Source organism: Dyadobacter sp. HNCC25DJ186 (genome assembly GCF_056895235.1).
On sequence record NZ_JBXHAS010000002.1, the window covers coordinates 1 to 57671 of the forward strand.

Here is a 57671-nt window from a genome sequence, read left to right on the forward strand (position 1 = left end):
CGCTTTTGGTCATTGAGATCGGTATTTAGTTAATCACGGTTAACTGAATACGTTCCGAAACTCGGATTGTGGTCTGAATATTTTATATCCTTCAACGTCTTGAAATCCAAAAGATCGAGTGTGTTGTCATCATAAAACTGGTTATCAATCCGGATAAACCACGGGATGCGGTTATAGGTAAATCCAAAACCTTCACCCTTTTCTTCAAAAGCATTTTTTAATAAAGCTCTGGTCCGGCCGTAAAAATAACTGTAAGGCGTCTCATTAAAATCGCCACATACGATCACAGGATATGGCGATTCTTTGATCCAGTCTTCCATAATCCTAACCTCTCTGACACGCGCGGAAAACCCTTTCTTCATGGAAGATAATGTCGATCGTGTTTCACGTTTGACACCGTCAAATTTTTTCTGGCTTACCAGTGTTTTTAATTGCAGCGACATGGAGTATAAATGCACGCCAATTATCCTGACTGTATCTTTCTGAATCACGACATCCACATACATGAGCCCGTTCTGTTGTTCAAAGGCTTCTTCCCGGTGTTTAATTATCGGAAATTTCGAAAAAATGGCAAGACCTATGAAGGTGCTGTTCTCATTCTTTTTTTTATCAAGGAAATTATAGTAACGGTAGCCGGCGTCCCGGAAATATTTCACGGTCCGGAAAGTCGAAAACTTTTGTTCACTATTGAACTCAGGCATGCAAAGAATATCGGCATTCTGTTCGACAATCCATGCTTTCATGCGTTCTGTTTTAATATCATCAGCCCGGACATGCCGCTGTGTAACCCAGAAGCCAAAAACGTTATAGTTCATGACAGAGAAAGTTTTTTTTGCCGCCTTGTTTGCAAGAGGTTTTTTTGAATCATTCCCAAACTGGTAAGTCCTCGGAAGGAACACGCTCCCAAGCACGATCAGGAAAATAGGTGCGAGGCATTTCCTGGAATCGACCAGTAAAAAAATAAAAACAAAAATTATGTTGATGATTACCGTCACCGGGAGGGACATCATTAAGAACCCGGCCGCCCAGTGCGGGGTCGGGACCCAATACGTTAACGCATACACCAGTAAAGAGTAAGCGGCGAAACACTTAAACAAAAACCAAAAAAAACCTTTCAATCCTTTCACAATGCGATATGATTTCAATCCTGTTACAAAAGTAGACGAACACTTTGAATAAAGAACACTTCTCCAAGAGTTTGTACAAATGATAAAAAAGTTTTACATTTGCATAATAATTCGAGTTTGATCGGTTGATTGAGGGGGTATTTAATCCCCTTTTTTATTTGTAGTACATCTTACATGACAATAAAAGAACATTTGGAAGTTTTGCTGACTCCTTTTTTGGAGGAAGGCAATTATTTTCTGGTGGATATTCAGATTAAGGCTTCAAAGGTAAGTCAGAAAGTAACCATTCTCGTCGATAAAGACGAAGGAATTACAATTCAGGAATGTACGTCCATCAGTCGGAGACTGGCAAAACAACTGGAAGAGCTGGAAGTTTTTGCCGATCCATATACCTTGGAAGTTTCTTCTCCCGGCCTGGACCAGCCACTGGTTCTGCTCCGTCAATATCTGAAAAACTTGGGAAGAAATCTGAAGGTAACCTTAAAAACAGGAGAGTCCGTTTCAGGTCTTTTATTGGAAGCAAAAGAGGAGAGTATTTTACTTCAGCTGCCAGAGCCAAAGAAAAAATCGAAAACACCCGTAGATGAAGCATCGCTGAAACGTGAGATCCCGACGGATCAAATCTCTAAAGCACTTGTTGAAATCTCGTTTAAAAACTTATAGATCAGATTATCATTTCGATCTGATTTGCAGGAAATTATATATTATGTATAACTTAGTATCAGCAAATATTCTTAAGCATAACAATGGATAGCGGAATATTAATTGAGTCATTCGCAGAGTTTGCCACCTCAAAAAACATTGATCGTCCAACGATGATCAGCGTTTTGGAAGAAGTATTTCGTACAATGATTCGTAAAAAATACGGGACTGATGATAATTTTGATGTAATCATTAACCCGGAAAGTGGTGACCTCGAAATGTGGCGCACCCGCGAGATTGTCGATGACAATTCGGAGGACATCTGGGATTACAACAAAATTCCATTGGCAGAAGCCCGCAAGATTCAGAATGACTTTGAAGTCGGCGAAGAAGTTGCAGAGGAAGTTAAGCTTGTTGAATTTGGTCGCAGACTAGTTCAGACCGCCCGCCAGACCCTGATCCAGAAAATTAAAGATATGGAAAAGGAGATCATGTATGAAAAATACAAGGATCAGGTTGGTGAGATGATTACAGGTGAGGTATATCAGACACTTCGTCACGAAGTCATCATCATGGATGGTGAAGGAAACGAACTTTCACTGCCTCGTACAGAGCAAATTTCAAAAGACCGTTTCCGTAAAGGAGAATCTGTTAAATCAGTAATCCATAAAGTGGAAATGAATAATGGAACGCCAAGAATTACATTATCGAGGACATCTCCTGTATTCCTTGAACGCCTTTTTGAAGTAGAAATTCCTGAAATTTATGATGGAATTATTTCGGTGAGAAGAGTGGTTCGTGAACCGGGTGAACGTGCGAAAGTGGCTGTTGAGTCATACGATGACCGCATTGATCCGGTAGGAGCCTGCGTAGGTATGAAAGGATCAAGAATCCATTCAATCGTTCGTGAACTGGGTAATGAAAATATTGACGTGATCAATTACACGGACAATCTCGAACTGCTTATCAGCCGTGCTTTAAGCCCTGCAAAAGTGAGTTCAATGCAGATTGATCGTGAAGCAAAACGCGTCTCAGTGTTCCTGAAACCGGATCAGGTTTCTTTGGCTATCGGTAAAGGTGGTCAGAATATCAAACTGGCCGGAAAGCTGGTTGGTATGGAAATTGATGTATTCCGCGATATCGAAGAGCAGAATGATGAAGATGTTGATCTTTCGGAATTCTCTGATGAAATCGACGCGTGGATGATCAGTGAGTTGCACAAAATTGGATTGGATACCGCTAAGAGTGTTTTAGCGCTTAATAAAGAGGAACTTGTTCGACGGACGGATTTAGAAGAAAATACCGTTGAAGATATTCTGGATATCCTTCGCAAAGAGTTTGAATAATTACAAGAATATGTGGAGGTATTGACATAGTGTTTATATTTCCACGGATGCAAAAACTTTTTTCTACAAATTGCTAATATGGCAGAAGATAAAATGATGCGCCTAAGCCAAGTGGCAAGGATCCTGAACGTAGGAATTACTACGATCGTGGATCATCTGTCTGCCAAAGGGTACAAGGTGGAAAGTAACCCCAATACCAAAATTAATTCGGATCAAATTGATTTTCTTGCGAAAGACTTCAAATCAGAAGATCTTAAATCTTCGTGGGCTCCAAGAAATACTTCTTCGGAACCAGTTGCAGAAGTGAAGGAAGAAAAACACAAAAGTGACGTTGACGGAATTTTGTATTTCCGCAATTCACCTTCAAAACCAGTCGAAGAAAAGCCTCAGGTGGAAGAAAAAGCGGAGCCAGCAGCGCCTGCTTTGGAAAACAGACTTCCAGGTATTAAAGTGGTAGGAAGAATAGATCTGGACCCTAAAAGGCCGTCGGTCGCTCCAATGCCCCCTAAATCTGAACCTGTTGTTGAAGAGCCTGTTAAGGAAGTAAAAGCTGAGACACCGCCGCCTGCTCCTGTTGTTGTACCCGAGCCAAAAGCAGAGGTAAAAGAAGCAGAGCCAGTTAAAGTTCAGCAGGAAGTGAAGCCAGAACCGCAGCCGGTCGTAACACCGCCTGTTGAAAATATAATTATCGAACAACCAAAGAAAGAGCTAGTTGCTGAAAAAGAGGTAGTAGTTGAAAAACCGGAACCAGTGGCCCCGGTACAACCCGTTGCCGAAGTGAAGCCACCAACTCAAAAAGAAGAGTCAAACCCGGTGGAAACTCCCGTAAAAGAAACTATCCCTCCCGTTGCTGAAAGCAAACCGGCTACTGAAAGCAGCCCGGCAACACCAGAAACCAATGATTCTGAATTGATTGAAGCACGCGGTGAGCAGCTTCGCGGTCTTCGGGTTATTGGTAAAATTGAACTGCCTTCTGACAGAGCAAAGAAAAAAGATCCAGTTGCGTCAAGTGATTCGGCAACCGACAAAAAACGTCGCCGTAAGCGTAAGCGAATTCGTGATGATGTAAGACCAGCCACTGCGGGTGCTCCGGCAACTACGCCAGCGACGGGAACTACAACAACACCTGGTACTCCTGGAACCAGAGACAATAATAACAGAGATAATAATCGGTCCAGAACACCGAACGGTGCGCCGAATACAAACGCACCGAGAACTGCCAACAGTAATACCAGCAATACAAACACCAACAGACCTGCCGCCGGAACAACGGGTGCAACGCCTGCTGCCGGAAGTACTGGAACTGGTAACACAGGTGGTGGAGCTGGATCTGCTGCTAATAAAGGCCGCACAAATAACAGAAGAGGAGGAAAAAGAGAAGAGGTTTCTGACAAAGAAGTTTCTGACAATATTAAGGCCACAATGGCAAGAATGGGTGGAGGTAACAGCCGCACAGCCACACGTGGAAAAGGACTTCGTCGCCGCGACCGTGCAGATCAGAACGATCCAAACGCAGACGGATTGGAAGAAACAAAAGTACTTCGCGTAACAGAATTCGTGTCTGCAAACGACCTGGCTTCTTTAATGGAAGTGACGGTTCAGGAAGTAATTTCTGTTTGTATGAGCATGGGTATGTTTGTTTCGATCAACCAACGTCTCGACGCAGAAGCAATTACATTTATTGCTGATGAATTCGGATTTGAAGTTGCCTTTATCTCAGCGGAAGAGGAAGTTCAAAACGATGTTGTTGAAGAAGTTGATACAGAGGAAAGCCTTATCGAAAGAGCCCCGATTGTAACGATCATGGGTCACGTCGATCACGGGAAAACATCCCTTCTGGATTATATCCGTTCTGAAAACGTTGCCAGTGGTGAAGCCGGTGGTATCACCCAGCATATTGGAGCTTACAGTGTTAAAACAAAAACAGGCAAACAGGTTACTTTCCTAGATACGCCGGGTCACGAAGCCTTTACAGCGATGCGTGCCCGTGGAGCGAAAGTTACCGATGTTGTAATTATAGTGATTGCGGCTGACGATAGTATCATGCCACAAACCCGTGAGGCGATTAATCACTCACAGGTTGCGGGTGTACCAATCGTATTTGCATTCAGTAAAGTAGATAAAGCAGGTGCTAATACGGAAAAAATTCGTGAAGAACTTGCCAATATGAATATTTTGGTTGAAGAATGGGGTGGTAAATACCAGACTCAGGAAATATCATCCAAATCAGGTTTGGGTATCGATCTTCTTTTGGAAAAGGTACTTTTGGAAGCAGAATTACTTGAACTTAAAGCAAATCCAAATCGTCGTGCGATCGGTAGCGTAGTGGAAGCATCTTTGGATAAAGGACGTGGATATGTTACAACGATCCTTGTTGAAACCGGAACGCTTAAAGTAGGTGACGTGGTTTTAGCAGGTGCGCATTTTGGTAAAGTGAAGGCAATGACCGATTACCTTGGTCGTAAGCTGAAAACTGCCGGGCCATCTATGCCAGTTCAGTTGTTAGGGTTGAATGGCGCGCCGCAAGCGGGTGATCGTTTCAACGTATTTGAAAACGAACGTGATGCACGCGACATTGCTGTGAAACGTGAGCAGATTCAACGTGAACAAACCATTCGTACACGCAAGCATATTACACTGGAAGAAATTGGCCGTCGTAAGGCGATTGGTAGTTTCCGTGAGCTCAACCTGATTATCAAAGGTGACGTGGATGGATCTGTTGAAGCACTTTCAGATTCGTTATTACAACTTTCAACGAACGAGGTTCAGGTTAATATCATCCATAAAGCGGTTGGTCAGATCTCTGAATCGGATGTTAACCTCGCGATTGCTGCGGACGCAATTATCGTAGGATTCCAGGTTCGTCCTTCTGCGAATGCGAAGAAAATGGCGGAACAGGATCAAATCGAAATTCGTCACTACTCTGTAATTTACAGCGCGATCGACGAGATCAAGGATGCGATGACTGGTATGCTTGCTCCGACTATCGAAGAAATTGTTACGGGTAATATTGAAATTAGAGAAGTATTCAAAATCAGCCGTATCGGTACAATTGCGGGATGTTATGTTACGGATGGTTTCGTGAAACGGAGCAACAAAATTCGTATCGTTCGTGACGGTATTGTACTTCTAACCGGAGAAATTGACTCGCTGAAACGTTACAAAGACGATGTTCAGGAAGTGCGTAACGGGTATGAGTGTGGTTTGAGTATCAAGAACTTTAATGACATAGAAGTTGGTGATATTATAGAAAGCTTTGAACTTCGTGAAGTGAAAAGATCGCTGTAAATTATCCAGATATAATGATCAGAGCCGGTTTTGAGCAATCAAAGCCGGCTTTTTCATTTTATCATTTTCTTGTCTGGTTACAATTAAATCATATCAAAAACTTATTTAACGGGCGTTTGTTTCCAAAAATCATAATGGAATAAATGTATTGTGTCCTCGCAGGAATCTGAGTTCTTGCAGTCATGAAAAACAAACCTATTAAATTTTACTAATGAGAATCTGCTATGGATTGAGTCCCCCTTCTTGTGGGGTTTATGATGTACGTGCCGAAAATTCTAAATCTTAATAGTGTTTTCTAAAAAGTAAGCCTCAATATTATTAAAGACTTTTTCTGTTAATCTTTTTCCCGACTCCTCAGTAAAACCCGCAGATAAAGGATATAGAATTACATTTCTAAGTTTTGATAATGGATCAAGAAGTATTCCCGCTCCATCCGAGTCAAAGATGGCAAATGATTCCGGATCCGACGAAAGCCAGTTGATTAACGCTTGTTTTTCAAAAGGCTGGCCAAGTGAGGTGTTTATAAAAATAGATTTTTTCTTTTTAGCTAAAAACATGTCTTGATCAAGAATGATACTGTTTCTGGGCACGTGTACAGATATAATATCACAAATTTCAAAAAGTTCTTTATTAGAATATTTTTTGATTCCAAGCTTCTCAGCGACAGGTTTTTCATTTCTGCTACTGTAAAAAACACTCATTCCAAAAATCTGAGCCGTTTGTGCCACCATCAGTCCCAGCGTCCCAAGCCCGATTATGCCAATACTTTTACCGCTAAGTTCCGTGGGTTCATTTTTCCAATGTTTATCTCCCAGACCTTTAAAAAGGTTAATAAGTTGTGCAAAGATAAATTCAACTACACCTTCGTCGCCATAATCTCTAACTGCTTTTACAGTAATTCCTAATTTTCTGGCAGCAATTACATCCACATTCGATGAGGCAGGATCATAAAGGCTGCAGCACATTCCGATATATCGGAGTCCGGTTGCTTGTCTTAAAATGGATTCTGTGATAGGCGTTTTCCAACTTACCAAAATGCAGTCACTATCTGCAATTCTATCCAGCGTTTGTTGTTCATTACCAGGAGAATCTTCATACATAAGAAGGGATTTTTCGGAAAATGTTTGAAGTTTCTGAATGCCCTGCCTGGTAAGGCGTGTCTGGTCAAGCACTATTATTTGTTTGAAAAGCATGCCTTCTTATTGTTATAAACGCTCAAAGGATTTTAAATATCATTTCCCAACATATTGAAAAAACTGAATTTTGCAGACTATTCGTCATCAGCCAAAAAATGTTGATGATGCGGGTTTAAAATTTCGAGCCTATCAATTGACTCTGGCTGTGAAAACTTGATTTTACGATCAGTTAAGTTAAAAGGGCAGGAAAACAACGAATGTAGATCCTTCTCCCTCTATGCTTTCAAAACGCAGGTTTCCACGGTGTGCCTCAACAATTTGTTTTGAAATATATAACCCCAATCCGAAAGGTTGTTCACCCGCCGTCCCTTGTCGTTTCGATGAGGTAAACGGATCAAATAACTTTTCGGCAGACACTTTTGGAATCCCTAATCCTTTGTCTTTAACTAATATTTCAACTCCCTGATCATTTTTTTTGGCACTAACGCTTATAATACCCTGCTCCGGACTAAATTTTATAGCGTTGCCAATCAAATTATTCAAAACCCGCAATATCTTGTCACGGTCTGCACTGATATTTATCTGTGGACAGCCAGTCAAAATGAGCTGCTGTTTTTTTTCTGTGGCCTTGAAAGATAGTAATGCAATGGTGTGCTGAAGGAACGTTGGAAGATCGATTTCTTCCTTTTGAATTTCTGCTTCGTTAAAATCAAAGTCTGTTTCCAGCAAGTCGCTGATCAGTTTTATGCAGCTATAACTGGATTCATGGATAAGGTCGATAAATTGCATTTGTTCCTCTCTAGTCAGGCTTTCTTCCCGGAGCACAGAACACAGCGAACTTATTGCGCCAATTGGATTTCGTAAGTCATGGGCCACCACTTTGATCAGTTTAGCATAATCCTGATTGGTTTTCTCCAGCGCTTCACTTGTAGATTCCAGTTGGCGAAATTGTGTTGTCAATATCTGGTTCGTCTTTTTTATGTATTTGGAATTTCGCAAAAAGAAGAAGATACCTAACAAAGTGAGTGCACAGATTGCCGCAGCCAGCCAAAGTAATTTTTTATTGTAGTCTGACTTCACTTTCTGTGATGCCAGTTCCTGATCTTTCACTGCATACTCAATATAATCTATACCAGATGATTTGTCAATCTCAGCTTGTCGCTCATAGAGCCGGAGCAATTTTCCACTGTAAATGAACGCCGTAGATTTGTCGCCTTTTTCCAGATAGATATCATATAATTTTTTACAAATTTCCTTGGCGTAGGTTCGGTAACTTTTTTCTTCTGCCATTTCAAGTGCTTTAAGCAAAAGATCAATTGATTTTTGTGGACTTTGTTTCATGTAATTATTTGCCTGATCCATGTATAAGCCCATGCTCAGATAATTTAACTCCATTTGTAGCCCGAGTTGAAGCGTACTGTCCAACAGATTAATTCCTTTTTCGCGCTGTCCGATCGAAATCAAATGGGCCGCTCGGAGCTGCTGAATAGCAATAGCAAGTCGAATGTCACGGTATTTGTCTGAAATTTTCTCAGCTTTGTTAATAAGATTTTCTTTTCTTTCAACATTGAATTTTTCCGGATACCCCGAAATATAGTTATATATAACTAAGGCCGTGATTGAATCATGGGAAATCATGCTTCCCATCGAAAGTGCTTGATCCAGATTCGCCAGTGCTTTTTGATCCTTACCACTGACGTTGTAGACCATGCCAATATTCATTAAGGTCTGGACAATGTTGGAGGAGTCTTTCTGCGACACGTACATGTTGTAGGCGTCATTATAATACCTTAAGGCAAGTTGATTGTTTCCTTTTATATCAAAAACGATCCCTAAATTATTGGTTGCATCTGCTATTCCTTTTTCATACTGCAATCTGGATGCGATCTCTCTTGCCTTTAAGGCATAATGAAGGGTGCTGTCTGCATTTTGTTCGTAAAAAAGAAGGGAAATTCTATTTAGCAGATCGGTATATGCAGTGCTGTCAGTTGTTACTGCAAGGTTTTGTTGTAGTTTTTTGAGTTTTTCAACCTGACAAAAAGCTGATGAGGTCAATAAAATTAATGCAAATGCAATAGCGACTCTCATAATTTGAGAAATTAGTAATAAAGTGTGTAGAATAAATATACAAATTACGAAAGATCTGCTTAAAAGTACATCGCCTAATATCAAATACACATTGTGACCCGGCTGATTATTTGGGAATTGTATGGAATTATGGGAAATACGTTCCTATTTTTTTAAAAAAAATACAAAAAAATAGGCGCGAAACATTTCGGTTTCGCGCCTATTTTTCTTATTATCTATTTTCTAAGCCAGTCTCGATTCCCGATCTTGTCGTTTCTTTTTCTGTTTATTTGCAAGTTTTTCAATTGCCACAAAAAGAACCGGAACAACAAAGATTGCCAGTGAAGTTGCTGCAAGCATCCCTCCAAAAACGGTCCATCCAATTGTTTTCCGGGATTCAGCCGCCGCGCCGCTCGCAAATGCCAATGGAAGTACGCCAAGGATAAAAGCAAGTGATGTCATAATGATCGGACGAAGACGAAGCTGAACGGCTTCAAGTGTTGCTTTCACAACCTCCATACCCGAATCAACCCGTTCTTTTGCAAACTCTACGATAAGGATCGCATTTTTCGCAGCAAGCCCGATCAGTGTGATCAATCCAATCTGTGCATAAATATTATTGGTAAGATTTGGCAAAAGTGTCAATGTAATAATCGACCCCAAAGCTCCAATCGGTACTGCAAAAAGTACTGAGAAAGGAATTGACCAGCTTTCGTAAAGCGCGGCCAGGAAGAGGAATACGAAGACAATCGATATGGCAAAAATTGTCGTCGTCGAATCTCCCGCTTTGATCTCTTCTGAACTCATTCCTGAGAATTCATATCCATAACCATCAGGAAGTGTTTCTGCCACTTCTTTCAAAGCTTGAATGGCCTGTCCACTACTAAATCCTGGCTTTGGTGTGCCATTAATTTCAACGGCGCGGTAAATATTATAGTGAGAAATCAAGGCTGGATTTTCCACCACTTTCGTCGTAATGATTGCCGAAAGCGGAATCATATTTCCTTCCGAATTCCTTACGTAAAATTTATTTACCTGATCAAGGTTTGAACGGAAAGTGCTGTCCGCCTGAACCATTACACGGAAGTTACGTCCATACAAGTTAAAGTCGTTCACATACGTACTACCCAAAAGTGTAGAAAGTGTACTAAAAACATCATTCACCTTAACACCCAGTTTCTTGGTTTTGTCACGGTCCACATCGATTTGATAAGACGGAGTTTTCGCATTGAAGAAAGTATAGGCAAACCCGATTTCCGGACGCTGGTTTACAGCCGCCAGGAATTTCTGGGTGACAGCCTCAAACTTCTTGATATCATCCGTACTGGTTGTCTGTTGAAGTTCAAAAGTGAAACCTGATGTTTGTCCGAGACCAGGAATGGCCGGAGGAGCAATGGCAAGAACACGGGCTTCTTTGATGTCCGCTGTACGTTTCTGAATTTCAGCAATAACGGCCTGCACATGATGTTCAGCTCCTTTACGATCTGCCCAGGGATGCAAACTTACAAACATGGTACCAACGTTGGATTTGTTTGAGAAACTGATAACATTTAGCCCGGCAAGTCCACCGACTGTTTTGATCTCAGGAATGGCGGAAACACGTGCCATAATTTCCTTAATCATCGCAATATTACGAGTCGTCGAGGCCGCTTCCTGCATCTCGTATGTCACAAATAAACGTCCTTCATCTTCCACTGGAATGAAACCGGATGGTTTGTTTTTGAAAAGGAAAACAAGACCAAAGATCAGACATACCATCATAATTAATACGTAGGGAGTTCCTTTTATCCATTTGGCAACACCTCTTGTATAGGAATGGGAAACGCCGTCAAACCAGCGGTTAAATTTATCAAAGAACTTTTCAAGCCAGTTCTTTTTCGCACCGGCGTCCTTGGTTGGTTTCAGCATCATGGCGCAAAGTGCCGGTGTCAGCGAAAGTGCTACAAATGCCGATAGAAGTACAGATACAGCAATCGTGATTGCGAACTGCTGATAAAGCCTGCCCACGATACCCGGAACAAAACTTACCGGAACGAATACGGCTGCAAGGATAAGGGCAATGGCAATAACCGGTCCGGAAATCTCTTTCATCGCCTTTTCTGTCGCTGCTTTTGGGGAAAGCCTGCCGTGGTCAATATTATGCTGGACGGCCTCGACCACAACAATGGCATCATCCACCACAATACCGATCGCAAGTACAAAGGCAAAAAGCGTCAGCGTATTGATCGTGAATCCGAAAGGAATAAAGAAAATAAATGTTCCAATCAAAGATACCGGAATCGCAAGAATCGGAATTAATGTTGCGCGCCAGTTTTGAAGGAAAAGGAATACTACAATTACCACGAGGATCATCGCCTCCGCAAACGTGTGCAGTACTTCTTCGATGGATACCCTAACAACAGAAGCAGTTTCAACCGGAATTACGTAATCAATATCTTTCGGGAATGTTTTTTTCATTTCCGCCAGCGCAGCCATCACACCGTCATAGGTATCCAAAGCGTTAGCACCAGGTGCCTGGTAAATCAATACAAATGCGGCAGGTTTTCCATTAACAAACGCATTGGCGTTATAATCGAACTTACCAAGTTCAACACGTGCTACATCTTTCAAATAAACAACACTTCCTTCCGTCGGAGCAGAGCGAACGATAATATCTTCAAACTCTTCCTTTGTATTAAGGCGGCTGTTGGTAAGTACACTGTATTCAAACGCCTGCTGCGTAGGTTGTGGATTAGCTCCCACGGTTCCTGCGGCAATCTGTAAATTCTGCTCAGCAAGGGCGGCGGAAATGTCAGAAGGCGTCATATTCAAGTTGGCAAGTTTTTCCGGATTCAACCAGATTCGCATACCAAAATCATCCGCACGGGAAACAATATCACCCACACCTTTTACGCGTTGAATTCTGTCTTTCAGATAAATATTCGCATAGTTACCGATGAACTGAGCGCTATGCGTTCCTTTTGGAGAATAAAGCGCAAGGGCGATCATGATACTTGGCTGTCTTTTCCGAACAGTAAGACCCAATCTTTTTACAACATCCGGAAGGGCAGGTTCTGCCACACTTACACGGTTTTGAACATCAAGTGCCGCGATGTTTACGTCTGTACCAATATCAAAAACGACGTTGATACTGCTTTGTCCGCTACTTGTACTGTTGGATGACATATAACTCATCCCTGGCGTTCCATTCACCTGCGTTTCAATAGCCGTCGTGGTTGTTTGCTCCACCGTCTGGGCGTCGGCTCCGGTAAATACCCCCGAGATTGTTACCGTGGGTGGCGTTACGTCAGGATACTGGGCAATCGGTAATGTTGTTAAGGCAATAAGGCCGACGAGCACGATCACAATCGACGTAACGATTGCTGTAACCGGCCTTTTTATAAAAATATCTGCAATCATTTTTTTAGTATTTAAGGGAATCAGAAGGAGGTCAGGCTTTTGGCCGCTTTTCCTGTTTTTCTAGCTTACCGTTATTTTGTAGCACCTTTCGCCGGAGCCGCTGCTGGCGGAGCGGTATTGATCACAGCACCTTCTCGAAGATTCTGAACACCTTCCACAGCGATTTTCTCGCCTGCTTTCAACCCTTGTTTCACAATGATATTCGCACCGATCGGCTCACCTAATACCAGTTTTCTCTGCGAAACTTTGCTTGAATCACCGGCAACGTAGACAAAGAATTCACCAAGTTGTTCGGTCACTGCTTTATAAGGAATCAGTACCGATTGAGCAGATGCATTGTTACGAACCCGTACTGTTCCGGTCATTCCTGATCTTAACATATTGTCCTTATTCGGAAATACAATACGCGCTTTGATCGAACCCGTCTGCGGATCAACGGCACGGTCAAGTAGTGCCAATTTTCCAGGGATCGGATAGATATCTGTTCCAAATGCCAAAGTAAAAGTTGAATCCTTCGCGTTGCTTGTTTTCAAGAGGTTAGAAAAACGGTAAATTTCTTTCTGATCTACATTAAAGTCAACCGCCAGCTGCGCGTCTGTGGAGACCGTATTCAAAATTGTTTGACCGGCAGTAACCGCTGCGCCTACCTTAACCAGTGATATCCCAATCACACCGTCAAAAGGAGCAGTGACCTTGGTATAACGAACGCTAGTTGAAACGGCAGAAATATTTGCCTGAGCCGCCTCTGCCTGTCTTTTGGCAACTTCCAGGGCAGCGTCAGCATTATCGACAAGCTGTTTTGCAACTGCATCGTTTTTATCAAGTTCATGGTAACGGTCAGCATCTTTCTGTGCTTTTACAACATTTGCTTTTTGTACGTTAAGGTTAGCTACGGCCTGTTCGTAATTAGCCGAATATAGCTGGGCATCGATGGTATAAAGCAATTGTCCTTTCTTCACCCGTGAGCCATCCTGAAATTTTATGCCTGTTATAAAACCTGTTACCTGCGGACGAAGCTCAATCTGATTCAGGGCAGTTACGGTTCCAGGATATTCGTCGTGGTATACCGCATCTGTCGTCTGCACTTCCTGCAAGGTAACATTCACGGGAGGCGGACCCTGCATTGCCGCCTGTTGGTCATTTTTCTTTCCGCAGGAAGCCAGTATTAAAACTGAAAGTGCTGCTGTATAATATTTTGTGGTATTTAAAAACATGGTATCAAGGAGTTTCAATAATTAATAGTTAAGTTGACCAAGCGCCTTCTGTACATCGATCTTGTTGGCCAGTACCTGATAGAGTGCATTATAATAGTTGATTCGGGCCAGACGAAGGTCCGTTTCAGAAGTGATAACTTCCAGATAAGTTTTGATACCTGAGCGGTATTGCAGCTGAATTACATCGTATACCTCTCGTGCCAGATCAACGTTTTCTTTCTGCGCCAAAAGGTTTGCAAGGCTCCCTTTATAATATCCCAGCGCGTTGGCATATTCAGAATTTACATTCAGTTTTAAATTTTGAATGTCCTGATCAACACGTTTTACCTGCCAATCCGCAATATTGATATTCGCCTTACGCTTTCCACCCTGGTAAATAGGAAGACTCAAAGTCAGCGCAGCAAAGGAGTTCGGGAAGTTATTGCCGTACAGGTCGCTGAATTGGTTGTTCTGGTAATTCAGGTTATAAGCCCCGTTCGCAGAAATTGTAGGCAAAAAGCTCATCTTGTTATATTGTAAATTAGATTCAAGAAGCCTTTTTTGCGTGCTCAATTGTTGAAACTCAATCCTTGCGTTAATTTCCGGGCCTTGCAATGTGTCCAGTATAATTTCTCTTTCAAGTTGGAGAGAATCATAAGTAATTTTAAGATCGTTACCCAACGGATAGCCCATCAGCGATTTCAGATATTCCTGCTTGCCCTTCAAAATTTCTTCATTGCTTTTTTTGGCAGCTTTGGTGTTGTTCAAAGAGATGGTTGCACGTTTAAAATCAATTTTGTCCGCGATACCTGACTGATACTGATTCTGCGCATCTTTCAAACTTCTTTCCAGCCGGACGATATCTTCTTCGGAAACACGGATTTGCTCTGTGGTTGCCAACACATCGTAAAATGCTTTGGACACATTGACTGCAAGATCGATCTTGTTAAAAGTCGTATTCTGACCTGCCTGAAGAAGCACATCACCTTTCGTCCTTTTTGCAAGCAAAACATCACGGTTGAATATCGCCTGCGAAAGCGTAAACTGTCCAGCAGAGGTATTGTTTACACCAAGCCTTACAGGGTTTCCGGCAATGACACTCGTCTGAATAATGAAGTTATGCTGCAAATTGTAATTGAAGTTAATCTGCGGATACCAGTCTGCAAGTTTGCTTTTTACAGTATTTTCTGCAATGCGTTCATCAATAACGGACTGCCGGATTACCGGTTGATTCTTTAAGGCATACTGAATAATATCTTCCAAATTGCCGCTGACGAGTGTATTCTGTTCGGCACCATTTTGCGTGGCGGAGGCCTGCTGGCCCACAACCAGCAATGGCGCCAGTATCAGAAGTGAAATACTGAGTGCTAAAAATCTTATTGTTTTAGCTTTACAATAAAAATTCATGAAAAGGGAATTGTTAATTGAGAATGAATTATGGTGTTATTTTCTTAGGATAAACGGGAGAGTATTGTAGCATTAACTCGCAATAGCTTCGTTTAATTCCTTATCAAGTACTGCTCTGAATATTTTTTTCAGGTGGATACTTAATTTTCGTTTCAGGTGATTATTAAGTTCATCCTGCGACAGATCTTCTAATTGGTAGATATGGCGATAAAATGGCTGCGTGCTGATCGCCTGGTTGAGCGTTCCAAAAAGTGTAGTAGAAAGCATTAGTATATCAACGTTCGCCGAGAATACACCAAGTTTTTGCCCTTCCTGAATAATTCCTTCCATGGCCCGGAGATGTTTGGTCTTCATCACCGTGAGAAGGTCTGAGATAATTGGAGTGCGACTCCCTGCCAGTTGCTCGCGAACCACGATATTATGAAAACACTGTTTTTCAATTAACCGGTCAACGATACCGTCTATCATCAGGTTCACTTTCTGCATGGGCGAGAGGTCAACATTCAGCAGCAAACTTTCCAGCCGATTGACGAAATCTCTTGATCTTGTTTCAAAAAGTGCCTCGATCAATTTTTCTTTAGAGCCGAAATAATATGATATCATGGAGACGTTGATATCTGCTTCCTGCGATATGTCACGGATAGAAGTACCCGAGAATCCTTTTTCTGCGAACAGCTTTTCGGCCACGCCGATAATCTGTAATTGTTTGTGATTATATTCCATTGGCTAGTATCAGGCGTCAATGTTATATTACGCGTCGCCTGATAACGGAGCCAAAGGTAAATGAATAAAAAATTAAATCAAACGTTTGTTTGAAAATATCAAACACTTATTTGATTAGTTGAAAATAAACTTCGTAAAAGACAAAAAGTGTTTTTATTGGGATTTCAGACTAAGGCATTTCTATGGAAATTTCCTTCTCTGGCTCTGGCCAGATTTTCTCTAAAATAAATGCGAAGGTGATTACCAGAACACATCCAATCAGATTTAGCCATAAAAATGCAGTCAGATCTTTCCAGTAACTTAATACTACGAAAATTTCGCCAAGGATGGCTGCCCAGAATATCGCGCGTCCGCCTATGCTTTTAAAATAAAAGGCAACAAGGAAAATTCCTAAAATGACGCCGTAGAAAAGTGAGCCCAACACATTAACCGCCTCTATCATACTGCCCAGACGGCTGGCATACTGCGCAACAAATATGCAGAATATACCCCAGAAAAATGTGGCCCAGCGTGACGCCCGCACATAGTTTCTGTCCTTGTCATCCTTATGGTACAGGCGTTTGTAAATGTCGACAATGGTACAAGAAGCCAGTGAATTATAGGCCGCGGCGACAGATCCCATGGATGCCAAAAGTATAACTGCGATGAGAAGCCCAAGCATTCCGACAGGAAGATAATCGATCACGAAACGCAGAAATATATAATTGACGTCATTCACGTCACCTCCGTTCGCTTTGGAGAGTAAAGTTTGCGCTTTGCCGCGTACTTCCTTTACGTCATTTTCAATTTTTCCAAGAACGATTCTTGACTTGTCGATCGCCGGCCCGTCTTCTTTATTTAAAGCATCGGTAAGCGCCATGACATGCGCATGTTTTCCTTTTTGAATCAGCGCATGATCTTTTTCAAGTTTTTCAAATTCGGCCGCGTACTGCGTTTTCTTAATTTTATTTACTTCTACCTGATTAAAAAAAAGAGGTGGGTTAGTAAATTGATAAAACGCAAATACAAGGACGCCAACGAGTAAAATCAAAAATTGCATCGGAATTTTGAGAAGTCCATTCATGGCAAGGCCAAGTTTGCTTTGCCCCTGAGAGCTCCCGGTCAGGTATCTGCCAACTTGTGACTGGTCTGTTCCGAAGTAGGAGAGTTGAAGAAAAAAACCGCCAATCAGCCCTGACCAAACATTATATCGGTTGTTAAGATCAAAACTAAAATCGATCAGGTTGGTTTTTCCCATTTTGCCTGCCACATGAAGCGCATCAGTAAATGAGACATTCTCAGGTAACAACCTGACAACCATAAAGCCGGCGATTACCATCCCGATTGTGACAATGCCCATTTGCTGCAAATGCGTGTGTGACACCGCCTGCGCTCCTCCGGAAACGGTGTAGAGCATAACAATTCCACCAGAAATAATATTGGTCCAGGTGATATCCCAACCCAGAATAGAGGACAAGATCAGAGAGGGCGCATAAATTGAAAGTCCGGTTGAAAGACCCCTTTGCAGAAGAAATAAAAATGATGTCAACGTTCTGGTACGTAGGTCAAAACGTCCTTCCAAAAACTCGTAGGCTGTAAATATTTTCAGCTTATTGAATTTTGGGACAAAAGTGATGCATAGGACGACCATGGCCAGCGGCAGCCCAAAATAAAACTGGACAAAACGCATACCATCCGTGTAGGCCTGGCCTGGCGCAGAAAGAAACGTAATTGCACTGGCCTGAGTTGCCATAAGGGACAACGTAACGTGGTACCAGGGAAGTGATTTATTTGCCAGCAGATATGAATCTATATCCTTATTTTCCCGGCTTTTGTAAATACCGTAGGAGACAATAAATATCAGTGTTAAAGAAAGTACAATCCAGTCAAGATAGCTCATTCGAAATGGGTCATGAATAAATAAAAGAGGGCAATGAGAACTACAAGGGTCGCGATCAAAAGCGTATAAAGCTGAGGCCATGAACGCACAAAAGGAGGCAATCCATCTTCTCGACCATTCTCGGTACGATCTTTTTTATCCATTTTATCAAAGGTTCAGGGTTTGTTTTAAATCTGCCAGCTGGCTGCAACAAAAATAGAACGCTTTTTGGTTTGTTTTAGCATATTTTGAGTTTCTGAATTGATTTGAGCTTTATATTATCATTTGTTAACAAATAAAATAGGTTGATTCTAACATCAAATGTTCGTTTCGGATAACACCTTAACCAAGTCCCCTTCACAAACCCTACCGCTATCCGGACCGGTAAGGTTTTGTCCAAATAGAATTTTCTTATCAACTCTTCGGTAAGAAGCCAATGTTTTTAAAGGTTCGGTGCCCTTGACAGCTAAGTCCTGATCGACATTAATTAATATACATCTTTCACATGGTTTTGACACCAGAAACTGAGCTGAACCGATCTCAATATTGTGCCACTGGTCTTCTGCATAAGGCATCGTATGAGCAACCACAAAATTAGGTCGGAAACGCTCCATGGTAACAGGCTGCGCAAGTTTGTTATTCAGATCATCCAACGACGCCTGCGAAATCAGTAAAAAAGGAAAATCATCGGCGAAGCTGACCAGTGCCGGTCCGTAACTATCCTCTGCATGCATCACGCGCTGGCTTGAATCGGGCATATAAACCATACGAACATTTTTTTCCAAATGCTGGCTCAACCAAACATCCAGATCATCGCAGACCGTTACAGCTTCGACAGTATCATTCCAGACTTTTACATTCAAGGTTTGATTTGATACAGGATTGAATGGCATAAACACCGAATTTCCTACATCAGTTTTATTAAATATCAGAAATCCTCTATCCTTTTTAATGATGCTCAACAGCGCCATTTTTGGGTTGGACCTTTGCGTAAGAAATGTTCCGTTTTGATCTACGACCATCCATCGTCGGTCATATTGCAGGCCGCGCTGCTCAATAAGGGATTCTTCAAGACGAATGCCGCCGAGTGATTTTACCGGATAAATCCAAATTTCTGATAACGTCATGAGCTCAAATGCTAAACTGATTTCCACAGTTGAGTCAAAAAACCGTTCCAAAAGATGCTGGTACAATTATTTAATTAATCACCTTTGAATCGTATTAGTATCAAACTTAGCAACGGAACAAAACTTTGAAAAAGCAGATAGCCATTCTGGGCGGTGGCCCGAGTGCATTGTTCATCTACAAAAGGTTTGCAGAAGATGCAGAGCCTGATTTTGAAATTCACATCTTTGAAAGTAAAGACCGGCTTGGTGCCGGAATGCCATACAGCGACCAGGGTGCTAATGTAGAGCACGTTACCAATGTTTCTGATAACGAAATTCCGGAAATTGTCACTTCGATTAACGACTGGATGCAGACACTACCCGATGACGTGCTGGAAAAGTTTAATATTGATAGGGATCGGTTCCATGAATATAAAGTGCTACCGCGATTGCTCTTTGGACAATATTTAACCGATCAGTTTGAAATGCTCATTAAAAAGGCGGCCGGCAAAGGAATAAAGACCGAAATTCACTTCAATAGCAGCGTTGTGGATATTATCGATGAGCCGGAAGCAGCTAAAACCAAGATTGAAGTAGCCGATAAAGGAATATTTGAGTTTGATCAGGTTATCATCTGCACCGGGCACAAGTGGCCATTAAAATACGAAGGAAAGATTCCGGGTTATTTTGATTCTCCATATCCCCCTGCAAAACTCAAATTGCAGCTAAATCATCCGGTAGCACTCAAAGGTTCTTCATTGACTGCAATAGATGCAATCAGGACATTAGCAAGAGCTAATGGACATTTTGGGACCGATAAAGAGGGGAAAGTAAGTTATATTCCAGCTCCGGAAAGTCCTGAATTCAAGATGGTTATGCATTCAAGAAATGGGCTCCTGCCGGCTGTAAGATTTCACCTGGAAGATCCGCTCGTATCAAATGATTCGCTGTTAAGCGAAGAGGAAATTAATCAAAATCGAGCTGAGAATGATGGATTTTTGTCACTCGATTTTGTTTTTGAAAAGGAATTTAAAGATTCCTTCATCGAAAAAGATCCAAGGTTTTATACAAAAATCAAGGATTTGAGGATGGAGGAATTTGTGGAGTCTATGATGGGCCTGCGCGAAAGCAAGGATCCATTTACGCTTTTCAAAGCTGAATACCGCGAAGCCGAACAATCCATAAAAAACAAGGAATCAATTTATTGGAAAGAAATGTTGGCTGTGCTGAGTTTTGCAATGAACTATCCTGCTAAATATTTGTCAGCAGAAGACATGATGCGTCTCCAAAAAGTACTGATGCCATTAATCTCCGTGGTTATTGCGTTTGCTCCACAAAGTTCATGTGACGAGCTGCTCGCAGTTCATCATGCCGGAAGATTGGAAATTATTTCTGTCGGTGAGGAAAGTACGGTAGAACCCTTTGAAAACGGTGGTATCAACTATAATTATACCGATGACGCAGGGCATTCAAAGTCCGTTCATTTTAAAACTTTTGTGGATTGTGTCGGTCAGCCTCATTTGTCTTTTGATGCTTTTCCATTTCATAGTTTGGTAGAAAACAATACGGTCAGCCGTGCAAAGATCAGGTTCAAGTCTGCTGAACAGGCAAAAGAACAGATGGAAAATGGAAATCAGAAAGTGGAGGAAGCGTCTGACGGGCAGTTTTTTCTTAACGTTCCGGGTATAACGATCAACGATAATTTTCAGGTTGTGGATGCCGAGGGAAAAGCCAGTGATCGGATTTATATTATGGCTGTGCCATATATCGGAGGTTATAATCCTGATTATTCCGGTTTGGATTTTTGTGAAGAGGCATCAGCCAACATTGTCGACAGCATTCTCGGTATTGAGGCATGATCACAAGATAACCAGAAAGCACAGAGTACGGTATTAATGCCGGATTCTGTGCTTTTCAATTTAATAAAAAAATAAAAAAGTATCTCCCAAAGAGAAGGATTAATTTATGTCCGTACCCGACCTTTCCATATCAACAGTGCTTTCATTTACATTTTGATAAACAAATCTTCTCAATCTACTACGTCTGAAAACCTTGTATTTGTGGCCATTTCGATGCGAAAATGTTTTGGATTGTGCTTCCTGTATTCTGTTTAGGAATATGCCAATGTGTGTTAAAGGTCGAATTAATACGAATGTGCGATTTGGCAGATTTATTCCTGCTTAACCAGGTACCAGCGCAGTCAAAAATCTAATAATTCTTTTCAATAAGTCACTTTTGATCAGTTTTTAGTGGTTTAAATAGAAAATATTCTAACTGTTGCTGAAATTAGTTTGATATAAATTATCACTAATTGTGATTTTTTATATCACATAATTCTATGAATTCAAATATAAATCTCTACAAGGAGCCATTATTTATTTAAGAAATTTGCTGTGCGTTAAACAGCCATTAGTCTAACGCTGATCATGTCAGACAGGCTGTTGATATTCATTAAATTTCTTATTAAATCACTAATTTTGCCCTTCATGATGAGAACAACTACACTCTCTCTAAAACTCATTTTATTTGTTTTATTATCCCTGGAATTAAAAGCACAAACCTATCCTGTATTACCCGCTCCTGACCACGATACGGATCACAACGCCTTTGTCACAGGCTCAGTGACGGTTTCGGGAAGTAATCAAAAACTGCCCGGGGTGGTTGTAAGGTTATCAAGAGTAGTGCAGGGATCGCCAAGTGTTCCCGTTTCATATACACTCACAGATGGAAATGGTGATTTCAGCATCACTGGTCAAAGTGGCGTAGAATACGTTTTGCAATATGATTTCCCTGCAAGTGGATTTACGGCGCCGACGGGCAATCCATCCGCTGCTTTCACGGTAGCTGCCGGGAGTAATGTAGCACCAAACGGTGGTCTGGCTTTGCAAAGAAACAGCAATACGATTACTAATTGTAATGTTCTGATTCCTGCACTTACGAACTCTGAGCGGACAATAGGTGTTGAAAAAGCTATTCCGCTTAGCGGAGCTGTCCTTCAAAATATTTCTGTGTTCACCTCTGCATTAGCCACCCACCCTGAAATAGCTGTAACCAACAACTCTCCGGCGGCAAGTAGAGTAACGACTCTTACGATTGGAGCTGCAACTCAATTCCTTGGTCCTGGTGAGGTATCACTAGTAGTTAGGTCACTTAGAGCATTTGCAGATGAATTTCCCGCGTCATCAAATCTCGTTATCCCGGCAGGTGAATCATTGACCTACTATGATATTTCTTCTGGTCAGGCAAATAATACTTTGGTAGCAGGTGACAAAACCGCTTATTTAGGAACGGGAAATGTCCAGTTTAATGTCAATGCCAACGGTTCAAAAACGATTTCGACCACCAGCGGTAATACGACAAGCGCTGAACAAACGTTTGCCAACGCAGGTGTCTGTTTGACATATACCTACAATGAAGATCCTTTACCAGTAACACTTATCTCATTTGGCGTAACAGCAGAAGGGAAAACAGCTCAGTTAAATTGGGCAACAACGTCTGAAACGAACAGCGAAAGATTTGAAATCCAAAGAAGCGCTGATGCGAAAATCTGGAACGCGTTGTCGTCTGTGACAGCGCAGGGTGAAAGCAGCACAAGAGCCAATTATTATTTTACAGACACAAATCCTTTAAATGGCCAAAATTTTTACAGACTGAAAATGATCGACCGTGACGGAACGTTTGCATATAGCCGTATCAACAGTATCAAGTTCAAAGGGGAATTAAATTCGGTAAAAATGTATCCAAATCCTGCTACCAGTATTTTAAATATTGATGCGCCAGGAAGTCAAATCCAGAAAGTTGAAATTTACAATCAGGCCGGTCAACTGATCAAAGGTTCGTCAGCAAATGCTGTGGACGTTAGTAATTTTGCCAGTGGAATCTATTCAGTGCGTGCAGTTTATACCAACGGGCAAGCCGATCAACGTAAAGTAGTCATTGCGCACTAAGTCACGATAAGACTGAATTTTTTTATTAAAACCAGGCACTCTTTCTCATTTTAGAAGGGGTGCCTGTTCATACTTTCAGCTTTAAAGTCTAGTTTTGCATATGAATCTTTTGATAATTGATGATTTTACCCTGATCAGGCTCGGGGTCCGTACAATCGTATCGGAATTAGATCCTACGGTAAATTTTTATGAAGCAAAATCTTTTTCACAAGGTTTGGCAATGATTGAGCAACGACAATTTGATATGGTCATTCTCGATATTAATATTCCCGGAAGTGAAAATGTCAGAATGGTTGAGCTTATTCGCTCAAAGCAAAAAGAAATAACCATTTTTATTTATTCCGCCCATGATGAAAGTATTTATGCCCTGCCTTTTCTAAAAGCGGGTGCTGACGGATTTTTATCCAAAACAGCCAGTACCGATGATTTTGCACTTGCCTGGAAAGTATTACGCAAAAAAAGGAAATATGCCAGCAGCGGGGTGCAGGAGATGTTATTAAATTATGTAGGTTCAAGTCCCTATACCGAGGACGGGTTCAGGAATTATGGTCTTTCGGTCAAAGAGCTGCAAATCATGCAATTAATGAGCCAGAATAAATGGAACAAGGAAATTGCAGCGATTATGAAACTTAAAGAAAATACGGTCAGCAGTTATAAAAGACGTATTTACGAAAAGTTGAAAGTAAAAGATGAACTGGAATTTCTTCGAAAAGTGAGATTATACTCCTGAAATGCAGTAAACTCAATAATCAGGAAATTCAGGTTTCCTGATTATTGAAAATTTATCATTAAGCAAAAAAGCTTGGTTTTTGAAGGTAACCTGGCTGCCAGCTAGAGTCTCTGCGACGAAGCGCACGAGCAATATTCAATACTTCATCCAGACGGCGGCTTTGCTCGCTGATCGGATCCTGGCTATGAAAATACTGGCCTACAATTTCCCACTCAAACAAGTCCGTTTTGGCATCATAAATTCCCACAGGGATGCGGTCTCCGTCGGTCATCAGCATGCCCAGGGTTGATTGCGCCTGCGATTGTGCAGAGCAGCCTATGTGATGATACTGAGATTTGTACTTGTACAAAACCGAAAAACGGTTTTCGGAAATCTCGTCGGATTTAGCACTTTCCCTTACCATTCCCGAATTCGATAGGAGCAGGTTTTTAAAAGAATTTCTCAAATTTAATAATGCAGATTTTCTTTTATGTTTTAATACTTGTGTCATGATCGTTTTGTCTGATGAATAAATTTAAAAATACTACCGGAAGCTAAAAGTGTACTAATCACCTTATTGTTTTAATTCAATTTTAAGTGCTTAAACGCTCACATTAAATTATTTCCGTATTTGAGTATTTTTTAATTACTAAATGTTTTTATTTATTAAAATAATTATGTGTCTGCAAATTTAGAACTTAGTTTTATTTTCTCAAATATTTGCCCACAAACGATAAACATGTTTTGTTTATCAATAGTTTATGAATTGTATTCAAATTGTGTATTATCCTCAAATTATAAAGTATAGTTATTTGAATAGTTATATTTTTGTTATGTTTTTAGGTGTATTTTTATTATAGTTATGAATAGAAATCTTTAATAATCTGACAAATGCTGAAATCGCACATAGCTAAATAATTATATTTTATGGTTATATTGTATGACTTCGACAATAGCGATGTCGCTGGGTGAATGGATCGGATTTACACGTTTTAAAAACTTTTAGGACAACGTGTATATTTTGGCATGATAGTTTGCGTTTATCTCGAACCAGATCTTCCGGAAGCACCAGCTCGAAGAAATTTGAATAAATTATTTTGGACGTAAAGAATGATGTTTAACATGAAATCAGTAGTTAAGTTATGGCAGCTAAGTTTTTTGCTTAGTGTTGTGACATTGTCAACCGCTTCGGCACAAGATAAGGAAGAGGAGAAACTGAAAGCTTCTATTGCAGTTCTAGGGGATTTTAGTGAAATGAAAGAAAATATTCCGGCACAGCTTCTATCGCTTTCTCAGGGTATTATCATTGTACCTAAAATGATCAATGCAGGATTGATGATCGGGGGGAAACACGGAAAGGGTGTTGCGATGATCAAAAACAGCGCAGGACAATGGAGTGATCCCATTTTTGTGACCATCACCGGAGGAAGCGTGGGCGCTCAGATTGGGGTACAGGCTACTGATCTGGTTCTGGTTTTTAAAAGCAGCAAGACACTTACCGAAATTGGAAAAGGTAGTTTCACTTTGGGTGGGGATCTGTCAGTGGCTGCGGGCCCGGTTGGACGCAGTTCGTCTGCACAAACCGATTACAAACTTGAAGCGGAAGTTTATTCATATTCACGAAGCAAGGGACTTTTTGCCGGGATTACATTGAATGGAGCAGCACTTTCAGTGGATGGAAAAGCCAACAATGAATTTTATGGTAATTCTTCGGACGCCAATACCATCCTGACCACCTCAAACAGTAATTCTGAGCTGGTATCAGATTTAAAGTCTAAGCTGGATAACTTTAAATAAGCAAGTCACAGCGAACAGAAAAAGGGCAAAAGTTTGAAATTTCAGAGTTTTGCCCTTTTTCTGTTATAAGATATCAGTTGGTAATCGAATGAGATTTGACACCTTGCCAGGTTTTAAAACAACGATCTAATAACAATCCATTAAAACCTGACTGCGCGACTGATAATAACTGAGGCTTTGACCCAATTCATTTTGACAAACTTCTTCCAATAGCGCGCTGACATTATTTTGCATGGATAAAGAGCCACAAAGCATAATCACGCCTTTCTGGCCAAGCACATCTGCGATTAGCCGGCGGTCTCTCTCCAGCATGTCTTTTACATATTCCTTTCTACCTTCTCTGGAATAGGCGATTTGAAGCCCGCTAAGTTTATTATTTGCTCTGCTTTCTTCCAGCGCATCCTTATAAAGTTCAAAAGAGGATTTGCCGCGGAAACCGCAATATAAGTGAGCAACTGTTTTCGCAGGCAGCTCATTGATCATACCCAAAAACGGTGCTATCCCCGTTCCGTTTGAAATCATGAGTACTGCCGGTGCATTCGCAGGCAGATGAAAATGCTCGTTCGGGACCAGGCAAGCCTGAATCACGTCACCCGTTTTGAGGCGCGAAAGGTAAGTAGAACCCAATCCGTTGGCATGAAGCTTAACACCTAACTGGATTTCCTTACCGATTTTACCGATGGAATAAAGTCGTTCTCTATGATCAGCGGCTGGATAAATGGCAATCAGATCACCTGATGAAAATTTTTGTCTCCGTTTTGGCTGAAACCGAATTAAAAAGGTATCGCCATCCGGGTGCACTTGTGTAATACTCATAACAAGCATTGGCTGTTTGCGCTGCTGTCTGGGTTTCAGAAGTCCTGCGGACAGGTTAAGAGGTACCTTGGCGTGCTGAGACCAATCGGCCGCCCATTGATTAAATTCATCAGGCGACTTATCGTTCACCGTATATATTTCGAGCAGGGGAGATGCCCAGGGCTGCTGCGCCAGCAGGTTATTTACTTCAAAGGCAAATTTGCAAAAGTCAGGATAAGCATGGGAACCAAAACCTACCACCGAAAAATCAACCGGCAAGTTTTGAGGGTATTTTGCCAGCTTTGCCGCAAATGCATTGGCGTTGGTTGGTGCCTCGCCAAGGCCGTAGGTCGCGGTCATTACAATAATATGTTTCGCTTCCGGGAAATGGGTGTAATCATTAAGCTGCGCGAGATAGGTTGATTTTCCTGCGGCGATTAGTTGTTGCTGGATCGCACTGGCAAAATAAAAGGTGCTGCCGTTTTCCGAGCCGACAAGAATGATATATTCGCTTTGGTCCGCTTCGAATTTATTTTTGATTCTATTTGATCTGCGCTTTATGGTAATGCTAAACCCTGAATAAATAAAAAATAGTATGTTGGCAGCAGCCAGCGCAAGTATTACTGCCCAAATCCCATTGGCTCTACCAGTATGCAGGTTTAGGCTAAGCTTACTAATGATCAAAGGAAGCGGGTAAATTGTTTCCGTAATTACATCGCCGGTAATCTGGTTGACGGCCAGCTCACGGTCTTTAAGTTTTATCGTGTAAAAATCTTCGACATCTTCGGAGAAAGGAAATTCTATGGACTGTACCCGGGAAAGCTTGATCTGTTTAAAAATGGCAAAGTCGGCGACTTTTGCTGTAGGCTCGGAGCGCAAAGCATCAAAATCAATTTCCTGGGATTGGACACTCGTTTTGAACAGTTCGAAACGTTCCATGGAAAGATAAGTCCCGCTCAAGGCCATAATAAGGATCGGGATCAGTGAAAGTCTGCCTGTTACTACATGGTAGTATTGCGCAAAATTATCCCTCTGTATTTTTGTGAAAAAACGACGTAGTCCGCGCTGGCGTTGGATGATCAGAATGGTTCCGGAAATACTGATCAACAGAAGTAAGAAGGCAGTCAGACCAATGATAAATCTTCCCGTTTCGTGAAGAAAAAGTGAGCGGTGAAGTCCGGTTACCCATTCGAAAAACTCACTTTTGTCATCAGGTATACCAAGTTCCTGACCTGTCAGCGGATCTACGTAAACTGCAAGGTTTTCGTCGTTTTCATCAGTTCCTTTTACAAGTATAAAATCATTCGCATCGATCGTAAGCTCAGTGACCCCCGGATATTCGCTGCGAAGCACCGGAAGCATTTCAGACAAGGTTGTCTGATCAAAATTTTCAGAACGATAGGGTAGGAGTTTTTCTGAAATGGGCTCAAATGCAAGGATGATACCTGTGATCGAAGCCAGAGCAAGAAAAAGAAAAGAAGATACAGCCAGGGCTAAATGGCTGTATCTCCATATTGAAATCGTCATAGGTCAAAGCTTAGTTGGCACTGAAACGAACATACCGGATAAAACCGCTTCCATCGCTTTTTGAAGAAAGTGCCTCGGTGGTCAAAGGAATTTCTGCATCTTTAACATGGTATTCTTTATCCTCAACTGCACTTTCAAATCTGATCTTATATCCGGTATTTACTTTTGAATTTTCAATTTCAATCGTGTTCACACTTCGGTCACCGCCGGTAACGGAAGCCCCGGTTATCGCACTGATGTTTGTTGGTTTTTTAGTTCGGAACTTATTCCATTCTTTCAGGCTGTTATACCATTTTTTATCTGGACCCATTACATAAAGCGTTTTTTCATAAGCTCCTTTCGGGTCGATAAGTGAAATGACAATGTAAGCTCCTTCGCCCATGTAGTTGGTCATCTGGATCATACATTTATATTTCGTGGAAGGGCTTTTCTGAGCAAAAGATTTTTCTGTTATAGCAAGAAAAATGAAAACCAGAAGCAATGTTGTTTTAAATAAATTGGACATGAATACTATTTCAGGAAGTTTACGGTTACGTTATTTTTAGAAAGAGACTCATTTTCAGCTGCCAGGTCAAAAGCTGTTTCGTCGAAGTTGGTCACTACATCTTTTTTGGCACCGATCGATAAAAGGTATTTCATCATCGTGTCGTCCTTTGAAACCATAGCCGCCTTATGGAGCGCGGTAATTCCTTCACTGTTCTTACTGTTGACGTCAATTCCGAGTTTTTCAAGACCTTTCACGAGGATATGGTCATTTTTAGCAACAGCCAGATGATACAAAGTATTTCCATTTTTCTGAGGAGTTGTAACCTTGAATCCTTTTTGTTCAAGCATTTTTAGTTTTGGTTCAAAATCGGCTGATCTCTGCGGAGCGTATGATTGGATCAGATAAAATGCCAGATTATCACCATTTTTATCAATCGTGCTGGTCGACGCACCTTTGTCGATCAGGTAACCTACCGCTTCTGCTGAATTGCCGCGGACAGCCATGGCCAATGCTGAAACTCCTTTGGCATTTGTCTGATTAATATTTTTAACCTTCGGAAGCAGCATTTCCAAAATCGCTATATCTCGGTTAGAAGCAGCTGCATTCATAAATACGGTGTTACCTTCTTCGTCTGCCTGGTTTACATCAAGGCCTTTTGAAAGAAAATACGAGATGATTTCATTTTGCTTAGGTTTACGCACCAGGATATGAAGCGCGTTTTCACCATTCTTGCCAATTGCAGCCGGTTTGATGTTCAGCGTTTCAAGATATTTGTATACTTCGATGGAATTTGCACCACGACGGGTTCCCTGAGCAGCCATCAGCATCGCCTGGTCCTGAGCGGGAACGCCTTTTTGAAGTAATGTTTTAAGCATTTCAATATTGCCTGCTTTTGCAGCATAACTGAAAGCATTTGCACCGCTGGCATCCTTACTTTTAAGATCTAACCCTTTGGAAACAAAATAATCTGTTAGTGCAAAATCCTTGTCGTTAGCAATAGCCAAAAGCAGTGCGTTCGCTCCCTCAGCATTTAGATCTTTTTTCAGATCAGCACCGCTGGCAAGACAGATATCGTAAACTTTTGTATTCGTTTGACCTGCACCAGCCGCAAAATTCAACGGTGTTGCGCCATGGCTGTCGACCAGATTAGCTTTGGATCCTTTCGATACAAGGTATTCCATCAGTTCGACATTACCTTTCATTGCAGCCCAATGTAAATAAACACGTCCGTCGTGTGTCAATTTATTAACGTCGTTTCCTGGCTGCGAAATAAGATACTCGACCGTTGCATTCGGCGCTCCTGAGTTAATGGCCAGCACAACCGGATCAAATGTCGCACCATTAAATTGCGCCGGGTTACTTCCTTTTTCAATTTCTGCTTTAACTGCATCCACGTTAGGAGAAGTTTTCCAAAACGACTGCTCCAATAAAATGTTCTGCTGTGCATGGGCATACGTCGAGGCAACCGCCAGCACCGCAAGGATAAATATTCTTTTCATCGGGTTATATGTTGTTAAAATGCAAAATTTTCGAATCCTCTGATAAAGGAATGTGTCTGGGGTTGAAATTAATACTAATTAGTCTAAATAGTGAAAACTTTATGGATTTTCTGAAAATTGCTTTTTCAAATTGAAGCAATTTTCATCATCACGGTTGGAAAGTACTTGTCCTCAGCTCATTTGCGTATGAAACTTAAAAGTGGTCGTTCCTATCCCGCATTGATGAACGTAGAATTAGTGATGGATTCGTTGAAATTGATTTGATGTGTTCTCACCGGGTCCCGCGCAGAATGTGTTCCTTAACCAGCATACAGTCGCTGCAGCAGTTTAGCAGATGTGATTTGAAGGTGTGATTTGGACTTTCAGTGTTTTGGATAAAACATTGCTTAAAAATGCTCGTCGAGAAGAATTTTTTCGAGAATATCTTTGGAAACTGGTTTTGGGAGAAAACCCTTCACTTCACCGTAAGTTTGCATACGCGAGAAATCACGCTGATCCTGAGAAGAACTTGTAATGTAGATAGCAGGTTGGTATAGATTTCCCAGTTCGCGAAGCATGTCCAAAAATTTCCATCCATTGGCAACAGGCATATTAATATCTAACAGGATCAGATTAGGCAGTGATTCCGGCTTATGCTGCCATGTTTCTATAAAATCAAATGCTTCCTGACCATTGAAGAATTGCAGAATATCCGGATCAACCAATATTTTTGATATCAGTAACCGGGCTATAAAATGGCAGGTATTATCATCATCGATGATACAGATCTTCATAAAATATTTCTTATAACGTTAAGTCTTGACTAATGACTATTACAAAAATTAAGCCAAAAATTAGAAGTAGTTCTATGAACTGTTAAAATAAAGCTGATGGAATTCTTGATAGTTTCCCAGAAATGTATCATTCGTCCGGAAAAGTTATCTAATTGTTATCCAATTCCTGGTATTTTCCCCTTTCCAATCTGCTTTGTTAAAAAAAGCAAAAGGATTTGAATAATAATGTATAATTTATCAAATGGCTGGCATCATTTAGTGTGATCAAAGACGAGGATATTTTTTATCAATGTAAATTATGCCCAAAAATTAGTCGGTAATTGACGGTTTTGACACCAAAGGTTAATTGATTCAAAAAATGTGTAGCATTATTTCACACCAATGCATATTTATTGTAAAACTAACGGCTCACAAGGCAGTAGTGCCTGGAAAATATTAACTTTTTGCATGACAAGGGTCATAAGTTTTGTATGTGGTTCAGTGGAAATTGCAAAGCCATCGAGATTGTAACAGATAAGATGGCTGTTTTTAAACGATCTTTATTCAATTTGCGTCATGAAAAAAATACTTGTTGCTATCGATTTTTCTGAAAATTCCCGTAAGGCGTTTCTTATGGCGAAACACTTTGCTGTCAAAACTGGTGCGGAGCTTGGCATTATGCACGCCAATGAACCCTATATCGCCGATCTAGCTATTCCCATTACGCAAGATTCCCTGCCCATTTATCAGCAAATGGATAATTCGTTCAAAGAGCAGCTTGACGAATATGTTGTCGAGGCTGAGATTGAAGGTCTGCGGGCTGTTGCCTATGCAGAGAAAGGAGCTGTAAAAGATGCTACCATTCGATTGGCAGCGCAGCTGGATGCAGATATGATCGTGGTAGGAAGAACTGGAAAGGGAGGTTTTTTTGACAAATTGATCGGAAGTTCAGCGACGGATATTGCGCTTTCGGCTGAATGTCCTGTACTTATTGTGCCTCCGCAAACAGAGTCTTATCAACCCAAAAATGTGGTATACGCCACCCAGCTTGAATACGAGGAGCTTGCTATTCTGAAACAGGTCAAAGCACTGGTCGAGGAACTTGACGGGAAGTTGTCCTTTATTAAAGTAAGTTCTCTGGAGCAACCAAACATCCAGCCCGACGGACAGTTCATGGACTCGATCAGCAATGAGCTCGGTATTGATGCCAGTGAAATTAACATTCATAAAGGCGGCGGTGTGCTGGATGGAATCGAAAAATTCTGTGAACAGCGTCACGCAGATCTTTTGGTAGTCTCTACGCGGGAGAGAAGTTTTATTGAACAGTTTATCATCAATCCAAGTCTGACCAAAAAGCTTGTGCTTGATACTAAACTCCCGTTACTGGTTTATCATCTCGATACAAAAAATAATTGACGTAGGGCTTGCTGGCAATCTTTCATATTCGTGCAAAATTTGTTTCTTATGGAATAATATTTGCTATTAGTCAGCAAAATAAGAAACCATTATGAAAGAGAAAGACATACAAACCACAGCAAGAATCGTGTTAGGTGCAGGGCTGATCTTCGCAGGTATCAGCCATCTCACCTTTTCCAGGAAAGAATTTCAGGCGCAGGTGCCTGACGTGATACCATTAAAAAAAAACGATACGGTGATTTATTCCGGATTCGCGGAGATAGCGATGGGAGCGGCGTTAGTGCTTACGCCGAAAAAACACCGGGAGGCCGTTGGGAAACTTGCCGCAACTTTTTTTACTGCTGTTTTTCCAGGAAATATTTCCCAGCTGCTCAATAAAAGGGATGCTTTTGGGCTTGATACGGATGGGAAAAGGTTTGCAAGATTGTTTTTTCAACCTGTCCTAGTCTATTGGGCTCTGAAAAGTACTGAAAAGAAGAAACAATATGATTTATAAAAATCACCAAAATATTAGAAACCCGGCACACACTGACCGGGTTTTTTGTTTCCTACTGTTCCGGGTCATTCCAGGGGAATTGCCTATTTTATACTAATGGCTCTTATCTTTGCCTCAGACGCGGGGTCGAAAAATCGATTTTAAGAATGCCGGAATCATTAAATATATTACTTGCTCCGCTGGATTGGGGATTGGGGCATGCAACAAGGTGTATACCGCTTATCCGGTATTTATTGGCGAAAAAATGTCGTGTAACACTAGCCGCTGAGGGGGCAGTTGCTTTGCTTTTGAAAAGTAATTTCCCGCAGTTGACTATTGTGCCGATCGAAGGTTATAAAATACGGTACAGCATAACTGGACGTATGCTGCCACTCAAAATACTGATTCAGATTCCCAAAATTGTAAAGGCAATTAAAGCGGAACGGTTATGGTTGCGTGATATACAGAAGCAAAACCATTACGATCTAATTATTTCCGATAACCGGTATGGTCTGAAAATACAGGATGTTCCTTCGGTTATTCTTACCCATCAACTGACGATCAAAAGCGGTGCCGGCCCAGTTGCTGACAGCGTTCTTCGACGATTTCACTATAAAATTCTGGAAAAATTCGATGTCTGCTGGGTTGTGGATGAATCGCAGCAAAAAAGTATCGGGGGCGAACTTTCACATCCCAATGAAATACCCGTCAATGCCCGATATATCGGAGTTCTTTCCCAGCTGGAACCACCAGCTATGGGGCAACGAATAACACCAGGACGGATTTTAGTCTTATTGTCCGGGCCGGAGCCCCAGCGTACCTTGTTGGAAAACATTATTTTAGATCAGATTTTACCAGCGCAGGCTCATAATTACCTCGTCATAGGGGGAAAGCCGGGAGGCTCCGTTCCAGAAAATTTACCATCCGGTGCGGTTTATTATACCCACAAAAATGCTTCTGACCTGGCAAATTTGATGAGCAGCGCTGAACTTGTGATTTGCCGCAGTGGTTATTCCACGCTGATGGATCTTGCATTTATGGGTAAAAAAGCACTTCTAATTCCTACCCCAGGCCAGTCGGAGCAGGTATATCTTGCAAAGTATTTGAAGGAACAGGGGTTGTTTTACAACTGCAAACAATCCTCTCTACATTTGGAGAATGAGATCAAGAAAGCTTTGAAGTATCCAGGTTTTCCTGCTGATAGTTCCCTCATTTCTATGGATCTTATGAAAGCGGCAGTAGATGACTTGATTTCAGGATTAGAAACCAAATCGTATGACGTTGGAAATAAATAATTTCGATCATTGAAGAAAATTAACTTCCTTTATTTTCTTGAACTTATTGATGCGATTGTACAGTTTTAGGTATACTTGAAAGGATAAGTAAGACACTGGAATGGTAAGTAAAATAGGATTTGGAGGAAGTTGTCACTGGTGTACCGAAGCGATTTTCCAATCGCTGAAGGGAGTTCTTCATGTGGAGCAGGGTTGGATTTCATCCAGTGCTGAAAATTCTTCTTTCTCTGAGGCTGTGCTGGTTAATTTTGAAGCAGAAAAGATTTCTCTGGAAACGCTGATCGCAGTTCACCTCCATACGCATAGCTGTACTGCCGATCACCCCATGCGCGGTAAATACCGATCAGCCATTTACACATTCTCAGATCATCAGGCCCGGCTTTCAAAGGGTTTTCTAGCTGAGATGCAATCTGAATTTGATGACAAAATTATCACACAGATCATTTCGTTTCAAGCATTTAAGCTGAATCAGGAAACCTACCTGAATTATTATTACAATAATCCTGAAAAGCCGTTTTGTAAAAATATAGTCAATCCCAAACTGCGACTGCTTTTGAATCAGTTTTCCTCGATGGTTGATAAGACGAGGCTGCCGGCGCAATTGTAGAAATAACATAGCGTTGAAATCGTCTGGAAATTCCTTTTTATTTCTGATTCTGGACTAGAAAAATCATTTAGCCAAATAACCTCATTTAATATATGCCAGTGCATGTCGCGATAACACGAAAAGTACTTCCGGGAAAGGAGCAGGAATTCAAAGATGCACTCCGCCAGTTTTTAGGAAATTCCTTTTTGCATGGTGGAGTCGAAGGAGCGGGAATGATCACGGCACTTCCCGGAACGGATGGACGGGAGGTTGGTATCCTTCGAACATTTAAGGATGAAGCCGAACGGGACGCTTTTTATGATTCGAAGCTTTTCAGGGAATGGGAGGCTTATGCTTCAACACTGACAGAATCGCCCAACTATCGTCAGCTAACAGGGCTGGAAGCCTGGTTCAGGTCGCCAACGCCACCACCTCGCTGGAAAATGGCCGTTGCTACATTGTGTGGTGTATTTCCGACCAGCCTATTTTTGTCTTTTACTTTGGTTCCTTTTATCCAGAATTTCCCTCTGCTGCTTCGTCTTCTGCTCATGGCCGGCTGTATGGTAGGTATGCTGACCTGGCTTGTTATGCCGATAGTAATTAAATTACTAAAACCCTGGCTTCAAAGCAACCAATAATATTTCCTGCGACGACGGAATAATGAGTTTTAAATGCAGCTCGAAATTAATTTCTTGATAACCCTTCAAAAACGAAGAACTGAATTTACATCCTGTTTTAGAAAATAGTGGAGGCAATCCTGTAAGTATTCGCATGGGCTTCCAGAATGGTTCGGAGCTGTGGCGAATAACCGCCTCCCATACTGCATTGCACCGGAATACCATGATTGTTAGCCAGTCGAAACACCATTTCATCACGCAGGCGGCAGCCTTGAATCGTACAGGACATCCGGCCGAACTTGTCTGTCTGAAGAATATCTACACCTGCCTGATAAAAAATAAAATCAGGACGAACTTGCTCGATCAATCCGGGGAGAACATCGCCGAGTATTTTCAGGTATACCTCATCGCCCGTTTTGTCGTCAAGCGCAATATCCAGATCACTTTTTTCTTTACGGAATGGGTAATTATTTTTTCCATGCAAGGAAAAAGTAAATACCGCAGGCTGATTAAGGAAGATGTTTGCTGTTCCGTTCCCCTGATGGACGTCAAGATCAATAATGAGTACTTTTGAAGCTTTTTTGTGATCGATAAGATATTGGGCGGCCACTGCCTGATCATTGATGATACAAAATCCTTCGCCCTGCGCATGGCCGGCATGGTGCGTGCCTCCTGCAATATTAAAAGCAATTCCGGTATTTAAAGCTTTAAGTGCTCCCTGAACTGTTCCGTTGGTAATGATCAATTCCCTTTGGACTAGCAATGGTGTTTGTGTAAAGCCGATCCGTCTCATTTCCCGGTCGCTAAGTTCTCCCTGAATAAACCGGTCTGTATAATCACGATCGTGGACGGCATATACCGCTTCCATATCCACAGCTTCCGGACTAAAAAAATCGGATGTTGATGAAATGCCTTCCCGGAGTAACTGCAAAGGAAGAAGTTCATATTTATCCATCGGGAAACGGTGCCCCTCCTGAACAGGATATTTGTATATGGGATCAAAAGCAATGGGGAACATTTGCAAATCGTATAAGCTGGATAGATTTCAAAGTTACATCTTGATCGTGGAGGAACGACAAGGAGGCAAGTAAAAATTGTTTGTAACTGGCTTAATATTAAATTAAAATCATTTGCTATTGTATAGGAGATCCAGGATTTGTGTTCGATCTTGATATCTAAAAAATATTAATTCAATGGATACTAAAAAGATTGAAATTGTACTGAACCGTATTGAAATTCTTGAAGCTGAGCAAATCACCTTCATGGCTACATTAAATTTCAGGATAGCACCAGCTGAAAGCGATATTGAAAATGCAGATAAAACGCTCTTAAATTTCCTGAAAACGAACAAAATCAATTTTAAGGGGCCAAAAGCAATGAGGTCGGTAAATGAGTTTGGAAGCTATGAACATCCATACTACATACTGACGCTTTCGCGTCCTCAATATACATTGCTAGAAGCACTGCGAGATCAGTACAAGGAAATCTCGGGTCTTACGATTAGCAGCGAATTTTCAAAGGAATCCACTGAAAAGTTATTCCGCGATATGGCTGCCGAAGCCCGGGAAAAGGCAAAAGAAATCGCAGTGAAGGATGGTCTGAAATTGAAAGATGGTTTTCAGTTTGAAAAAATACCAACTGTTCAAAAGGGCTGGACAGTAGGTCCTCCGTTATCAGCCAGGTTAAACGATTTTCGTCAACCGTTGGTAGGAAATTATAAGTTTTTCTTTGAGGCGGAGCGCTAAATTTTAGAATTCACGCCAGAGCCATACCCTTTTCTTATGCTTTATCCTATGATCGCATGATGACTAGCAACGCGCCACTAACCGCTTTTTATTTTAACAGCCAGAAATACCATTTCTGGCCAATTTATGAATCAATAAAACAGTATTATCCTTTGGGGATTTCCAGAGAAGGAAGTTTGTTTTTTCAATATTCAGGATTGGATGAATTGGGTAAGATAATTGTGGAAAATATTCATGATGAAACTAACTTCAAACAAAAGTGGGATGATTTTGAAAAGAAGGTAGGATTGCTCGCAGATAAGGAAGTGATTGGAACAACAGATGGTCAATCGCCTTCCTTCAGTGCCTATCTGATATGAGAAAGTTTAAAGTTGTCTGATAGAACATTAAACAAGGAATTGTTTTTTGCAGTAAGTCTTGTCGGTAAATTTTATACGGTAATTGGCCGGGATAAGACACAGATCAACCTTTCAGAAATCACATTTTCTGAATCAACAAATTTGCTTATTGTGTCACCGGAAGGAATTTATCAATCGTTTTTTGAGATTGTTTGCTTTCAAATTGAGCAGCAATTTGATGGTTAACGTTATGTTCCTTTTGAAATAGCTACGCAATATCTCGCAGGGCTTCGTGTGACCTACACAGACGAGCCTGTTGACAAAATCTTCAATGCAATTTTTAGTGAGCAAATAGACCTGAATGCTAACATCATAGGCGATCGTTACTATAAAAGTTCATCTTGGGCAATAAGTGAGTAATTCAAATTCGCTGGCGTTTGCCGAAAATTTTCAATTTTCGTTGTCGCATATATCAACTTCAACAAGAGAGCGGAGCCATATCCGCTTGTAAAATTCTTTTTTTGTATGCTTGTCAATTTTCAATGTATTGGCGGAGGCCATTGATTATCAGGTTAGAATTCAATTTGCATATTATTGACAGAAATATAAAAGAATTTGGAAATCAGGGTACCTTGGTTGGTCGAAGAAACGTCTTGTTATTATCCCAAACTCCTTTGAAGGTCATTCAAATAACTTATTAATTGCTAATCAGTTCATTATGATACGAATATGTCTACATGTTGTGCTGTTCATTTTTTCCATTGCGTTGTCTTTTGCGCAGACGATTCCAACACCAAAAGAACATTTTGGTTTCACGATTGGAGATGACTATCAGCTGGCCAATTTTACCCAAACGGAAGCCTACTGGAAAAAACTTGCATCGGTTTCGGACCGGATCAAATTGACCGTAATTGGTAAAACAGCGGAAGGCAGGGATCAATATATGCTGATTGTTTCATCTCCTGAAAATCTTAAACGACTTGAACGATATAAGGAAATTTCAACCAAAATGGCCCGTGCTGATGGAGTAAGTGAGGAGCAGGCCCGGGCAATGGCGGCAGAAGGGAAGTCAATTGTGTGGATCGATGGCGGTTTACATGCGACCGAAGTTGTTGGGATACACCAATTGATTGAGACAATTTACAACGTGGTCAGCCGGAATGATGAAGAAAATAAAAGGATTCTGGATAAGGTAGTTATTCTTTTTACCCATGCAAATCCTGATGGACAGGAGCTGGTTTCGGATTGGTATATGAGAGAAAAAGATCCTGCAAAAAGAAAAAATGAGGGCATACCCAGGCTTTATCAAAAATACGTAGGACATGATAATAACCGCGACTTTTTTATGCAGAATCAGGTCGAAAGCCGGAATATGGGTAAACAGCTTTTCGTCGAATGGATACCGCAGATCATGTATAACCACCATCAACGCGGGCCGGCAGGCTCTATTTTAGCCGGGCCTCCATATCGCGATCCATTTAATTATGTATTTGATCCAATGATGATTACCGGGATCGATGCAGTTGGAGCGGCGATGTACAACCGCTTGAATGCAGAAAATAAACCTGGGTTTACGCGGTTGACAGGGTCGAGTTTTTCTACCTGGTACAATGGAGGGCTACGCACAACAACACACTTTCATAATATGATCGGGATTCTTACCGAGATCATCGGCGGTCCAACGCCGGAGCCTGTTCCGCTGATTCCTGAACGTTTGATCCCAAACAATAATACACCGTTTCCGGTAACACCTCAGAAAACCTGGCATTTTAAACAGTCGATTGATTATTCGGTATCATTGAACTATTCCGTTCTGGATTATGCAGCACGTAATAGCGATCACCTGCTTTATAATATTTATGTAATGGGAAAAAATTCCATCAACCGCGGCAGCAGCGATTACTGGACACCGACTCCCAAACGTGTGGATGAAATCAATCAGGCCTACAAAGCTGATCTGGCGCAGGCAAGGCCACGGGGAATAGAAATAACGGCTTCGGCTGGCGTTACTCCTCGTACCGGCGGAGGCATACCTTCAAAATATTATGATGAAATTTTTCAGGCTCCTGCCAAACGTGATCCACGCGGTTATATCATTTCGTCGGATCAGGCCGACTTTCCTACGGCGGTTAAATTTATCAACGCTTTGGTCAGGACCGGAATCCAGATCGAAAAATCAACTTCTTCGTTTTCTGTTGCAGGGAAAAATTACCCTGCCGGTTCCTATATTGTCAAAACGGCTCAGGCTTTTCGTCCGCATATCCTCGACATGTTTGAACCTCAGGATTATCCAAATGATTTTCAGTATCCTGGCGGTCCTCCGATCAAACCTTACGATGCTGCGGGGTGGACACTCGCCTTTCAGATGGGTGTGAAATTTGACCGAATCCTGGACGCATTTGAAGGGCCGTTTGAGAAAATGCCGTATGGACAGTTGCAGTTAGCAGCAGGTAACGTAACTTCGGGTTCTGCTGGTTACGAAATTAAGGCCAGCTTCAATGATGCTTTCGTCGCTGTCAATGATCTGTTGAAGGCCGGGGCGGATGTTTTTAGACTTACGGACGGAACTTTTTATATCCCACAAACTGCCAGAACAAAAAGTATTGTAGAGAAATCTTCGAAAGAACTTGGTATCCAGATTGGCGCAGTATCCAAAAAGCCTTCCGGATCGATGGAAAAAGTAAGACCGCTAAGAGTAGCACTTTGGGATACCTATGGTGGCTCAATGCCTTCGGGATGGGTGCGCTGGATTTTGGAACAGTATCATTTTCCATTCCATGTTGTTTTTGCCAAAGAAATTGACGGTACTGATTTGCGCAGCAAGTATGATGTAATCATATTCGTTACCCGTGCCATATCCGCCCCTTCGCCGCGCGATTCGGTGATGAATGCCATGGCTGCCAGCAGAAGGCCAAAAGAAGAGGAAGTGCCGGAAGAATTTCGCCCGATGATGGGATCGCTCACATCTTCAAAATCAATTCCGCAATTAAAAAAGTTCATGGAAGCAGGTGGTAAGATTGTTACCATTGGCAGCAGTACCGGACTTGCTTATCACTTGGGTTTGCCCCTTCGTAATGCAATAACCGAGGTAACAAAAAGTGGAAGCGGTGAGCCGTTGCCGTCGGAAAAATTCTTTATTCCGGGAAGTCTTTTGAACGTGAGCGTGGATACCACCGCAAAAGCGAGCTGGGGGATGAATGCTAAAACCGATGTCTATTTTGATAATAGTCCTGTCTTTATGGTTTCACCTGACGCGATCGCGAAAGGGCTTATCAAACCACTTGCCTGGTTCCCTAATGCAAGTCCGCTTCGTAGCGGATGGGCGTGGGGGCAGGCATACCTGCAGGGTGGGGTAGCAGCCTTTGAAGCCAATGTCGGAAAAGGAAAACTCTACGCTTTCGGGCCGGAAATTACGTTTCGGTCACAGTCTCATGGTACATTCAAATGGCTGTTTAATCAGCTTTATTAAAATTCTGGAACAGGTATTTTTTCTATATAAAAGAAATAAGAAAAGTTCTCAGAAGCTGCGTTAGGGCAAATATCTGAGAACTTTTCTTATCATTTTAAACGGAATTATTGTCGTTTCAAAACATCAAGTTTATTTCTTGTAAACGCGGTATAATCTTCCCTGATCGGTCACTGCATAAAGTGCACCATCCTTGCCTTCTGTCACATCACGAAAGCGCTGGCCTTCGTTTGCAAGAAGTCTTTCTTCACCTACCACTTTATTGTTTTCAATGATCAGCCTCGCAATGTGCATGCTGCTCAAACCACCAATGAAAAGATTATTTTTCCATTCCGGAATGCTGTCGCTGCTGTAAAATGTGATTCCGCTTGGAGACATTACAGGATCCCAGTAATATACCGGCTGCTCCATTCCTTCCTTAACCTGAATCGAATCGCCAACTTTTTTGCCACTGTATTCGATCCCGTAAGTAATGGTTGGCCAGCCATAATTTTTGCCAGGTTCGATTCGGTTGAGCTCATCTCCGCCTCTCGGGCCGAATTCAACTTCCCAAAGATCTCCTGAAACCGGATGAAAAGCCAGTCCCTGGACGTTGCGGTGTCCATACGAATACAGTTCTGGTTTTGCTCCGGTCTTACCTTCAAATGGATTACCAGCGACTGGTTTGCCATCTTTAGTGATTCTGATCACTTTTCCAAGGCTTGAATTAAGTTGCTGTGCTTGCGGTCTGGTTACGGTGTCGGAGCGTTCGCCAGTGCTGATGATCAGGTTTGCATTTTTGTCAAAAAGAATGCGGCCTCCATAATGAAGATTTCCTGCGTATGCTGGCGTGGCACGATAGATCACGGTTGCACCTTCAATTTTCTTTTCGTCAGAGGAAAGTTTTCCTTTAGCGACAGCAGTCAGATTTCCATCCGGACGTTTCTCCGAAAATACCCAGTAGATCATCCGGTTTGTGCCAAAATCAGGATCCACGCGAATTCCTAACAAACCACCTTGGCCATCAGCGTTTACCGCAGGAATACCCGTGATCGGCGCACTTAAAGTGCCTTCTGTTGTGGCAATCCGCATCGTGCCTTCTTTTTCCGTAATAATCAAACGACCGTCAGGAAGACTTGTGATTCCCCACGGGCTTTTGAGATCGCTCGTCAACACTTTCCCTTCGTAGGCGGTAGTTGATTTAACTCCGCCAATTCTGGTTTGGCCCACAAATGCAGGTTTGTAATCTGAATTGGCTTTTTGGGTTTCTACCGGGGCAGATGTACTGTCGGTCACTGCGGCGTCAGAAGTTTCAGAAGATTTTTTTTGACAAGATGTAAAAACAAAAGCTGCTCCTGCAAGTACCAGCAAAATTTTTTTATTCATCGTTAAAAAGTTTAAAGGTTTCAAAAAGGGACTGAATAATCAAAAGTCAATCCAATATCCATTGTTACAACCTACAAAGCGGTTTTAGTGCCAAAAATAATATGTTTTATTTAAAGAAGTCCTGCACATGGGCAAATTGACTAATGGCCAAGATAGTTTCCAGTGCCTTCGGAAGTATACTTTCACCGTCAAAATTGCCTTCATATCAGATCTTATTCATGGGCGTATATAAATTAAAAATTGATTTAACCATGTAAAGAATAATCCCCGGAGAATCTTTGCAATGCAGAAGATATCCCGGGGATTATGTTTTATTAAAACTCAAAAATACTTGTGCCGAAATAGTAGTGCAGATTATTTATCCCACCATACTTTTGTATTGTAAGTATCTGCGCCTTGTCTGGCCACTGCTTCATTCAAACTGGTAGCATTCAGGACTTGTTCGCTGCGCGGGTAAGCAAAACGGACAGGAACCTTTCCGCCATTTACATTATCCTGTCCGGCTGTAACGGTCGGGATTCCGGTACGTCGCCAGTCAAACCAGGCTTCAAGTCCGGTAAAAAACAGCGCAATCCATTTCTGTGTTCCGATAACGGTAAGTGCTTCTGCATCGCTGTAAGCAACTCCCGGGCTTGTAAGATAATTAGCGGGCATGGTCACATCTACAAAATCAAATGCAGATTTTACTCCTTCTTCGTAATACATCTGAGCCGTTTTGGTCGAAGTAACGAGTCCTTTTTTTACTGCTTCGGCTAACACAAATTGCAGTTCCGGATATCCCATGATATATCCTTTTGCTACATCGAGGCCGCGTTCAGTTATTGAGCCTTTATAAAAAAGCGCTCCGGCACGCGAAACGTTATTAGGTCCTCCGGCATAGTCCAGCGCAGCGACTTCGTTTAATCCGTTAGGAACTCCGGTATATTTTGGTGTACCTGCAGCGATGGATGCATCGGTCGGTTGCGCAAAAACCGTAATTCTCGGGTCGGACAAAGCAGTGAGTTTATCTCCCAGATTTTTACTCAAACGAAACTCGTCAAAAGATCCCTGACGCGCAGTGTACATCGGAAACTGGTTTGGCGCAGAAGTCAGATAACGCAGTGTGGCGTTGTCGCTGTTTTTGTTAGCGTCGCTGAAAATAGGAGTGGCAGTGGGGTTGGCAAGAATGGCCTGCATATCAGCCTTTACATCTTTCACGTCAGAAATTCTGAGCAGGTAACGCAGACGAAGGCTGTTTGCAAGCTTTTTCCACTGCTGTACGTCACCGTTGTAAATCAGGTCTCCCACCACTGTTTCGCCAGGTCCCAGCAGATCGTTAGCCGTTTTCAGATCGTTAATAATTCCTGCATAAATCACTTCCTGCGTTTCATATTTCGGCGTAAATGTGCCGCTGATTCCTTTTGTCGCTTCGGTATATGGCACGTCGCCATAGGCATCGGTCAGCAACGAATACATCCAGGCGCGCATGATCAATGAAATCCCCTTATAGTTTTTGGAATTATTCTTGTCGCTCAGCTCAATCAGAAGCTGCACATTCCGGAGGTTGTTATACATGTTATTCCAGAGTCCGTCGCGGTCGCCCCAGGTGTAGCGGTCCTCAGACACGAACTGAATTTTAGCCGTATGCTGGATGACAATGTTTCCAATTCCCCAGCTCTGACCGACCATTTCATTAACAGCGGTACGAATAATGCCGGGAAGAAGCAGGTCAGGCGTTACATCGGTGATCGCGTTTGGATCCGTATTTTTTTCTACAAAATCATCCGTACAAGCGGGTAGAAAGAAAAGCGCTGCGGCCAGTATGAATATATATTGTTTTGTCTTTTTCATCGTCGTAAGGTTTAGCCTGATTAAAAGTTAAATCCAAGATTGAAACCCCAGCTGCGGGTTGTAGGCATACCAACCGAATCAATTCCCGGGATAATTGTTCCGCCGCTTAGTGAAGAAGTCTCCGGATCGATATGTGGAACTTTGCTCCATACAGCCAGGTTGCGGCCTACCACTGAAACATTCAGACCTCGGATTTTGGCTTTTGACAAGTATTTTGCAGGAATTGTATAACCAAGTCTGACTTCGCGAAGTTTAGCATAAGAAGCATTGAAAATTCCGCCTTCCGGAATATCGCGGTTTCCGGTACGTGACTGATGGTATTCACGGGCAGAAAGTTTCACGTCATTTGGGCGGAAACTTCCATCTGCATTTTCAATGACACCCTGGGCGATTACACCATTACCAGGAACCGTGAGGTCATATCCATTTGCGCGTCCTTCCAAAGTTTCTTCCAGCTGACCGGCTTCCAGGCCCACTACGAAAGTTTCAGAGAAAATCTGTCCACCGTGACGGATATCCAAAAGCGCTCCCAGACTTACATTTTTATAGGTAAAGGTATTGCGTATGCCGGCCATCCAGTCGGCATTATAGTTTCCAACTTTAATACGGTTATTCGTGCTCACATACCGGCCTGATTCATTTAATATTTTCTGACCAAAATAAGGACTGTTTCTATCTTCAACACGTTTGAAACCAATAGCATACATATCTCCCATGCGCTGGCCAACCTGCGCACGAATCGATACGCCGTGACGTTCTGCCATTTGATAATCCTCAACCACACCGTCAAATTCAATGACTTTACTGCGGTTGGCCGACCAGTTCACGCCAATATCCCAACGGAAAGCCTCGGTCTGTATCGGTGTTCCGGAAAGCACTACTTCGAACCCGTAATTTCTAATCTCCCCTGCATTTACGATCCTGGTATTGTAACCCGATGTAAGTGAAACAGGCACGGATGGAAGAATCTGGTTTCTTGTATTGATATTATAAAAGGTAAAATCCAGACCTGCACGGCTCTTCAAAAACCGCCACTCAGTTCCAATTTCAAAGGATGTACTGATTTCTGGTTTCAGATTATAATTTACCAGCGTGCTGTTGGAATTATAAATTGGATAATCTCCCCATGGATTGTCGCGGATATAACCGGATGTGAAACGGTATGGATCTGTGTCGTTACCAACCTGAGCTAAACTGGTACGAACTTTACCGAATGAAACCCACTCAGGAAGTTGAACAATATCACTTACCACGGCACTTAATGATGCGGAAGGATAAAAGTAGGAGTTAATTGTTTGTCCCAGTGAATCGGCTGCCGCAGGAAGCGTCAGTGCGGTTGACCAGTCATTACGAGCGGTCACATCCAGGAATAGGAAATTTTTATAACCAAACTGAACTGACCCGTACAAACTATTGATTACCTTATTGATATCATCAATCGAGCTTACCAGCCCAACCCGGGTGTTATTAAAGCTGTAAATCCCTGGAATTAAAAGCTGGGGCGCTGTTACTTCAAAATTATTTGTTTTACTGATCTGGCGGTTTCCTCCAAAGTTTGCCCCGATTGTAAAGGTTTCGTTAATCTCTTTTGAAGCGTTAAACAGGAAGTCAAAGTTTGATTCTCCATTTTTTACACGTTCCTCACGGTAACTGCCAAACGGAAATCTCTGCGTGCTGAAAGCGCGTCTTCTTTTTCTGAGATCATTATTAAAATCAGTACCGCCTCTTACCTGCAAACTCAGCCAGTCGTTAAAGTTATATTTAACGGCAATGTTCCCAAATATACGGTTCGCGTTTTGGCTATTCGTATTTTCGTATAGGTTAAAATATGGATTATCGTGGTAGTTATAATTGAAATTGAACTGCTGTTTATTTTCCATTCCGGGAATCCAGTAGTTTTTCAAACTATTCAAGTCTACATTTTGACCCATCCAGCAGTGCAGCAAATAGATGATACTCTCCGTTCCGTAGGTTAGGTTCGGGCGGTTGTCGCTGGCCGAATTTACATAATTCGCTGAGATGCGAACGGAAAGTTTTGGTGACAGATTATAACCGGTGTTGATTGCAAAAGTGTTACGCTTGATATCGGTATTTGGAATAATTCCCTTTTGGTCAAGCAGCGTGTAGGACAGTCTGAAATCGCCTTTTTCATTAGCTCCTGTAACGGAGATGTTCGTATTTTTTGTTATCCCGGTTTCGTAAAATTGTTTCAGATCATTTCCTGGAAGAAAGGGAGTAGGGGTGATCGTTCCGCGTGCTGCAAGGTCTGCGGGTGATCCCAGGACACCGTCATCAACCAGGGAAATATCACCACCACGGAAGCCATTCGAAGTTGGGGAATTGTGTTGGGCAATAAGTCTTCCGTCCATTTGCGGACCCCAGCTTTCATCTACACCATCGCGGATACCGCCGCCATTTCCGTCGACAAAACTAAATTCTCCATTATTCCCCTGGCCATAAACACGCTGAAAGTCGGGAAGTATCAGAGGGTTTTCAAAAGTCAGGCCGGCATTTACCGACACACCAAGCCCTTTGCTATTCTTACCTGATTTGGTGGTAATAACGATCACACCGTTAGCGCCGCGCGATCCGTAAAGCGCCGATGCATTGGCACCTTTAAGCACTGTCATAGATTCGACATCATCCGGATTGATCAGTGAAGCACCATTTCCATAATCAAGTTCCTGGAAATCTCTTCCGCTTGAACCCGTCAGCGCATTGGTGATGGGTACGCCGTCAATTACAAACAGCGGCTGGTTTTTATTAATGTCCAGCGATTTATCACCCCGAATGGTTATACGTGCGGAACCTCCTATACCGCTCGGGCTGCTCATAACCTGGACCCCCGCGATTTTTCCAGCCAAACCACTGACGAAATTACTTTCTCGGGCTTTGTCAAGGTCACCACCTTTCAATTCCTGAACCGCATAACCTAATCGCTTGGTTTCCTGTTTGATACCGAGCGCTGTGACCACTACTTCATTGAGGTTTCTGGCGTCCGGCTGCATGGTAATATCCAGAGAAGTTGCGTTACCGACCGGTGTTTCAACCGAAAGGTAACCCACGTAAGAAAACACCAGCGATCCTGCGTTATCTGGAACGCTGATCTGGTATTTTCCGTCTCCGTCTGAAATGGTTCCTGAGCTGCTTCCTTTTACGATAATACTCACACCAGGCAGTCCGCTGCCGGTTTCATCGATGATGCGCCCGGTAATGGTTTTGTCAATTCTAATGCTGCCGAGCACATTAAATTCTGCTTTCGAAACGGGGATTAAACTTCCTGCAAGCAAAGCCTGGCAAAGAATTACCCTGGAGAACTTCCGAAAATGTTTAGGAATAGGTAATGTTTTTAACATAAAATTAAACTTTGAGATTAAACTTTGGTTAAAAAAATGCTTTTAGACCTTAGGTTGGCGCAAAAATGAATGATTTACTTTTTGTATTACTTAAAATGAAAATGAAGAAATTGTTAATTATGGAATTGTATTTCTGGGGTTTTATCCCAATTTCTATTGTATTTGAAACCGGTAGTCAGCTTTTTTTATGATTGCTGATTGCAAAAGGTTAATACTAACTAATCTGTTAAAAGGACTATAAAATTAGCATCAAAATTCGTGAATACGATTTTTTGTAATGATGATGAATCAGCCTCGGTCAGGCAGGGAAATTGCCCTGAAATTGTGCGTGTAACGGAATTCCGGAAAGACAGCTAGTCCCTGTATACCACGCAATTAAGATACTGTAATTTTTATTCAAATCAAAAACTGATGCGCGGGTTAGAGATAAAGAAAATCGTGTTTATGGTCTGCTTTTAAAGTTGACCGCGGGAAAAGGATATTGCGGATCCGTTTGCTCCGGTCAGATTATTTCTCAAACATTCTTTAATGAAAGTATATAAAAATTGTAATAATATCATACCTATGACTTGCTGAAAAACTAATTCTTAAGATTGGTAAAACCAGCTATTTAAATTAATAAAATTGCTGGTGAAATATATTTTTGATTTTAATGCCAGGAAAAATTTTTTAATGCCAGAATGGTCATTCAATTTATTGATAAATTCTTAACATTGTCTTAAAGTGCTGATGCCATCGTTACTGCAATTTTGCAAAACTCAAACTATGGTCAAACGAGGCTGGAATATTTCACCATAGACGTCGCGTGCTATAAGTGATGAACGTCGGGACGCGCGTAACTCAGATCTTCCCGGATCCCTAACCTAATTAATTGTGATTTAAAAATAAAAAAATGTATTCAAAACAATCTGTACTTTTTCTGATTTTACTCCTTCTTAATTCCGGCGTTTTTGCGCAAAACAGTAAAAATAAAGCACTGTTTGTCATTGTCGATGGTATATCCTACGAGCAGCTGAAGAAAGTAGCGACTCCGAATCTGGATGTTATTGCCAAAGTTGGCGGCATGAGCAGGGCTTATGTGGGTGGGGAGAAAAAAACGTACTCTCAAACGCCGACGATTTCTGCGGTTGGCTATAATAGTCTCTTAACCGGAACCTGGGTAAATAAGCATAATGTCTGGGATAACAATATTAAAAAGCCTAACTATCATTACTGGACGATTTTCAGATTTTTCCACGAAGCCTATCCTGCGAAAAAGACCGCAATTTATTCTACCTGGCTCGACAACCGCACGAAACTCATCGGAACCGATCTACCAGAAACAGGAAAAATGAAAATGGATTATTTTTTCGATGGTTTTGAACTGGATACAATCAACTTTCCACATGATAAAAATGCTGAATATATCAGTAAGATTGACGGAAAGGTGGTGGATGAGGCCGCATCACATATTAAAAACGAAGCACCTGATCTGTCCTGGGTTTATCTGGAATTTACTGACGACATGGGTCACAGGTACGGAAATAGCGAACAATTTTTTAATGCTGTCAAACGAATGGATACGCAGATGGGCCAGCTTTGGCAGGCGGTTAAAGAACGTGAGAATAAACACGGCGAAAACTGGCAGATTTTCATTACCACGGACCATGGAAGGGGAGAGCCCTCGGGCAAGGATCACGGCGGTCAGTCAGATGCTGAGCGCAGCACCTGGATTGTTACAAACGCGAAGGATTTAAATGATTATTTTACCAAATCGGCGGAGCACAAGCAAATTCCTTCAATTGTCGATATTATGCCAACCATGGCAAGACACCTGGATTTGAAAATTCCAAAAGAACAATTCTTCGAGCTGGATGGTATCCCGTTGACAGGGAAAATTTCCGTGACAGAGCTGGCAGCAACAAAAGCGGACGGCAAAATTAATCTGAACTGGACTGTAAAAAACAACGAAGGTGATGTGAAAATTTGGGTTGCTGTAACCAATCATTTTGAAACCGGAGGGAATGACCGGTATATGCTGATGGGCCAGGTACCTGTTGAGCAGGGAAAGGGTTCAATAGATATCAGCAAACTTCCAAAGGGTTTTTATAAAATTGTTGTTGAAGGAAAATATAACACGGTTAATCGCTGGATTGTCGAATAAATCACTTTGACAGAAAGCCTGGTCATTTTCCAAATTTTACGCGCAATAAGCTTCCGGTACTTTTGGAATTCTTATTGCACGTAAAATTTTAGTGGCATACAACAACGAAGCTTTTCGATATTATAACGACTATCGGAAACGCTGAATACTGAAATCCCGGGCATCTCCAATTGTCCCGATGCGTGCGTTCAGGGGGTGTAAATCCAGTTTGCGAGTTTTCCATGTCATGTGTTCGCGGCGATAAGATAGCCGTCAGCACCGTAAACAATACCGTTTAACTCAAAGATGGGGCCCAAACATTAACTTCATGGGGCGCCAAACCTGATATTCGAAGGCTTGTCATTTATGAATTTACTATGTATTTAAATCAACAGAATCGGGCTTATCATTCCCTAACACAAACGCAAATGGTTTACCCTGATCAAGATATTTGAATATAACACGCAATATCCCGGTGATTGGAATTGCAATGATAGCGCCTGGAACACCCCACAAAATACCAAATGCGATTACCGAGGTGATGGTCACGAATGGATTCAGATCAACTTCTTTACCGACTACATAAGGCTGCGTTATATAATTATCAATCATTTGTGCAGCAAACATTACTCCAAAAACGACTAAAACACTGGAAAAACCTCCTGATACCATGGCCAGGATTGCAGCTAAGCCACCGCCGATTACGTTGCCTACATAAGGTACAAATGAGCACGCCGCGGCAATTAAAGCCAGTAAAAGTGCGTACTTGACACCACCGATAAGAAAACCGGCTCCATATAGAACTGCCAAAATCAACATGGCCTTAAACATACCCCAAAAATAACCGCCGGAAGTTTTTCTGATTTCAGTAAGAGCATCGAGAGCTTGCGGACGTTTTTCAGGTGCCACATGCATCAATATGAATTTTTTGAAACGTTTTCGCTGAGATAACAGCAATACAACATAGACGATCACCAGGACAAAACTTGTCAACGTACCGATGATAGTTCCGAGAGCGGCGGGTCCGGTTTTTCCTAAATTGGACAGCAATTGTTTTGCTTGTTTTAACTGTTCATCCGGATCAATACCTGCTTTTTGCTGGATAAATACTTGTGCATCATCAAGCAGTTTAAGCATCGTTTTTTCAATTTCCGGCCAATCCGACGCGATTAGCTTTATTTGTATTGCCAGTAAGGAGCCCAGGAAAATGAAGAAAAATAGTAGTAATAATGTACTGCCAAGTACTGCGAATCCGGGACTGAGGCCCTTATTTTCCAGCCAGTTCGCAACCGGGATTAACATCAGTGCCAGCACGATACCAATGGCAAGCCGCGCAAGAAAAGTCTTACCGAGGTACAATAATGCAGGCACTGCTATTATCAAAAGAACCCATTTTAAGACTCTGGAAATATTTTCGTTCATAGTTAGTTATTTCCAGCACTTATTAAAAAAATTATTCCATTCACAGACATGATAAAATAGGTTGCAAAAAGTTTGAAGTGGATAGAGCACCGGCTGAAATAATGTAAAACTGGTGAGCATGGTAGCGCCAGCGAAGAAGGAGCCTATTGTTAGGCACCCGGGAATGATATTTTTTAAGAATTTTATTTACACGTTAAAATCATGACTATGAATAATGCTCGCCCTGTTAAAATTTTATCGATCATTGTGTTATTGTTAATTGTATTTGGTGCCGGATGGTATTTCCTGGATCAGTACAAGAAAGAACATGGTAACCCGGTCTCCGGGCTGAAACCTAAGGTGGAAATGGGCCTGGGGAGTATAGATAATATCACAGACAGTACCATCGATTTGTCTCTAAAACTGCTTATTGATAACCCCTTGCCGGTTGGTATTGACATTAAAAGTTTTAAGTATTTTGTCCAAATGAATGGCGTTGCTATTATTGAAAATGAATATAAGAAACCATTGCTTATTGAGCCTCAGGATAGCACGGTTGTTGAGTTGCCATCCCAATTGAAAATTAAAAAACTGAAAATAGAAGGAGATTCAGAGGCTGAAGCTGGTGAAGATAGTGCAGATTATCATTTTGAAGGACAGTTTCAGTTAAATAAATCAATACTTGGAAAAGATTCAATTAACCTTGCGGTCGATAAAAGGCTGCCTCTGTACCGACTGCCAAAAGTCGAAATTGTCGATTATGATATGACCAAGTTTGGCCTGTCAGAATCAAAAATAATTCTCAAACTAAAATTCTCAAACAAAAACCCTTTCCCCATCCAATTTGAAGATCCGGCCTATGTAGTAGATCTGGGTAAGCAAAAAAGGCTGGCAGAGGGAAGTGTCCAAGGGGCTACAACCGTCAAGGGGAAAAGCAGTGAATTGTATGAAATTCCACTTTCAATCGATATGGGGAAAATTTTGAAAGCAACTGGTCAGCTTATAGTTAAAGGAACAAGTCTGCCTTTTACGCTTTACTTTAAAAGTAAATTGAAGTCTGAAAATGAGATTTTCAAGGGGAGTGATATCAATATCGTGGTCAACGGCGATTTGAAGGATATCCAGACCGTTCAGAAAAATTTGTCTAAATAGGATAAATATTTAGGGCAGGTAAAGTACTGCGTAAATTCCAGCACTTTGCCTGCCAAATCCTATTCTGAAACCAATGTGGTTAGTTTTTTATTTATGTACCGTGATCCATCCGGATCTGTCAGCTGCGGTATTCCCCAACGACTCTTCTTCCGGAGCCACCGGATTTAAATCAAATTCTCTTGAAAGAAGTTCCAATACCTGCCTGTTATCGGACTTAACATACGCCTTCCCAAGTTTGGCATTGTAATGAATCTCAATATTTTTCACCAATCCGTTAGGTTGAGCTGAAAGATAGTCACTTATTTCTTCCCCATTCCCCCAAAACAATAATGTTTGCATAGTTATATTTTGATTCGTGATAAAAGATAAAGATTTTGACAATGTGATATGCTAATATAAAGATAATTCTAAATTAAATAAAGATTACCCTGGTATGAGATTTTTCAGACTTGGTCCCGGTAAAAATTGGTACGAATATTATAGAAAAATAACTGTTGTTGTGAATAGTTTAGGTAGTTAATTTATCAACCTGATACTAATTGTGAAGATCCTGAGCAGCCCAATAACCAGAACCACGAATAATTATTTTGAATGGTTTTGAATGTACACTAAAATCCCATCCAGGTTAAAAATATTATTTGAAGTTATAAATGAATAAAAAAATGAATTTGGAAAGGTTTTTTTTCGCAGTGAAATCAGGTGCATCATACATAATATCTGAACTTAGACGATAATAAGCCAGATCAATCGTGGTGGACAGTAGATTTTAGGTGGCTTGATTTCAATACCGTTTTTTTTGCTGTAAAGTAAAGTTTGTCAGTAAGTTAATCAGTTTTTTTACGAAATCACTTGAAAATGAAGCGTGACACGATGCTCATTGGAAAGCATTTAACGCAGATTCAGATTGAATGTGCAACGAGAATATGCGGACAATTTTCAATGGCTGATAATTATTTGTTAAACCCAGTGCGTATTTCCGGGATATCAACACAAAAATTTTAGGTGTTTGAAAATCTATCCGTATTGACCGAAGTTGGAAAAATCGAATTTTCTTAAAAAAATTACCGTGAACTTAAAACATTACTTATTTACATTTTTTCTTTTTTTCGCAGTCATGGCGTTTTGTACGCGAACTTTCGCGCAAATAAAGTATGAAAGGGAATATAGCATCAAGTCAGATGCAGTACCGCAAGAAGCATCAAAATTTGTGTCCTCAATCTTTCCAAAAGCCAGAATCCATTGGTATAGGGAAGAAAGCCTTACTGGAAGTTCCATTGAGGCAAAATTCAAATCCTCCGGAAAACGGTTTAGTATCGAGTTTGATGAAAAGGGAAATTTGCAGGATGTAGAAATTATGTCAAGTATTAAAGAAATGTCTTCGGAAGGTCGCCAGGCGTTAAAAGGTGAACTTAGCAAATCTTTCAAGAAATATAAAATTGAAAAGGTCCAGCTTCAGTGGGTTGGGGTGGAGAGTAAAGTAAAAAAATCCTTACTTGAACTAGCTGCCGCAGACGGTATCCGGACCCGGTATGAACTAATCATAAAAGGTACCAGGAATGGGAAAGAAAATTATTTTGAGATACTTTCTGAAAGTGATGGCAGGATTGTAACCACGAGGGAGATTGTACAACGTAATACAGATAACTTGATTTACTGATGTACAAAATAGTTTTTAGCGGACTTTTAGTTTTTGTTATCTCCTTTCCAGGCTTTAGTCAGTCGAATTATAGGGCTGGTACGCTTTCCCAGATAAACGTTAACGCCAAAGTTGCAGAACGTTGGAAGCTTAACACAAAGCTGGAAACACGACAGATATTCTCAAGTAGAGAGCCGGGGAAGCTTACCAACAATCGGGTTCAATATGAAAGAACGGATTTAGCTTTCATGCTCACGAAAAAAATATCGGCTGATAATGCCTTGGGCGGCGGTTATATGGTCCGCCTCGAAGAAGGTAGATTCATGCATCGGTTTAGCCAGCAGTTTAGCAGTGTAAATATGCTGGATGTCCTCAATATTGCACACCGCGTTCTGGCTGACGAAACTTTCAGCCCTGTTGACCCTGCGGAATTCCGTCTACGGTATCGTTTGGGTATGGAATTGCCTTTAAATGGTCAAAAGATTGATCCGAAGGAATTTTATGGCAAGTTTAATAACGAATATTTGGGGATCTTTTCCGACAGCAATCCTGACCTGGAAATTCGCGGTTTGCTTTCACTAGGTTATAACGCTGCCGATGATAACAAACTGGAATTTGGCGTGGAGTATCGCGTCAATGGTTTTAATGAGCCGGTTAATGCACAACAATTCTGGCTGACTGTTGCCTGGTTCGTGAGTATCTGAAATCGTTGTTTTATTCAATTTGTGGACCAAAAAAATGTTAGAAGAAAGCCCATTCTATCTTATTCATCAAAAACCAACAATAATTAATAATCATGGAAACAAACGTTGTAAAAGCTTTTGGCACTGAGGCTGCTCAGTCCCCACTAAATCAGATGGACATCAACCGCAGAAAACCTACGGCGCATGATGTAGAAATTGAAATATTGTTCTGTGGTGTGTGCCATTCCGACCTGCATACAGCAAAAAGTGAGTGGGGCCCTTCAATGTACCCTTGCGTTCCGGGACACGAGATTGTAGGAAAAATTGTCAGTGTTGGTGGTCATGTAAGTAAATTTAAAGTAGGCGATGTTGTCGGCGTAGGCTGTATGGTCGACTCGTGCCGGGAATGTCAATATTGTAACGATGACCTTGAACAATTTTGCGAAAAGGGAATGACCGGCACCTACAATGCGCCAGACAAGCATATCCCGGGTTCTCATACTTTTGGAGGATATTCTGAAAGTGTGGTGGTAAATGAAAATTACGTATTGCGCATTCCTGAAAATATGGACCTGGCTGCCGCCGCGCCATTGCTATGTGCCGGTATTACCACCTACTCTCCTTTACACCACTGGAAAGTCGGCCCGGGGAAAAAAGTGGGTGTTGTCGGTATTGGAGGTCTGGGGCACATGGGCATCAAGATTGCCAAGGCAATGGGTGCTGAGGTTATTGCTTTCACCACATCCGAATCTAAATTTGCAGAAGCAAAACGCCTCGGAGCAGACGATGTTGTGCTTTCAAAAGACAAACAACAGATGAAGGCTTATGCCGGTCAGCTTCACTTTATTCTGGATGCAGTTTCCGCAGAACACGATATCAACGCATACCTTAATCTGCTTCGCGTAGACGGATCGCTTGCGCTCGTTGGTGCTCCCGAACATCCGCTTCCGGTAGCGGCATTCAGTTTAATTATGGGACGCAAAAGTTTTGCAGGTTCGATGATCGGCGGCATTGCTGAAACGCAACAGATGCTGGATTTCTGCGGAGAACACAACCTGGTGGCAGATATTGAGATGATTAATATTCAGGATATCAATCAGGCATACGAACGTCTGTTAAATGGCGATGTGAAATATCGTTTTGTGATTGATATGGCATCACTTAAAGCTAACTGACACTAAGTTAAGCGAACTTAAAAAAAGTGCTCCGGCAAGATTAGCTGCCGGAGCACTTTTTATTTCATGTCTTCAAAGCATTGGGGCTCTGATTCTTATCATTGGAATGTTCAGATTGATTTTAGTTTTTTCTCATATCATTAAATCATGCTCTGCCCTGGCAATTGATACCGGTAATTTCTTTTGATCATTTCGCACTCATCTCCTTTGTCTTTGTCAACTGTTTTAGGAGATATTTATTAACAATTAAGTAAAGTCATCATGATATACTTTATTTAACTTTGATATCAAAAGTAGGGCAGCTAAGTTCCATCAACTTATTCCATATTGTATGGCTACATTGTCAAAGGATCTGCTAACACAGATTTACAATCGCTACAAGGATATTTCCAAAGATCCGGTCCCTGAGCCAGAAAGCCTGTTGGCCACACGAATGGCAGTGATGGTGGAAAATACGCTGGATAAGCCACAACAAGGTCAGGAAAAAATCAGAGGGACAAATAATCTTACTTCCGTATCAACCCTGCTGCGAGGCTACGAAGTGGGCTGTTCTGTCGGGCTTGTTTTCAATATGAATCGTAGTGACATTGACAGTGCGGCGATTGGTACGGGTTTTTTGATAGCGCCCGGTATTTTTGTAACCAATAATCATGTAATTCCTACCATTGCAGATGCTGACCGGTTTGGACTTTTGATGAATTACCAAAGGGATCTGGATGGCAATTTAGATACGCTTTACAAATACCGGTTTGAACCTCAAAAATACTTTTATACCTCCGAGGTGCTGGATTTCACAATTCTGGCAGTAGAGCCGGAGGACTATGAGGGGCAGAAAAGGTCGTTGGATTCATTTGGGTACTTGCGGTTGTTAGAGGAAAGCGGAAAAATAACAGAAGGCGAATTTGCCTCGCTTATCGAGCATCCAAATGGAAAACCCAAACAGGTTGTATTGTATGAAAATTCTATTTTATACGACAAACATTCGCAGTTTTTATTGTACAGTGCCGATACCGACGAGGGAGCATCCGGTTCCCCGCTTTTTAATTATGAATGGACTGTTGTTGCGCTGCACCATGCGGGAGTGCCGCAGTCGCTGGACCAGTTGCGCGCAATTGATGACGAACTGATCAATGAAAATGAATATCCGAAGGCAGCGAACGAAGGTATCAGAATCAGCGCTATCATGTCCGAACTAAAACAAAGCGACAATCCGTCTGCAAAGATACTATATGGATTAATTCATCTGGCTGCAAAAGTACCCGTCAAAGCAAGTTTGCCATCCCGGCCATTTGAAGAAGCGCGCCATTCATTTGTCTCAGAATCCGCTTTTGAAAATACCAGTTTCGAACAAGCCGCCAAAGTGCCAACTTCAAGGAATTTTGTACACCAAAACATTGAAAATGCCGTGGAAAATCAAAAAAATATTATCCGTCTAAACATCCCAATCGAAATTCATCTTGGGCAACTAAGTGAAGTGAATACGGTATCGGTGACGCCAACAGAACAGGTAAATCAGCCTATTCTTGAAAAAAGAAGTTCCAGCGATCCCGTAAACCGTGATATCAATGATCGTCAGGGATATCAGTACGATTTTCTTGGTTTTAATATAAGTCTTGAAAACTTATATAAACCTTTTTCAGACAAAGGATTATTAGCAGCAACACTGGACGAAAAAATGGTATTGGATTATACGCATTTTAGTCTGGTTATGCATAAGGTCAGAAGAATGTGTGTAATAACGGCAGTAAACATTGATGGCAACCTGGCTAAATCCGTACCCCGGAATGACAACTGGCAGCTTGATGGCAGGATGGACACTAAGTTTCAGTTGGGCAATGCGATTTATCTAAATAATGATTTGGACCGTGGGCACATGGTCCGCAGAGAGGACCCTAACTGGGGACCAGAGGCAGCGCAGGCCAATGCCGATACTTTTCATTATACCAATTCATGTCCTCAGCATAAGGATCTGAACCAGAAAAGCTGGTTATCACTGGAAAATTATGTGTTAAGCAATACGAAATTACTGGATTTAAAAATTTCCGTTTTTACCGGTCCGGTGTTGGATGAAAATTACGTTCATTACCGTGAAGCCCTTGTTCCGGTGCAGTTCTACAAGATTGTGGCCATGATTAAAAAAGATGGGACTCCTTCGATAACCGGATATGTACTTACGCAGAAGGAACTGATCAGCGGGTTAGAATCAGT

At 41.7% G+C, this 57671-nt stretch carries 41 protein-coding genes (1 of these 41 running past the window's edge); 21 read left to right on the forward strand and 20 right to left on the reverse strand.

What is annotated here, in order from left to right; all coding sequences use genetic code 11:
• Positions 1–29 precede the first annotated feature (29 nt).
• A complete protein-coding gene (locus AC1XUO_RS04990) occupies positions 30–815 on the reverse strand; it encodes an endonuclease/exonuclease/phosphatase family protein (protein WP_483328664.1) in 786 nt (261 codons plus the stop codon).
• Between the two features lie 486 nt (positions 816–1301).
• Here AC1XUO_RS04990 and AC1XUO_RS04995 point away from each other — a divergent pair, with 486 nt between their 5' ends.
• The 3 genes from AC1XUO_RS04995 to infB all read left to right on the forward strand — a co-directional run bounded on the left by AC1XUO_RS04995 (position 1302) and on the right by infB (position 6403).
• Positions 1302–1790 (forward strand): ribosome maturation factor RimP, encoded by a 489-nt coding sequence (locus tag AC1XUO_RS04995; RefSeq protein ID WP_483328665.1) that lies wholly within the window; start codon positions 1302–1304, stop codon positions 1788–1790.
• A gap of 83 nt (positions 1791–1873) precedes the next feature.
• Positions 1874–3115, forward strand: coding sequence for a transcription termination factor NusA (nusA, locus tag AC1XUO_RS05000; RefSeq protein WP_235153401.1), 1242 nt, complete (start codon positions 1874–1876; stop codon positions 3113–3115).
• A gap of 78 nt (positions 3116–3193) precedes the next feature.
• Positions 3194–6403: a translation initiation factor IF-2 gene (gene infB / locus AC1XUO_RS05005; RefSeq protein WP_483328666.1), complete on the forward strand. Its 3210-nt coding sequence runs from the start codon at positions 3194–3196 to the stop codon at positions 6401–6403.
• Positions 6404–6678: 275 nt separating this feature from the next.
• Here infB and AC1XUO_RS05010 read toward each other — a convergent pair whose 3' ends face one another.
• The 8 genes from AC1XUO_RS05010 to AC1XUO_RS05045 form a co-directional block, all read right to left on the reverse strand.
• On the reverse strand, positions 6679–7596 hold the full coding sequence (locus tag AC1XUO_RS05010; RefSeq protein WP_483328667.1) for an NAD(P)-dependent oxidoreductase: 918 nt from the start codon (positions 7594–7596) through the stop codon (positions 6679–6681).
• 177 nt (positions 7597–7773) lie between these two features.
• Positions 7774–9627, reverse strand: a complete 1854-nt coding sequence (locus tag AC1XUO_RS05015) for a tetratricopeptide repeat-containing sensor histidine kinase (protein ID WP_483328668.1) — start codon at positions 9625–9627, stop codon at positions 7774–7776.
• 222 nt (positions 9628–9849) lie between these two features.
• Positions 9850–13005 carry an efflux RND transporter permease subunit gene (locus AC1XUO_RS05020; RefSeq protein ID WP_483328669.1) on the reverse strand — a complete coding sequence of 1052 codons (3156 nt, stop codon included), beginning with the start codon at positions 13003–13005 and terminating at the stop codon, positions 9850–9852.
• 71 nt (positions 13006–13076) lie between these two features.
• A complete protein-coding gene (locus tag AC1XUO_RS05025) occupies positions 13077–14219 on the reverse strand; it encodes an efflux RND transporter periplasmic adaptor subunit (protein ID WP_483328670.1) in 1143 nt (380 codons plus the stop codon).
• Between the two features lie 21 nt (positions 14220–14240).
• Positions 14241–15605: a TolC family protein gene (locus AC1XUO_RS05030; RefSeq protein ID WP_483328671.1), complete on the reverse strand. Its 1365-nt coding sequence runs from the start codon at positions 15603–15605 to the stop codon at positions 14241–14243.
• Positions 15606–15677: 72 nt separating this feature from the next.
• A complete protein-coding gene (locus AC1XUO_RS05035) occupies positions 15678–16328 on the reverse strand; it encodes a TetR/AcrR family transcriptional regulator (RefSeq protein WP_483328672.1) in 651 nt (216 codons plus the stop codon).
• 169 nt (positions 16329–16497) lie between these two features.
• Positions 16498–18207 carry a sodium:solute symporter family protein gene (locus AC1XUO_RS05040; RefSeq protein WP_483328673.1) on the reverse strand — a complete coding sequence of 570 codons (1710 nt, stop codon included), beginning with the start codon at positions 18205–18207 and terminating at the stop codon, positions 16498–16500.
• A 296-nt stretch (positions 18208–18503) separates the two neighbouring features.
• The gene (locus AC1XUO_RS05045; RefSeq protein WP_483328674.1) at positions 18504–19340 is read right to left on the reverse strand and encodes an MOSC domain-containing protein; all 837 of its coding nucleotides are present in this window, start codon (positions 19338–19340) and stop codon (positions 18504–18506) included.
• Between the two features lie 98 nt (positions 19341–19438).
• Here AC1XUO_RS05045 and AC1XUO_RS05050 point away from each other — a divergent pair, with 98 nt between their 5' ends.
• The 3 genes from AC1XUO_RS05050 to AC1XUO_RS05060 all read left to right on the forward strand — a co-directional run bounded on the left by AC1XUO_RS05050 (position 19439) and on the right by AC1XUO_RS05060 (position 23969).
• Positions 19439–21151 carry an FAD/NAD(P)-binding protein gene (locus AC1XUO_RS05050; RefSeq protein WP_483328675.1) on the forward strand — a complete coding sequence of 571 codons (1713 nt, stop codon included), beginning with the start codon at positions 19439–19441 and terminating at the stop codon, positions 21149–21151.
• 627 nt (positions 21152–21778) lie between these two features.
• Positions 21779–23239, forward strand: a complete 1461-nt coding sequence (locus AC1XUO_RS05055; RefSeq protein ID WP_483328676.1) for a choice-of-anchor E domain-containing protein — start codon at positions 21779–21781, stop codon at positions 23237–23239.
• A gap of 100 nt (positions 23240–23339) precedes the next feature.
• Positions 23340–23969 carry a response regulator transcription factor gene (locus tag AC1XUO_RS05060; protein ID WP_483328677.1) on the forward strand — a complete coding sequence of 210 codons (630 nt, stop codon included), beginning with the start codon at positions 23340–23342 and terminating at the stop codon, positions 23967–23969.
• 58 nt (positions 23970–24027) lie between these two features.
• Here AC1XUO_RS05060 and AC1XUO_RS05065 read toward each other — a convergent pair whose 3' ends face one another.
• The gene (locus AC1XUO_RS05065; protein ID WP_483328678.1) at positions 24028–24459 is read right to left on the reverse strand and encodes a hypothetical protein; all 432 of its coding nucleotides are present in this window, start codon (positions 24457–24459) and stop codon (positions 24028–24030) included.
• Positions 24460–25070: 611 nt separating this feature from the next.
• Here AC1XUO_RS05065 and AC1XUO_RS05070 point away from each other — a divergent pair.
• Complete coding sequence (locus AC1XUO_RS05070) at positions 25071–25745, forward strand: lipid-binding SYLF domain-containing protein (protein ID WP_483328679.1); 675 nt, start codon at positions 25071–25073, stop codon at positions 25743–25745.
• 126 nt (positions 25746–25871) lie between these two features.
• On the opposite strand, the gene AC1XUO_RS05075 is transcribed toward AC1XUO_RS05070, so the two are convergent.
• The 4 genes from AC1XUO_RS05075 to AC1XUO_RS05090 form a co-directional block, all read right to left on the reverse strand.
• Positions 25872–28067, reverse strand: coding sequence for a PepSY domain-containing protein (locus AC1XUO_RS05075; RefSeq protein ID WP_483328680.1), 2196 nt, complete (start codon positions 28065–28067; stop codon positions 25872–25874).
• Positions 28068–28077: 10 nt separating this feature from the next.
• Positions 28078–28572 carry a DUF2271 domain-containing protein gene (locus AC1XUO_RS05080; protein WP_483328681.1) on the reverse strand — a complete coding sequence of 165 codons (495 nt, stop codon included), beginning with the start codon at positions 28570–28572 and terminating at the stop codon, positions 28078–28080.
• Between the two features lie 5 nt (positions 28573–28577).
• Complete coding sequence (locus AC1XUO_RS05085) at positions 28578–30053, reverse strand: ankyrin repeat domain-containing protein (RefSeq protein ID WP_483328682.1); 1476 nt, start codon at positions 30051–30053, stop codon at positions 28578–28580.
• A 386-nt stretch (positions 30054–30439) separates the two neighbouring features.
• Positions 30440–30826 (reverse strand): response regulator, encoded by a 387-nt coding sequence (locus AC1XUO_RS05090; protein WP_483328683.1) that lies wholly within the window; start codon positions 30824–30826, stop codon positions 30440–30442.
• 555 nt (positions 30827–31381) lie between these two features.
• Between AC1XUO_RS05090 and AC1XUO_RS05095 the strand changes: the two genes are divergently transcribed.
• From AC1XUO_RS05095 to AC1XUO_RS05115, 5 genes are all read left to right on the forward strand, one after another.
• Positions 31382–32221: a universal stress protein gene (locus tag AC1XUO_RS05095; RefSeq protein ID WP_483328684.1), complete on the forward strand. Its 840-nt coding sequence runs from the start codon at positions 31382–31384 to the stop codon at positions 32219–32221.
• Positions 32222–32312: 91 nt separating this feature from the next.
• Complete coding sequence (locus AC1XUO_RS05100; protein ID WP_483328685.1) at positions 32313–32717, forward strand: DoxX family protein; 405 nt, start codon at positions 32313–32315, stop codon at positions 32715–32717.
• A gap of 146 nt (positions 32718–32863) precedes the next feature.
• Entirely contained in the window at positions 32864–33991 is a 1128-nt protein-coding gene (locus AC1XUO_RS05105; protein WP_483328686.1) for a glycosyltransferase, read from the forward strand.
• A gap of 100 nt (positions 33992–34091) precedes the next feature.
• Positions 34092–34598: a peptide-methionine (S)-S-oxide reductase gene (locus tag AC1XUO_RS05110; protein WP_483328687.1), complete on the forward strand. Its 507-nt coding sequence runs from the start codon at positions 34092–34094 to the stop codon at positions 34596–34598.
• A 92-nt stretch (positions 34599–34690) separates the two neighbouring features.
• Positions 34691–35215 (forward strand): antibiotic biosynthesis monooxygenase, encoded by a 525-nt coding sequence (locus AC1XUO_RS05115; RefSeq protein WP_483328688.1) that lies wholly within the window; start codon positions 34691–34693, stop codon positions 35213–35215.
• Positions 35216–35312: 97 nt separating this feature from the next.
• On the opposite strand, the gene AC1XUO_RS05120 is transcribed toward AC1XUO_RS05115, so the two are convergent.
• Positions 35313–36212: a histone deacetylase family protein gene (locus AC1XUO_RS05120; RefSeq protein WP_483328689.1), complete on the reverse strand. Its 900-nt coding sequence runs from the start codon at positions 36210–36212 to the stop codon at positions 35313–35315.
• Positions 36213–36387: 175 nt separating this feature from the next.
• On the opposite strand from AC1XUO_RS05120, the gene AC1XUO_RS05125 reads away from it, so the two are divergent.
• The 3 genes from AC1XUO_RS05125 (at position 36388) to AC1XUO_RS05135 (ending at position 40746) form a co-directional block, all read left to right on the forward strand.
• Entirely contained in the window at positions 36388–36939 is a 552-nt protein-coding gene (locus tag AC1XUO_RS05125) for a hypothetical protein (RefSeq protein ID WP_483328690.1), read from the forward strand.
• Positions 36940–36995: 56 nt separating this feature from the next.
• A complete protein-coding gene (locus tag AC1XUO_RS05130) occupies positions 36996–37298 on the forward strand; it encodes a hypothetical protein (protein WP_483328691.1) in 303 nt (100 codons plus the stop codon).
• Positions 37299–37995: 697 nt separating this feature from the next.
• Entirely contained in the window at positions 37996–40746 is a 2751-nt protein-coding gene (locus tag AC1XUO_RS05135) for a M14 family metallopeptidase (protein WP_483328692.1), read from the forward strand.
• Positions 40747–40875: 129 nt separating this feature from the next.
• On the opposite strand, the gene AC1XUO_RS05140 is transcribed toward AC1XUO_RS05135, so the two are convergent.
• From AC1XUO_RS05140 to AC1XUO_RS05150, 3 genes are all read right to left on the reverse strand, one after another.
• Positions 40876–42108, reverse strand: a complete 1233-nt coding sequence (locus tag AC1XUO_RS05140) for a PQQ-dependent sugar dehydrogenase (RefSeq protein ID WP_483328693.1) — start codon at positions 42106–42108, stop codon at positions 40876–40878.
• Positions 42109–42462: 354 nt separating this feature from the next.
• Complete coding sequence (locus AC1XUO_RS05145; protein WP_483328694.1) at positions 42463–43938, reverse strand: SusD/RagB family nutrient-binding outer membrane lipoprotein; 1476 nt, start codon at positions 43936–43938, stop codon at positions 42463–42465.
• 20 nt (positions 43939–43958) lie between these two features.
• A complete protein-coding gene (locus AC1XUO_RS05150) occupies positions 43959–47294 on the reverse strand; it encodes a SusC/RagA family TonB-linked outer membrane protein (RefSeq protein ID WP_483328695.1) in 3336 nt (1111 codons plus the stop codon).
• An 892-nt stretch (positions 47295–48186) separates the two neighbouring features.
• Between AC1XUO_RS05150 and AC1XUO_RS05155 the strand changes: the two genes are divergently transcribed.
• Entirely contained in the window at positions 48187–49437 is a 1251-nt protein-coding gene (locus tag AC1XUO_RS05155; protein ID WP_483328696.1) for an alkaline phosphatase family protein, read from the forward strand.
• A gap of 354 nt (positions 49438–49791) precedes the next feature.
• Here the strand turns inward: AC1XUO_RS05155 and AC1XUO_RS05160 are convergent, their stop codons facing one another.
• Positions 49792–50838 carry an AI-2E family transporter gene (locus AC1XUO_RS05160; protein WP_483328697.1) on the reverse strand — a complete coding sequence of 349 codons (1047 nt, stop codon included), beginning with the start codon at positions 50836–50838 and terminating at the stop codon, positions 49792–49794.
• Between the two features lie 207 nt (positions 50839–51045).
• On the opposite strand from AC1XUO_RS05160, the gene AC1XUO_RS05165 reads away from it, so the two are divergent.
• Positions 51046–51969 carry an LEA type 2 family protein gene (locus AC1XUO_RS05165; protein WP_483328698.1) on the forward strand — a complete coding sequence of 308 codons (924 nt, stop codon included), beginning with the start codon at positions 51046–51048 and terminating at the stop codon, positions 51967–51969.
• An 87-nt stretch (positions 51970–52056) separates the two neighbouring features.
• Here AC1XUO_RS05165 and AC1XUO_RS05170 read toward each other — a convergent pair whose 3' ends face one another.
• Positions 52057–52308, reverse strand: a complete 252-nt coding sequence (locus tag AC1XUO_RS05170) for a hypothetical protein (RefSeq protein ID WP_483328699.1) — start codon at positions 52306–52308, stop codon at positions 52057–52059.
• Between the two features lie 775 nt (positions 52309–53083).
• Between AC1XUO_RS05170 and AC1XUO_RS05175 the strand changes: the two genes are divergently transcribed.
• The 4 genes from AC1XUO_RS05175 to AC1XUO_RS05190 form a co-directional block, all read left to right on the forward strand.
• Entirely contained in the window at positions 53084–53626 is a 543-nt protein-coding gene (locus AC1XUO_RS05175; RefSeq protein WP_483328700.1) for a hypothetical protein, read from the forward strand.
• Positions 53626–54309 carry a DUF2490 domain-containing protein gene (locus tag AC1XUO_RS05180; RefSeq protein WP_483328701.1) on the forward strand — a complete coding sequence of 228 codons (684 nt, stop codon included), beginning with the start codon at positions 53626–53628 and terminating at the stop codon, positions 54307–54309. Before AC1XUO_RS05175 ends, AC1XUO_RS05180 begins: the two co-directional genes overlap by 1 nt.
• A gap of 92 nt (positions 54310–54401) precedes the next feature.
• Complete coding sequence (locus tag AC1XUO_RS05185) at positions 54402–55463, forward strand: NAD(P)-dependent alcohol dehydrogenase (RefSeq protein WP_483328702.1); 1062 nt, start codon at positions 54402–54404, stop codon at positions 55461–55463.
• Positions 55464–55794: 331 nt separating this feature from the next.
• Positions 55795–57671, forward strand: partial view of a DNA/RNA non-specific endonuclease gene (locus AC1XUO_RS05190; protein ID WP_483328703.1) — the 5' portion only. Its footprint extends 169 nt past the window's final position; the window shows 1877 of its 2046 coding nt (coding positions 1–1877); its start codon is at positions 55795–55797; its stop codon lies beyond the right edge, outside the window.

Coding starts and splice junctions, on each gene's coding strand:
- AC1XUO_RS05070 (WP_483328679.1), top strand. CDS start 25,071: ATGAAATCAGTAGTTAAGTTATGGCAGCTAAGTTTTTTGCTTAGTGTT.
- AC1XUO_RS05110 (WP_483328687.1), top strand. CDS start 34,092: ATGGTAAGTAAAATAGGATTTGGAGGAAGTTGTCACTGGTGTACCGAA.
- AC1XUO_RS05125 (WP_483328690.1), top strand. CDS start 36,388: ATGGATACTAAAAAGATTGAAATTGTACTGAACCGTATTGAAATTCTT.
- AC1XUO_RS05030 (WP_483328671.1), bottom strand. CDS start 15,605: ATGAATTTTTATTGTAAAGCTAAAACAATAAGATTTTTAGCACTCAGT.
- AC1XUO_RS05075 (WP_483328680.1), bottom strand. CDS start 28,067: ATGACGATTTCAATATGGAGATACAGCCATTTAGCCCTGGCTGTATCT.
- nusA (WP_235153401.1), top strand. CDS start 1,874: ATGGATAGCGGAATATTAATTGAGTCATTCGCAGAGTTTGCCACCTCA.
- AC1XUO_RS05120 (WP_483328689.1), bottom strand. CDS start 36,212: ATGTTCCCCATTGCTTTTGATCCCATATACAAATATCCTGTTCAGGAG.
- AC1XUO_RS05185 (WP_483328702.1), top strand. CDS start 54,402: ATGGAAACAAACGTTGTAAAAGCTTTTGGCACTGAGGCTGCTCAGTCC.
- AC1XUO_RS05040 (WP_483328673.1), bottom strand. CDS start 18,207: ATGAGCTATCTTGACTGGATTGTACTTTCTTTAACACTGATATTTATT.
- AC1XUO_RS05035 (WP_483328672.1), bottom strand. CDS start 16,328: ATGGAATATAATCACAAACAATTACAGATTATCGGCGTGGCCGAAAAG.
- AC1XUO_RS05015 (WP_483328668.1), bottom strand. CDS start 9,627: ATGAGAGTCGCTATTGCATTTGCATTAATTTTATTGACCTCATCAGCT.
- AC1XUO_RS05095 (WP_483328684.1), top strand. CDS start 31,382: ATGAAAAAAATACTTGTTGCTATCGATTTTTCTGAAAATTCCCGTAAG.
- AC1XUO_RS05025 (WP_483328670.1), bottom strand. CDS start 14,219: ATGTTTTTAAATACCACAAAATATTATACAGCAGCACTTTCAGTTTTA.
- AC1XUO_RS05150 (WP_483328695.1), bottom strand. CDS start 47,294: ATGTTAAAAACATTACCTATTCCTAAACATTTTCGGAAGTTCTCCAGG.
- AC1XUO_RS05170 (WP_483328699.1), bottom strand. CDS start 52,308: ATGCAAACATTATTGTTTTGGGGGAATGGGGAAGAAATAAGTGACTAT.
- AC1XUO_RS05135 (WP_483328692.1), top strand. CDS start 37,996: ATGATACGAATATGTCTACATGTTGTGCTGTTCATTTTTTCCATTGCG.
- AC1XUO_RS05010 (WP_483328667.1), bottom strand. CDS start 7,596: ATGCTTTTCAAACAAATAATAGTGCTTGACCAGACACGCCTTACCAGG.
- AC1XUO_RS04995 (WP_483328665.1), top strand. CDS start 1,302: ATGACAATAAAAGAACATTTGGAAGTTTTGCTGACTCCTTTTTTGGAG.
- AC1XUO_RS05175 (WP_483328700.1), top strand. CDS start 53,084: ATGGCGTTTTGTACGCGAACTTTCGCGCAAATAAAGTATGAAAGGGAA.
- infB (WP_483328666.1), top strand. CDS start 3,194: ATGGCAGAAGATAAAATGATGCGCCTAAGCCAAGTGGCAAGGATCCTG.
- AC1XUO_RS04990 (WP_483328664.1), bottom strand. CDS start 815: ATGAACTATAACGTTTTTGGCTTCTGGGTTACACAGCGGCATGTCCGG.
- AC1XUO_RS05065 (WP_483328678.1), bottom strand. CDS start 24,459: ATGACACAAGTATTAAAACATAAAAGAAAATCTGCATTATTAAATTTG.
- AC1XUO_RS05085 (WP_483328682.1), bottom strand. CDS start 30,053: ATGAAAAGAATATTTATCCTTGCGGTGCTGGCGGTTGCCTCGACGTAT.
- AC1XUO_RS05060 (WP_483328677.1), top strand. CDS start 23,340: ATGAATCTTTTGATAATTGATGATTTTACCCTGATCAGGCTCGGGGTC.
- AC1XUO_RS05155 (WP_483328696.1), top strand. CDS start 48,187: ATGTATTCAAAACAATCTGTACTTTTTCTGATTTTACTCCTTCTTAAT.
- AC1XUO_RS05165 (WP_483328698.1), top strand. CDS start 51,046: ATGAATAATGCTCGCCCTGTTAAAATTTTATCGATCATTGTGTTATTG.
- AC1XUO_RS05105 (WP_483328686.1), top strand. CDS start 32,864: ATGCCGGAATCATTAAATATATTACTTGCTCCGCTGGATTGGGGATTG.
- AC1XUO_RS05100 (WP_483328685.1), top strand. CDS start 32,313: ATGAAAGAGAAAGACATACAAACCACAGCAAGAATCGTGTTAGGTGCA.
- AC1XUO_RS05160 (WP_483328697.1), bottom strand. CDS start 50,838: ATGAACGAAAATATTTCCAGAGTCTTAAAATGGGTTCTTTTGATAATA.
- AC1XUO_RS05080 (WP_483328681.1), bottom strand. CDS start 28,572: ATGTCCAATTTATTTAAAACAACATTGCTTCTGGTTTTCATTTTTCTT.
- AC1XUO_RS05020 (WP_483328669.1), bottom strand. CDS start 13,005: ATGATTGCAGATATTTTTATAAAAAGGCCGGTTACAGCAATCGTTACG.
- AC1XUO_RS05145 (WP_483328694.1), bottom strand. CDS start 43,938: ATGAAAAAGACAAAACAATATATATTCATACTGGCCGCAGCGCTTTTC.
- AC1XUO_RS05055 (WP_483328676.1), top strand. CDS start 21,779: ATGATGAGAACAACTACACTCTCTCTAAAACTCATTTTATTTGTTTTA.
- AC1XUO_RS05140 (WP_483328693.1), bottom strand. CDS start 42,108: ATGAATAAAAAAATTTTGCTGGTACTTGCAGGAGCAGCTTTTGTTTTT.
- AC1XUO_RS05090 (WP_483328683.1), bottom strand. CDS start 30,826: ATGAAGATCTGTATCATCGATGATGATAATACCTGCCATTTTATAGCC.
- AC1XUO_RS05180 (WP_483328701.1), top strand. CDS start 53,626: ATGTACAAAATAGTTTTTAGCGGACTTTTAGTTTTTGTTATCTCCTTT.
- AC1XUO_RS05130 (WP_483328691.1), top strand. CDS start 36,996: ATGATGACTAGCAACGCGCCACTAACCGCTTTTTATTTTAACAGCCAG.
- AC1XUO_RS05115 (WP_483328688.1), top strand. CDS start 34,691: ATGCCAGTGCATGTCGCGATAACACGAAAAGTACTTCCGGGAAAGGAG.